This is a genomic window from Myxococcus sp. SDU36 (assembly GCF_030168875.1).
GTDB lineage: Bacteria > Myxococcota > Myxococcia > Myxococcales > Myxococcaceae > Myxococcus > Myxococcus vastator.
This window is the reverse complement of sequence record NZ_CP077414.1, coordinates 971,236-1,028,906: the sequence shown is the minus strand read 5'-3', so window position 1 is coordinate 1,028,906 and position 57,671 is coordinate 971,236. Positions and strand designations below refer to the sequence as shown.

The 57,671-nt window shown below is 69.7% G+C and carries 42 protein-coding genes and 1 other RNA gene (2 of these 43 only partly in view); 21 read left to right on the top strand and 22 right to left on the bottom strand.

Annotated features, from left to right (window positions below; genetic code table 11):
• On the bottom strand, positions 1-756 hold the 5' portion of the coding sequence (gene trmFO / locus KGD87_RS04170; protein ID WP_284666252.1) for a methylenetetrahydrofolate--tRNA-(uracil(54)-C(5))-methyltransferase (FADH(2)-oxidizing) TrmFO. The gene continues 618 nt to the left of window position 1, outside the view; only the first 756 of its 1,374 coding nucleotides appear in the window; its start codon is at positions 754-756; its stop codon lies beyond the left edge, outside the window.
• Positions 757-1,028: 272 nt separating this feature from the next.
• On the opposite strand from trmFO, the gene KGD87_RS04165 reads away from it, so the two are divergent.
• Positions 1,029-1,421, top strand: a complete 393-nt coding sequence (locus tag KGD87_RS04165; RefSeq protein ID WP_176418576.1) for a TraR/DksA family transcriptional regulator — start codon at positions 1,029-1,031, stop codon at positions 1,419-1,421.
• Positions 1,422-1,463: 42 nt separating this feature from the next.
• On the opposite strand, the gene KGD87_RS04160 is transcribed toward KGD87_RS04165, so the two are convergent.
• The 8 genes from KGD87_RS04160 to pgeF form a co-directional block, all read right to left on the bottom strand.
• Positions 1,464-2,021, bottom strand: a complete 558-nt coding sequence (locus KGD87_RS04160) for an ExbD/TolR family protein (RefSeq protein ID WP_284666251.1) — start codon at positions 2,019-2,021, stop codon at positions 1,464-1,466.
• 3 nt (positions 2,022-2,024) lie between these two features.
• Positions 2,025-2,546, bottom strand: coding sequence for an ExbD/TolR family protein (locus KGD87_RS04155; RefSeq protein ID WP_284666250.1), 522 nt, complete (start codon positions 2,544-2,546; stop codon positions 2,025-2,027).
• A gap of 19 nt (positions 2,547-2,565) precedes the next feature.
• A complete protein-coding gene (locus KGD87_RS04150) occupies positions 2,566-3,303 on the bottom strand; it encodes a MotA/TolQ/ExbB proton channel family protein (protein WP_284666249.1) in 738 nt (245 codons plus the stop codon).
• A gap of 160 nt (positions 3,304-3,463) precedes the next feature.
• The gene (gene topA / locus KGD87_RS04145) at positions 3,464-6,028 is read right to left on the bottom strand and encodes a type I DNA topoisomerase (RefSeq protein WP_284666248.1); all 2,565 of its coding nucleotides are present in this window, start codon (positions 6,026-6,028) and stop codon (positions 3,464-3,466) included.
• Positions 6,029-6,039: 11 nt separating this feature from the next.
• Positions 6,040-7,161, bottom strand: coding sequence for a DNA-processing protein DprA (locus KGD87_RS04140; protein ID WP_284666247.1), 1,122 nt, complete (start codon positions 7,159-7,161; stop codon positions 6,040-6,042).
• Positions 7,162-7,299: 138 nt separating this feature from the next.
• Entirely contained in the window at positions 7,300-8,505 is a 1,206-nt protein-coding gene (locus tag KGD87_RS04135; protein WP_284666246.1) for a LysM peptidoglycan-binding domain-containing protein, read from the bottom strand.
• Between the two features lie 26 nt (positions 8,506-8,531).
• Positions 8,532-9,368, bottom strand: coding sequence for a tetratricopeptide repeat protein (locus KGD87_RS04130; protein WP_284666245.1), 837 nt, complete (start codon positions 9,366-9,368; stop codon positions 8,532-8,534).
• Between the two features lie 84 nt (positions 9,369-9,452).
• Positions 9,453-10,214 (bottom strand): peptidoglycan editing factor PgeF, encoded by a 762-nt coding sequence (gene pgeF, locus KGD87_RS04125; protein WP_284666244.1) that lies wholly within the window; start codon positions 10,212-10,214, stop codon positions 9,453-9,455.
• Positions 10,215-10,392: 178 nt separating this feature from the next.
• Between pgeF and KGD87_RS04120 the strand changes: the two genes are divergently transcribed.
• Entirely contained in the window at positions 10,393-12,330 is a 1,938-nt protein-coding gene (locus KGD87_RS04120; protein ID WP_284666243.1) for a GGDEF domain-containing protein, read from the top strand.
• 4 nt (positions 12,331-12,334) lie between these two features.
• On the opposite strand, the gene KGD87_RS04115 is transcribed toward KGD87_RS04120, so the two are convergent.
• From KGD87_RS04115 to KGD87_RS04100, 4 genes are all read right to left on the bottom strand, one after another.
• Complete coding sequence (locus tag KGD87_RS04115; RefSeq protein ID WP_284666242.1) at positions 12,335-12,928, bottom strand: SGNH/GDSL hydrolase family protein; 594 nt, start codon at positions 12,926-12,928, stop codon at positions 12,335-12,337.
• A 22-nt stretch (positions 12,929-12,950) separates the two neighbouring features.
• Positions 12,951-14,432 (bottom strand): trypsin-like peptidase domain-containing protein, encoded by a 1,482-nt coding sequence (locus tag KGD87_RS04110; RefSeq protein ID WP_284666241.1) that lies wholly within the window; start codon positions 14,430-14,432, stop codon positions 12,951-12,953.
• 98 nt (positions 14,433-14,530) lie between these two features.
• Positions 14,531-16,120, bottom strand: coding sequence for a glycoside hydrolase family 57 protein (locus tag KGD87_RS04105; protein WP_284666240.1), 1,590 nt, complete (start codon positions 16,118-16,120; stop codon positions 14,531-14,533).
• A gap of 25 nt (positions 16,121-16,145) precedes the next feature.
• A complete protein-coding gene (locus KGD87_RS04100) occupies positions 16,146-17,951 on the bottom strand; it encodes a DUF4912 domain-containing protein (protein WP_284666239.1) in 1,806 nt (601 codons plus the stop codon).
• A gap of 174 nt (positions 17,952-18,125) precedes the next feature.
• Between KGD87_RS04100 and KGD87_RS04095 the strand changes: the two genes are divergently transcribed.
• Both KGD87_RS04095 and KGD87_RS04090 read left to right on the top strand, forming a co-directional pair.
• Positions 18,126-20,987: a glycosyltransferase family 4 protein gene (locus KGD87_RS04095; RefSeq protein WP_284668578.1), complete on the top strand. Its 2,862-nt coding sequence runs from the start codon at positions 18,126-18,128 to the stop codon at positions 20,985-20,987.
• Positions 20,988-21,084: 97 nt separating this feature from the next.
• Positions 21,085-25,410 (top strand): response regulator, encoded by a 4,326-nt coding sequence (locus KGD87_RS04090; RefSeq protein ID WP_284666238.1) that lies wholly within the window; start codon positions 21,085-21,087, stop codon positions 25,408-25,410.
• Positions 25,411-25,535: 125 nt separating this feature from the next.
• Here the strand turns inward: KGD87_RS04090 and KGD87_RS04085 are convergent, their stop codons facing one another.
• Complete coding sequence (locus KGD87_RS04085) at positions 25,536-25,757, bottom strand: hypothetical protein (RefSeq protein ID WP_284666237.1); 222 nt, start codon at positions 25,755-25,757, stop codon at positions 25,536-25,538.
• A gap of 189 nt (positions 25,758-25,946) precedes the next feature.
• Between KGD87_RS04085 and KGD87_RS04080 the strand changes: the two genes are divergently transcribed.
• From KGD87_RS04080 to KGD87_RS04050, 7 genes are all read left to right on the top strand, one after another.
• Complete coding sequence (locus tag KGD87_RS04080) at positions 25,947-26,885, top strand: AAA family ATPase (RefSeq protein ID WP_284666236.1); 939 nt, start codon at positions 25,947-25,949, stop codon at positions 26,883-26,885.
• 16 nt (positions 26,886-26,901) lie between these two features.
• Positions 26,902-28,317: a patatin-like phospholipase family protein gene (locus tag KGD87_RS04075; protein ID WP_284666235.1), complete on the top strand. Its 1,416-nt coding sequence runs from the start codon at positions 26,902-26,904 to the stop codon at positions 28,315-28,317.
• 99 nt (positions 28,318-28,416) lie between these two features.
• Positions 28,417-29,364, top strand: a complete 948-nt coding sequence (locus KGD87_RS04070) for a branched-chain amino acid transaminase (protein ID WP_284666234.1) — start codon at positions 28,417-28,419, stop codon at positions 29,362-29,364.
• A gap of 107 nt (positions 29,365-29,471) precedes the next feature.
• Positions 29,472-30,812 (top strand): DUF8689 domain-containing protein, encoded by a 1,341-nt coding sequence (locus tag KGD87_RS04065; protein WP_284666233.1) that lies wholly within the window; start codon positions 29,472-29,474, stop codon positions 30,810-30,812.
• Between the two features lie 116 nt (positions 30,813-30,928).
• Positions 30,929-31,771, top strand: coding sequence for a Fic family protein (locus KGD87_RS04060; protein WP_240358231.1), 843 nt, complete (start codon positions 30,929-30,931; stop codon positions 31,769-31,771).
• A 153-nt stretch (positions 31,772-31,924) separates the two neighbouring features.
• Complete coding sequence (locus tag KGD87_RS04055) at positions 31,925-33,046, top strand: DHH family phosphoesterase (protein ID WP_284666232.1); 1,122 nt, start codon at positions 31,925-31,927, stop codon at positions 33,044-33,046.
• Positions 33,043-34,188, top strand: a complete 1,146-nt coding sequence (locus KGD87_RS04050) for a cysteine desulfurase family protein (RefSeq protein ID WP_284666231.1) — start codon at positions 33,043-33,045, stop codon at positions 34,186-34,188. The genes KGD87_RS04055 and KGD87_RS04050 overlap by 4 nt, the downstream gene beginning before the upstream one ends.
• Here the strand turns inward: KGD87_RS04050 and KGD87_RS04045 are convergent.
• From KGD87_RS04045 to KGD87_RS04025, 5 genes are all read right to left on the bottom strand, one after another.
• The gene (locus KGD87_RS04045) at positions 34,185-35,282 is read right to left on the bottom strand and encodes an ATP-binding response regulator (RefSeq protein WP_284666230.1); all 1,098 of its coding nucleotides are present in this window, start codon (positions 35,280-35,282) and stop codon (positions 34,185-34,187) included. The genes KGD87_RS04050 and KGD87_RS04045 overlap by 4 nt on opposite strands.
• Complete coding sequence (locus KGD87_RS04040; protein WP_284666229.1) at positions 35,279-36,745, bottom strand: ATPase domain-containing protein; 1,467 nt, start codon at positions 36,743-36,745, stop codon at positions 35,279-35,281. The genes KGD87_RS04045 and KGD87_RS04040 overlap by 4 nt, the downstream gene beginning before the upstream one ends.
• Before the next feature lie 222 nt (positions 36,746-36,967).
• Positions 36,968-37,138, bottom strand: a complete 171-nt coding sequence (locus KGD87_RS04035) for a hypothetical protein (RefSeq protein WP_284666228.1) — start codon at positions 37,136-37,138, stop codon at positions 36,968-36,970.
• Between the two features lie 105 nt (positions 37,139-37,243).
• On the bottom strand, positions 37,244-38,242 hold the full coding sequence (locus KGD87_RS04030) for a serine/threonine-protein kinase (RefSeq protein ID WP_284666227.1): 999 nt from the start codon (positions 38,240-38,242) through the stop codon (positions 37,244-37,246).
• Positions 38,239-39,123 carry a tetratricopeptide repeat protein gene (locus KGD87_RS04025; protein WP_284666226.1) on the bottom strand — a complete coding sequence of 295 codons (885 nt, stop codon included), beginning with the start codon at positions 39,121-39,123 and terminating at the stop codon, positions 38,239-38,241. The genes KGD87_RS04030 and KGD87_RS04025 overlap by 4 nt, the downstream gene beginning before the upstream one ends.
• A 249-nt stretch (positions 39,124-39,372) precedes the next feature.
• Here KGD87_RS04025 and ssrS point away from each other — a divergent pair.
• The 5 genes from ssrS (at position 39,373) to KGD87_RS04005 (ending at position 43,594) form a co-directional block, all read left to right on the top strand.
• Positions 39,373-39,569, top strand: a non-coding RNA gene (ssrS, locus tag KGD87_RS37030) — 6S RNA.
• Positions 39,570-39,588: 19 nt separating this feature from the next.
• Positions 39,589-40,212, top strand: coding sequence for a 5-formyltetrahydrofolate cyclo-ligase (locus KGD87_RS04020; RefSeq protein ID WP_141256820.1), 624 nt, complete (start codon positions 39,589-39,591; stop codon positions 40,210-40,212).
• A complete protein-coding gene (locus tag KGD87_RS04015; RefSeq protein WP_284666225.1) occupies positions 40,209-40,997 on the top strand; it encodes a TIGR00282 family metallophosphoesterase in 789 nt (262 codons plus the stop codon). The genes KGD87_RS04020 and KGD87_RS04015 overlap by 4 nt, the downstream gene beginning before the upstream one ends.
• 56 nt (positions 40,998-41,053) lie before the next feature.
• Positions 41,054-42,316, top strand: a complete 1,263-nt coding sequence (tyrS, locus tag KGD87_RS04010; protein WP_284666224.1) for a tyrosine--tRNA ligase — start codon at positions 41,054-41,056, stop codon at positions 42,314-42,316.
• 96 nt (positions 42,317-42,412) lie between these two features.
• On the top strand, positions 42,413-43,594 hold the full coding sequence (locus tag KGD87_RS04005; RefSeq protein ID WP_284666223.1) for a hypothetical protein: 1,182 nt from the start codon (positions 42,413-42,415) through the stop codon (positions 43,592-43,594).
• Between the two features lie 38 nt (positions 43,595-43,632).
• Here KGD87_RS04005 and KGD87_RS04000 read toward each other — a convergent pair whose 3' ends face one another.
• Positions 43,633-49,674, bottom strand: coding sequence for an alpha-2-macroglobulin family protein (locus KGD87_RS04000; protein WP_284666222.1), 6,042 nt, complete (start codon positions 49,672-49,674; stop codon positions 43,633-43,635).
• A gap of 48 nt (positions 49,675-49,722) precedes the next feature.
• Positions 49,723-50,364 (bottom strand): SAM-dependent methyltransferase, encoded by a 642-nt coding sequence (locus KGD87_RS03995; RefSeq protein WP_011553029.1) that lies wholly within the window; start codon positions 50,362-50,364, stop codon positions 49,723-49,725.
• 75 nt (positions 50,365-50,439) lie between these two features.
• Between KGD87_RS03995 and KGD87_RS03990 the strand changes: the two genes are divergently transcribed.
• The 3 genes from KGD87_RS03990 (at position 50,440) to dctA (ending at position 52,581) form a co-directional block, all read left to right on the top strand.
• Positions 50,440-50,862: a hypothetical protein gene (locus tag KGD87_RS03990; protein ID WP_284666221.1), complete on the top strand. Its 423-nt coding sequence runs from the start codon at positions 50,440-50,442 to the stop codon at positions 50,860-50,862.
• Positions 50,863-50,923: 61 nt separating this feature from the next.
• On the top strand, positions 50,924-51,211 hold the full coding sequence (locus KGD87_RS03985; RefSeq protein WP_284666220.1) for a hypothetical protein: 288 nt from the start codon (positions 50,924-50,926) through the stop codon (positions 51,209-51,211).
• 80 nt (positions 51,212-51,291) lie between these two features.
• Complete coding sequence (gene dctA / locus KGD87_RS03980; RefSeq protein ID WP_205507675.1) at positions 51,292-52,581, top strand: C4-dicarboxylate transporter DctA; 1,290 nt, start codon at positions 51,292-51,294, stop codon at positions 52,579-52,581.
• An 8-nt stretch (positions 52,582-52,589) separates the two neighbouring features.
• On the opposite strand, the gene KGD87_RS03975 is transcribed toward dctA, so the two are convergent.
• Positions 52,590-53,729 (bottom strand): acyl-CoA dehydrogenase family protein, encoded by a 1,140-nt coding sequence (locus KGD87_RS03975; protein ID WP_284666219.1) that lies wholly within the window; start codon positions 53,727-53,729, stop codon positions 52,590-52,592.
• Between the two features lie 295 nt (positions 53,730-54,024).
• On the opposite strand from KGD87_RS03975, the gene KGD87_RS03970 reads away from it, so the two are divergent.
• Positions 54,025-55,143, top strand: a complete 1,119-nt coding sequence (locus tag KGD87_RS03970; RefSeq protein WP_284666218.1) for an efflux RND transporter periplasmic adaptor subunit — start codon at positions 54,025-54,027, stop codon at positions 55,141-55,143.
• Between the two features lie 35 nt (positions 55,144-55,178).
• On the top strand, positions 55,179-57,671 hold the 5' portion of the coding sequence (locus KGD87_RS03965) for an efflux RND transporter permease subunit (RefSeq protein ID WP_284666217.1). It continues 648 nt past the right edge of the window; only the first 2,493 of its 3,141 coding nucleotides appear in the window; it begins with the start codon at positions 55,179-55,181; its stop codon lies beyond the right edge, outside the window.

Sequence of the window (57,671 nt, the reverse complement as noted above, 5' to 3'; positions counted from 1 at the left end):
GCCCACCGGCTTCATGGGCCCGTAGGCCAGGGTGTCGTCGCCACGCTCGGCCATCACTTCAATGGGCAGACACCCTTCGAAGTACTTGGGTTCCTCGAAAGCGTGCGGCACCACCTTCTGGCCCGCCTTCACCTCGGCGATGAAGCGGTAGTACTCGTCCTTCGTCATCGGCAGGTTGAGGTAGTCGTCCCCGCCGCCCTTGCCGTAGCGGCTCTGGCGGAACGCCACGTTCATGTCGATGGAGTCCGCCGACAGGATGGGCGCGATGGAGTCATAGAAGTAGAGCTTCGTCCCCACGTGGCGCTCCAGCTCCCGCGTCAGCGCGTCCGACGTGAGCGGCCCCGTGGCAATCACCACCGGGCCCTCTTCGGGCAGGCGCTCCACCTCGCCGGCCACCAGCTCCACGCCGGGCAGGCGCAGCAGGGACTGCGTAACCGCGGCGGAGAAGCGCTCGCGCTCCACCGCCAGCGCGTCACCCGCGGGCACCCGGTTCGCGTCCGCGGCGCCCAGCACCAGCGAGCCCAGCGCGCGCAGCTCCGCGTGCAGCAGGCCAATGGCGCTCTCCGGGTTGTCCGAGCGCAGCGAATTGCTGCACACCAGCTCCGCCAGCGCGTCCGACTTGTGCGCGGGCGAACGCTTCTGGGGCTTCATCTCCCGCAGCACCACCGGCACCCCGCGGCGGGCGAGCTGGTAGGCGCACTCCGTCCCCGCCAGCCCGCCGCCAATCACCGTCACCCGCTGCTTCTGATCCGCCATCCGCTTCCTCCAGGCCCGCGCCGCGGGGCCGTCCAGCAACTGTTAGCAGGACTGACACGCCCTGGCCCAGCGTCGATTCAGCCGTGTGCAACCCCACGCTTTCGCTCCGGACTCACGCCTGGCCGGCTGCCCAGCAGCCCGCCTTCGCCCCCGGCTGGAAGGCGCGGTTTCCCTACCTGGGTTGGACCCCTACGTTTCTCGCGTTCGCCGCTCGGGGGCGGCCTGCATCCGGGCGAGCGCCACTGAACTCGAAGACTGGGAGTACCGAAGCCATGGCCACCCGCCGAATCCAGGACCTGAACCGGGTCCGTGAACTCCTGCAGCGCCGCCGTCGGGAGATCCTCAGCGCCAACGAGGGTGCGCACCGCGAGCTCACCGCCCTGAAGAACCAGGAGCGGGACCCCGAGTACGAAGAGAACGCGCAGTCCGAGCTGGCCGACTACACCTTGTCCAGCCTGATGGAATCGCAGCGGCGCGAAATCATGCTCATCGACGCGGCCCTGCGCCGAATGGAGATGGGCGTGTTCGGCGAGTGCGTGGACTGCGGCTTCGAGATTCCCATCGAACGCCTGGAGGCCCTGCCTTTCGCCATCCGCTGCGAGGAGGACGCCAGCATCCACGAGCTCGAAACGCGCGGCGGCCCCATGGCCAGTCCGTCCCTCTGAGTCGCTGCGAGCGCGCGCTCCCGGCGCCACCCCGGGAGCGTGCTACTCGCCCTCTTTCTGGAGCACCACGAAGCGGTAGTTCTCCAGCTCGTTCTGCCCCGCCGTGTAGAGCACGGTGAGGAGCATGTCGTAGGGAACCTTCTTGTCCGCGATGACGGACAGCTCCCCGCTGAAGGGCGCGGACGGGTTGCGCGCGGCGATGTACTTCAGCTTCTCCACTTCCTTCTTGAGCTGCGCGTCCAGCGGCAGCACCAGCCGCCCCTGGAGCTGGTCGGCCGGGAACTGACCGTTCCGCAGCCGCAGGACTTCCCGCTCACCCACCAGCACGTTCCTGGGCGTAATCGTGACGGCCACGGTGTCCTTGGGCGTGGCGCGCGTGGAGGACACGGGCGGACGCACGTCCTCGGACGCCGTCACCGCCGCGGACGACGAGGCGAAGGACTTGAGCAGGAACACCAGGAGGATGGTCATCATGTCCATCATCGCGGTGATGTTCAGCTCCTTGATCTCCCCCGCCGCCTCGCGCTCCTTGCGCTTCTTGCGCGCCAGGGCCCGGCGGTAGCTCAGCCGCGCTACGGCTTCCGCGTCAGGCGTGTCCATGGCTCAGATGGCTCCCAGCGTGACGTCCGGGAACAGCAGCCGGCGCTCGCGGCCCTGCGTCTCACGGATGGCGTCCAGCGTCTGCGTCAGCGTCTCGTAGGGGACGTCCGGGTCCGCGCCCACGATGACCTTCGTCTCCTTGGGGAAGGCGGACTTGATCTCCACCATCTTCGCGTTGAGCGCGCTGAAGTCGTGCGCGCCGTCCGCCTTCACCGGGATGGTGGGCGTGCCCGCCTCGCCGAGGATGGCGTTCTCACTGCTGACGAAGTGCCCCTTCTTGGAGATGAGCACGGACAGCGTCAGCTTGGGCGCGTCATCAGGGTTCTCCTGGGCCATGCCCGTCGTCGGCGCGCCGTAGGCGGGGGCGTTGACGTTGATGATGCCGAACGTCGTCAGGCCGGTGATGGACAGCAGCATGAAGATGATGAGGTTCATGAGGATGTCGAGGTACGGGACGATGTTCAGCTCGCCCGCCTCTTCCTCCTCACGAACCTTCAGCTTGCGCCGGGAGTAGTGGAACGCCATGGCCGCGTGCCCGTGCGCGCTACGACGCGCGCGCCTCGAGCTCCGTGGTGGCCGGGTCCACGGAACCGCGGCGCGACAGGAGGTTCTCCAGCTTGAGCGCGTAGAGCTCCATCCCCTCCACCATGCTCTTCGCGTACGACGTGAGGAACAGGTGGAAGACGATGCAGATGACGGCGATGGAGAGCGCGAAGGCGGTGTTGTTCATCGCCTTGGAGATGCCGTCCGACAGCAGCACCTGCTTCTGCTCCGCCGGCACGTTGCCCAGCGCCTGGAACGTGCCGATGAGGCCGAAGATGGTGCCCACCAGCCCCACCAGCGTGGCGATGTTCGCCAGGGACCACAGCCAGGGGATGCGCTTGGACACGTTGGGGCTGTGCTCGACGATGGCCTCCTCCACAGCCTTGGAGACCTCAATCTCCCCGCGGTTGGCGTTCACCAGGCCCGCGCGGACCACCTTGGCCAGCGGCGCGTTGGGCGCCATGCCGCACACCTTCACGGCGCGGTCCAGGTTGCCGCTGCGCACCAGCTTGGCGATCTGCTCCATGAAGGGCGGCGCGTTGAGGTTGTAGCGGAACACCAGGGTGACGACGCGCTCCAGCGCGACCGCCAGCGAGCACGCCAGCCAGAACAGGTTCACGAACATGAACGGTCCGCCATCCTTGAAGAACTTGATGACGGAGTCCGTGACGCCCAGCTTGCCCCCTTCCGTGGCCGCGAGGGTCACATCCAGCAGCAGCTCGCTTACCGAGGGAATCATTGCGCCCAGAGTCCTTTCGACGCCCGCCCCCCGGGGCGCGCCCCTGCGGATGCGGGCACCCGTTCGACGTTCCCGGGGAGGGAGCAGCCTGGACTTCTAGGGCGGGCCCGCCAAGGCTGTCAAGCCGAGGACGGGCCATGCCCATGTAACTACTGGGCTTTCAAGCAGCCGAGGAGGCTTCGGGTGACCCACCCGGGCCCCCGGGCTGCTCGGTGATTTCGCGCCGGTAGTCGCACTCCTTGTTGGGGCACGCCACGTACGGACCGTCCCGCTTGGAGAACTTCTGGAGCAGGTAGGGCGACGCGCAGGTGGGGCACGGCTCGGCCAGGGGCCGGTCCCACGCGGCGAACTTGCAGTCCGGGTAGCGGTTGCAGCCGAAGAAGATCTTCCCACGGCCGCTGCGGCGCTCCGTCAGGTAGCCCTCCTTGCACTCCGGGCACGACACGCCGATGGAGATGGGCTTGGACGTCTTGCAGTCCGGGTAGCCGGAGCAGGCCAGGAAGCGCCCGAAGCGGCCCCGCTTGATGACCATGGGCTTGCCGCACTTCTCGCAAATCTCGTCGGTGGTCTCCTCCTCCACCATGACGATCTTGCCCTCGGCGTCCCGCTTGAAGTCCTTCGTGTTCTTGCAGTCCGGGTAGTTCGAGCACGCGAGGAAGTGCCCCATCTTCCCGAACTTGATGACGAAGAGGTTGCCGCACTTCTCGCAGGGGATGTCCGTCTTGATCTCCTCCCGCTTGACGTCGCGCATCTCCGCTTCGGCCTTCTCGAGCGTCTCCTTGAAGGGCCCGTAGAAGTCGCGCAGCACCGCCTTCCAGTTGGCGCCGCCCTCGGAGATCTGGTCGAGCTTCTCCTCCATGCTCGCCGTGAAGGTGACATCCAGCTCGTGGGGGAAGTGCTTGACCAGCATCTCGTTGGTCATGTTCCCCAGGTCCGTGGGCCGGAAGCGCCCCTCCAGCTTCTCCACGTACTTCTTGTCCTGGATGGTGGAGAGAATGGCGGCGTAGGTGGACGGACGGCCGATGCCGCGCTCTTCCAGCTCCTTCACCAGCGTGGCCTCGCTGAAGCGCGGGGGCGGCTGGGTGAAGTGCTGCTCGTGCAGCAGCTTCTGGAGGTTCAGCGCGTCACCGTCGTTGAGCACCGGCAGCTCGCCCACGGCGTCGGCGCCCTCCGCGGCGTTGTCGTCACCGGCGGCCTTGGCCTTCTCCTTCTCCGCCTCTTCCTCCGGCGTCAGGCCGGCGCCGTACACCGCCAGGTAGCCGGCGAACTTCAGCGTGCTGCCAGAGGCGCGGAAGGTGGCCCGGCCCGCGGCGATGTCCGCGCTGGTCTGGTCATAGACGGCGGGCTTCATCTGACACGCGACGAAGCGGTTCCAGATGAGCTCGTAGAGGCGGTACATGTCCTCCTCGCCCATGGCCTCGAAGAAGGGCTTCACCCGCTCCGGCGGGTACTCCAGCGACGTGGGCCGGATGGCCTCGTGCGCGTCCTGGGCGCTCTTCTTGCTGCGGTACACCATGGGCTCGTCGGGCAGGAAGTCCTTGCCGTACTTGCCGCCGATGAACTCGCGCACCTGCGTCACCGCGTCGTCGGACAGACGGGTGGAGTCCGTGCGCATGTATGTGATGAGCGCCGTCTGGCCCTCGTCACCCAGCGGCACGCCTTCGTAGAGGCGCTGCGACAGCGTCATCGTCTTCTTCGCGGTGAAGGACAGGCGGTTGGCCGCCTCCTGCTGGAGCTTGGAGGTGATGAACGGCGCGGGCGCGTTGCGGCGGCGCTCGCGGCGGTCCACCTTGGCGACGACGAAGTTGGCCGTCTGGAGCTCGGCGACCAGGCTCTCCGTGAAGACGCGCTCCTTCAGCTCCACCTTCTTGCCGTCCAGCTTGGACAGCTTGGCCTTGAACGGCGGAGGGCCGGAGGGGCCCTCCAGCAGCGCGTCCAGCGTCCAGTACTCCACGGGGACGAAGGCCTTGATTTCGTCCTCGCGCTCCACGATGAGCCGCACCGCCACGGACTGCACGCGGCCGGCGGACAGGCCGCGGCGCACCTTCTTCCAGAGCAGCGGGGAGATTTGATACCCCACCAGCCGGTCGAGGATGCGGCGCGTCTGCTGCGAGTCGTAGTTGTCCTGGTTGAGCTGGCGCGGCTGGGCGATGGCTTCCTGGATGGCCTTCTTGGTGATTTCGTTGAAGGTCACCCGGAGCGCGTCGGGATGCGCCAGCTCCTCCTTGATGTGCCAGGCAATCGCCTCGCCCTCGCGGTCGGGGTCCGTGGCCAGGAAGACGCGGTCGGCCGACTTCGCCATCTTCTTGAGCTCGTTGAGGACCTTCTCCTTGCCCTTGATGACCGTGTACTCGGGCCGGAAGTCGTGCTCCACGTCGACGCCCATCTTGCTCTTGGGCAGGTCCTTCACGTGACCCACGGAGGCCTTCACCGTGTAGCCGGAGCCCAGGTACTTCTTGATGGTCTTCGCCTTGGCGGGAGACTCCACGACGACCAGGTAATGCGGGCCCTTGCCACGGGGCGTGGCCTCCTCCTCCGCGTCTGCTTCCACGGAGGGGAGTTCGTCCTCGTCGCCCTTCTTGGTGCGGCGGCGGGCCGCCGTCTTCTTCCTGGCGGCGGTCTTCTTCTTGGCCGCAGGCTTCTTCTTGGCGGCGGCCTTCTTGGCGGGCGCCTTCTCCTCGGCCGCCTCCGTCTCTTCCACCTTCTTCTTCGTCCGCGTGGCCATGACTCTCCTACCTAGATTCTTTCGTACAGCCTTCCGGGGTGCTGGATGACCAGCCCCGTCAATTCCAGCTCCACCAGCGCGCTGGCGAGCGCCGCCGGTGAGTAGGTGCTGCCGACCAGCACCTCGTCGAAGCTCCGGGGAACCCGGTCCAACATCGCGAAGGCCCCCTTCGCTTCCACGGAGAGGTCCTCCCACGAGCCCATCGTCCCAGGAGGAACCGCCGCCAGAGGATCGACTTTCAGCACCCTCCACACATCATCCGGGCCCAGGCACGCCGCCGCCTCCCCGTTGCGCAGCAGCGCGTTGCAGCCGGCCGCCGCCTCCTGGCGCACGTCGCCGGGCATCGCGAACACCGGCCGCCCCTGCGCCCGCCCCGCCTCCGCCGTGTACAGGCTCCCTGAGTCCTTCCCCGCCCTCAGCACCAAGACTGCGTCGGATGCCCCGGAGATGAGCCGGTTGCGCCGTGGAAACGTCGTCGTGCTCGCCCGGACGCCGGGAGGCAGCTCGCTGAAGAACACGCCTCCTCGGTCCAGGAAATGAGGAAGCAGGCGGGCTTGCGCCGTGTCGAGTGCATCCAGGGCGGACCCCAGGAAGGCCCACGTCTCTCCCCCCACCTCCAGCGCGCCCCAGTGACAGGCCCGGTCCACCCCCGCCGCCGCCCCGGACACCACCCCCACCCCTGACTCCGCCACCTGCCGGGCGAAGCGCCGCGCGAACGGGAGGAAGCCCTGGTCCGGGTGACGGCTGCCTACCATGGCCAGCCGGCGCCGCGGCAGCCCCGGCACGCCCCGGTAGAAGAGCACCGGCGGCGCATCCTCCACCTCGGCCAGCCGCGCTGGATAGGCCGCCTGCCCCTGAAACGCCACCTTCATGCCGGACGCCCGGCAGGCTTCCCACACCCGCCCCGCCACCGGCGCCAGGCGCTCCACGGAGGCGAGCCTGCGACGAACCTGTGAGGAAACCGGCGCCTGGGACACCCAGTCTCGCACCGGAGTCGCGGCGAGCGGCGCCAGGCCTCCGTCCGCGAACGCGCGCAGGGCGGCCAGCGTCCTCGGCCCCAGGCCGGGAACGGCCCAGAGCGCGAGGCATGCTTGCTGCTCCGCCGTGAGGCTGTCCGTCTCAGCGTCCGCCATACCCGTCCCCCGCTCGATACCCACCTATATAGAAGGTGGGGCCGCTGGGAGGGGCGCGACACATAAACACCGGACCGCCACCGGTCAAGCACTCAGCCCCTCCATCCGAGGGGCGCATTGCACTTTTCCTGCCGCCGCTCAGCGGCTGGCCGAGGGCGACGCGCCCGGGGCCATGTGGGCGCGGTCGCCGGGGACCAGCTCCTCCAGGGAGCGCATCATGAGGCAGTTGGAGGTGCGCTCCTTGACCTCGGTCACCATGCACCCGCCGATGTTCCGCCAGGGGTAGGCCTGCTCCTCCTTGGACGGCTTGCGCACGTCGTGGCCCAGCACGTGGCGGGACGGATCGCCCTTGCGGAGGATGGTGAAGGTGTTGCCCAGCTCCACGCCGTCCGCGCTGCCCTTGTCCACGACGATGCTGTGGTTCTCACCCAGCACCGTGAGGTACGGCACCAGGGCGGTGATGACGGTGCCGTCCACCTGCTTCGTGTTCGGCTTCGGCGCCACGCGCGCGGTGAGGCGCTCACCCACGGGGCCCACCAGGTCGCCACGCTCGATGCCGTCCCAGGTGTCCATGATCTGCGCGGTGACGATGCCGTCGCCCACGCGCTGCACGCGCAGGGTGCCCACGAAGTCGGTGAGGTAGCCCAGCGGGCGCCCGGTCGCCGGGTGCTTCACCGCCTGGGTGGTGTGATAGACGACGTAGCGGTCCCCCACCTTCACGTCACCCTTCCGCTTGAAGCGCACGTAGACGCTGTCCGGGAAGGAGAGCATCACCGCGTTGGAGGGCGAGCCTTCGATGCGGCCGGCCTCGTCCAGTTCGCGCTGGGTGACGAAGCCCTGCGTCGTCACGGGGACGGAGCCGGCCACGTCGTAGCCAATCTTGCCCGTCACCGTGACCTGGTCGTTGGAGGCGAACTCCGTCGGAGCCGAGATGTCGCCCTCGTCGACCACCATCTCCGTCACCTGGGTGGGGACCTCCTCGCCCGCGGCGAAGAAGCGCACCTGGTTGCCGGGGTAGATCCAGTGCGGGTTGGCGATCTCCGGGTTGTAGGACCAGACCTTGGGCCAGTACCAGGGGCTGCCCAGGTAACGCTGGGACAAGTCCCACAGCGTGTCACCCGACTCCACGGAGTGGACCTCACCGGGCGCGCTCTCACGGCCCCGGGGCGCGCCGGGAGGAATGGCGACGGAGGTCGGCGGCGCGGAGTCGGGCGCCTCGTCCATCACCTCGGCGCCGTCCATCTCACCGCCCGTGTCCTGCTCTTCCTCGTTCTCCTGCTGGGCGTACGCGGTCGGCGCGACGGCGAGGCTCAACATCAGCGAGGTGAGAATCCGGGAGCGCATCGCGGGACGTCCTTTCGAAAGAAACATCACTGGGGGATCGCGGCGAGCCGCTGTTCCGCCTGGGTAGCAGCCGCCGTCCCCGGGAACTGGGTGACGACGCGGGTGTAGAGCACCTTGGCATCCGCGGCCTGGTTGAGCCGCATCCGGCACTCGGCGAGCCGGAGCATGCCGTCCAGCATGGCGTCCCCGGCGGGATACGTGTTGATGAGCCGCTCGAACGTCTGCGCGGCCCCGTTGAACTCGTTGAGGCCAATCTGCCCCAGCCCGCTGAAATAGAGCGCGTTGTCGGCGCGCGGGTGACGCGGGTATTCGTCGGCGAAGCGGCGCAGCTTCTCCACCCCGCCCTCCACGTTGCCGGTGCGGAGCATGTTGACGGCCTTGTCGAACTCCGCGTCGAGCACGTCGGGGTCCTGCTGCGCCCCCGCGTCCTCGTTCGACGCCACCATGGTCGCGGCGGGCCCTTCCTCCGGCGCGGGGCTGATGAACATCTCCATCTGCTCGTCGTCCGGCTCCAGCACCGCCACGGCGGTGGGCAGCTTCGGCGCGGGCTCATGGCGCGGCTTGAGCTTCACCACCGCCAGCTCCGGCGTGGCGCCCAGCGACGCCTCGGCGGACGCCTCCACCTTCACCGGGATGGGGCGCGGAGTCGGGCGCTCACTGGAAGCCCCCGCGCGCGACACGGCGTCATGCGCCTCCAGCCGGGCCACCCGCTCCACCAGGCGCTCCTGGGACGCGCGCAGCGTGCGCAGCTCGGAGCGCAGCGCGCTCACCTCCGCCTCCGAGGAAGCGGTGGTGGCGCAAGCACCCAGCGCACACAGGGGCGCGGCGGCGAGCAGACGGAAGATGACGGAGCGCGCGGGCACGGGCCTTCTTCAGCAGAGGGGTCCCCCCGAGGATAGGAAGGCCCGTCGGAGAGCGTCAAGAAATCGGCCCCCCACACCGGGTGGCTAGAAGCGGTGTACCACGTAATTGAGGTGCCGCCCCGTCCGCCCCGCGTCCCGCCGGTGGGAGAAGAAGCGCGTGGGTTCACACGCAGTACAGGCCTGTAGCACGTCGACGTGGGCTGGCTTGAGGCCCGCCCCCACCAATGTCCGGCGCACCGCGCGGGTCAGGTCCAGCCGCGGCCTTCCTTCCACCCACCGCACCACGTCCTCCCCGAAGCGCGCGCTGAAGCGCCGCGCCAGCTCCTCTGACACCTCGTAACAACAGACCTGTATCGACGGGCCCACCGCCGCCAGCAGCCGCTCCGGCCTCGCGCCGCGGGCCACCAGCACCTCCACGGCGCGCGCGCTGATGTCCGCGTCCGTGCCGCGCCAGCCGGAGTGCACCGCCGCCACGCCGCGCCCATCCGGGTCCACCAGCAGCACCGGCACGCAGTCCGCCGTGCCCACCGCCACCCAGCTTCCCGGTACCTGCGTCCACAGTCCGTCCGCCTCCCCCTCCGTGGGGCGCAGCCCCTGGGCCCCCTCCCCGCTCCGGGCCTCCACCACGCGATCACCGTGCACCTGCGACACGCGGCTCAGCGCTTCGAGCGGCGCGCCAGCGGCCCGTGCCAGGCGGCGGTGGTTCTCCTCCACGCGCGCCCGCTCGTCGCCCACGGAGAACCCCAGGTTGAGTGACGCGTACGGCCCCTCCGAACAGCCGCCAGCGCGGGTGGCGAAGCCGTGCGGCACGGGCAGCAGCGCGGAGGTGAGAAACTCGGTCGACATGGAATCTCCAGGAATCCACCTGATTGCTGCACCAGGAGGTGATCCAGCGTCAGCGCAATCGTAGGATGATTTCACCGCTTCGTTTGACAGGTAGCGTCAGCCACCTGACAATTCACGGACCGCCTGAACTCCGTGCAACCAGTCCGAAACCCCGCGCTCGAGAGCTGCGAGCACCCGCATGCCCCTGGGTCCCGACACCGTTGGTCGCAAGCTGCTGTGGAGCATCGCCCTGCCCGGGCTGCTCGTGGCGCTGCTGGGCGTCGGCCACTTCTGGCGTGAGGCGCGGGTCGCGGTCCAGGATGCCACGCAGGTGGAGTCGCTGGCGCTGGCGGAGTTCGTCGCTTCCACCTTCACCCTTCCGCAGGCGCGCGGGGCTCCGGCCCATGGCGCGGTGACGGAGGTGATGCGCTCCGACACCCGGCTCTTCCGCTCGGTGGAGGACGTCCGGGTGCTGACGCCGGACGGGCGCATCCTCTGGTCCCGCCGCACGGGTGAGGAGGGCACGACGCACCCGGAGGCCGCGCGGCTGACGGCCCCGGGCCCCGAGCGGGCGCGCTCGGTGGCGCGGATGACGGAGGTCATCCGTCCCCTCGGCGGGCCGGAGTGCGCCGGCTGCCACACCGCTGGCGACGTGCCGGGCGCCAGCATCCTGCAGCTGCGCATGGCGGAGCCGGCGCTGCACCAGGAGCTGTCGTCCGTGTTCGGCGCGGCGCTCGGCTCCATGGGCCTGTTCGTGGTGCTGCTGGCGCTCATCACCGGGCTGGCGCTGCACTTCGTCCTCACCCGCCCGCTGCGCAAGCTGAGCGCGGCCATGCGGCGCGCGGAGGCAGGCGACCTGCTGGTGCGCGCGGAGGCGCGGGGCACCGACGAGTTCGCGCGGCTGGGCGCGGCGTTCAACCAGATGCTGGCGCGGCTCACCTCCATGAAGGCGGAGGAGATCGACACCCACCGCGACCTGGAGCTGGTGAAGGAGAAGCTGGCCCTCAAGGACGAGCTGGAGGACCGCCTCAAGGAGCTGTCGCTGCTCTTCGACGTGGCGCGCTCGCTCAACGCCACGCTGGAGCTGGATGAGCTGCTGGACGCCGTCACCCGGCTGGTGACGGAGCGGCTGCGCATCCCCGAGTTCTCCATCATGTTGATGAACCCGGAGGGCCTGCTGGAAATCAAGCACGCCTGGCCGGAGGGCCGCGGCGCGGAGAGCCTCACGTTCGCGCTGGGCGAAGGCGCCTGCGGCCGTGCGGCCGAGACGCGCAAGGCGGTGTACCTGCCGGACACGGCGGACCGCTCCAGCGTGTTCGCCAAACCGGACCTGGTGAAGGGCGGGCTGAACACCGGCGCGCTGCTGGCGGCGCCCATGGTGCACATGGAGACGCTGCTGGGCGTGATGAACTTCCAGCGCCCCCACGTGGCCAGCTTCTCCGCGGAGGAAATCGAGCTGCTCACCGCGGTGGCGGACGTGGTGGCCACGGCGGTGAAGAACGCCCGGCTGCACGCGGAGACGGTGAAGCTCACCATGACGGACCCGCTCACCGGCGTGCCCAACCGCCGCCACCTCTTCCAGCGCATGGAGCTGGAGCTGGCGCGAGCGAACCGCTTCGGCACCCCGCTGGCGCTGCTCATGGTGGACGTGGACCACTTCAAGCGCATCAACGACCTGGCCGGCCACCGCGTGGGTGACGAGGCGCTGCGCCGGGTGTGCGACGTGCTGCGGCTGCGCGTGCGCAAGGTGGACACGCTGGCGCGCTACGGCGGCGAGGAGTTCGTCATCCTCCTGCCTCAGACGAACAAGACGGAGGCCATGGAGGTCGCGGAGAAGCTGCGCCGCGCGGTGGCGGAATCCGTGGCGCTGGTCCAGCCGGGCCTGCCGGGAAACCACGTCACGGTGTCCATTGGCGTGTCGCACTTCCCCTCCGACGCCTCCTCCCAGGAGGAGCTGGTGGACGGCGCGGACGCGGCGCTCTACTTCAGCAAGCGCACCGGCCGCAACCGCACCACCCTGTACGAGGCCGGCATGGAGCTGCACCCGGGCCGCGAGCGGGGCCCGCACACGCCCGCGGCCGAGCCTCCCTCCGTGACAGCCGCCCCCAAGCCTCCGGGGGGCGTGGCCAAGGCGTAGGCGCTCAGCGGCGCACGAGCGTCTGCACGGTGGGCAGCATCAGGTCCGCCCACTCCTCATACCCCTCGGCGGACGGATGGAAGCCGTCCTCCGAGAAGAAGTGGGGGCCCTTGGGAATCATGGCCTTGCTCGCCGTGAAGAGGTCCACGTGGTGCATGCCGTGCACCCGGGCCACCTTCGCGATGGCGGCGTTGAAGGGCTCGAGGCGGCCTTCGTACAGCGCCGCGGGCACCAGCCGCGCCACCGGGGCCAGCGCCAGGTCCACGAGGTTCACCACCACCAGCGGCGCCCCGGTCTGCTTCAACCGGCGGGCGATGCGGTCCAGGTCGTCCTGGAAGTCCTCCAGGGGCGTGCCGCGCCAGACGTCATTCGTCCCGATGCCCAGCGTCACCAGCGTGGGCTGCGCGGCAACGGCGCGCTTCACCTGCCCCGTGAAGACGTCACGGATGCGCGCGCCGCTCTGCCCCAGGTTGCTGAGGCCCACGGGCAGGCCGCCCGCGCGCAGCCGGGAGGCGAGGCGCTCGGGGTAGCCCCCACCTCGCGCCGCCCCCACGCCCACGGCCGAGCTGTCTCCCAGCGCGACGTAGTTGACGCTCATCCGCCGCTCCCTCGCTCCGGCCTCACGGCACCCGCAGGGCGCGCAGGTTGCGAGCCCCGCCCGGCGCCGTCACGCGCAGCAGCAAGGTGCTCCCGGACGCAGCGCCCTTGATGATGCGGGCCAGGGCGTCCGCGTTCTCCACCTTCTTGCGGTTGGCCTCGATGACGACCATGCCGGGCTCCAGTTGCGCGCGGTCCGCCGGCGAGCCGGGCACCACGTCGGTGATGAGCGCGCCGCTGCTGTCCGTGAAGCCGGCCTGCTGCGCGGTGCGCGCATCCAGGTTCTGGAGGCTGACACCCACGCGCCGGGAGCTCTCCTGCGGGTCCTCCGGCCGCTGCTTCGCCGAGGCCACGCCCTCCAGGTCCGGCCGCGTGCCCAGCGCCACCTTCACATCCTGCTTCTTGCCGTTGCGGAAGAGCGTCAACGTGGACGTGCTCCCGGGGCGCTTGAGCGCCACGGTGCGCGTCAGCTCTCCGCTGGAGGTGACGGTCCGCCCGTCGATGGCGATGACGACGTCATCCTGCTTCAGGCCCGCCTTCGCCGCGGGAGATGACGGCATCACCTGCGTGAGGATGGCGCCCTGATTCACGGGGAGCTTGAGCGCGCTGGCCAGGTCCCGCGTCAAATCCTGGATGCCCACGCCCAACCACGCGCGCGTGACGGAGCCTTCCTTCTCCAGCTGCGGCAGCAGCGAGCCGATGAGGTTGCTGGGCACCGCGAAGCCGATGCCGGAGCCACCGCCGACGATGGCGGTGTTGATGCCCACCACCTCGCCCTTCATGTTGAAGAGCGGGCCGCCCGAGTTGCCCGGGTTGATGGCCGCGTCCGTCTGGAGGAACTCGTCGTACTGGCTGGCCCCAATCTCACGGGCCCGCGCGGAGACGATGCCCAGGCTGACGCTGGAGGCCAGGCCGAAGGGGTTGCCGATGGCCACCACCCAGTCACCCACGCGCAGCGCATCCGAGTCACCCAGCTTCACGGTGGGCAGGTTCTCCACCTTCTCCTTGAGCCGCACGAGCGCCACGTCCGTGAGCGGATCCCGCCCCACCACTTCGCCGCTGAAGCTGCGTCCGTCGTCCAGGCGGATGGTGATGCTGACGGCATCCTCCACCACGTGGTTGTTGGTGAGGACGACGCCCTTCGGGTCGATGATGAAGCCGGACCCCGCGCCCTGGCGCAGCGGCTCGCGGCGCTGACTGCCGCCCTCGCGGCCTCCACCGAAGAAGCGCTCGAAGAGCGGGTTGTCCTCCATCCCACGCGGAATGCCGCCGCCTCGGGCCTGCACGTCCACGTTGACCACCGCTGACTTCACCGACTCCACCAGCGGCGCCAGCGACGGGAGCGTCTGGGCCTCCCGTGTCGCGGGCTGGAGGACGTTGCCGGCGCCCGGCTGGGTGGCCGCGGGAGGCGACTTCGGCGCCTGGGCGACAGCCGCGACGGGAGGCAACGCGACCAGGAGCGCGGCGACGAGCGCCTTCCGGAACGAGACGGTCGAACGGTTCATATGAAGACCAAGCTAAAGCCGAAAACCTGCCCCGCAAGCCAAACCGTCTGTCGTGGCGACCGGAGGACACATCGCCCCACCTTGATTCCCCCTTGGCGTCAGGCGGGCTGATAGAGGCGGTAGTCCAGCTCTGGATAGAGGTTGTCCCGGGCTTCCACCTGGGCGAGCCAACCCTCGTCCAGGTTGCCGCCGCGCAGTTGCTCGTGCAGACGCTGGAAGCGCAGCAGGTGCTCGCGCGTGCGGCGCTGGGCGTACTCCACCATGGTGCCCGTCTTCATGATGAAGGCCCAGTCGGAGGACTGGGCGAGCAGCAGCTCCCTGGCGGCCTGATTGAGCGCGCGGCGTTGCAGCTCACGGGCATCCGGGAAGTCCCGCGCCAGCTCCACCATCTGCTTCGCGCAGCGGTTGAGGTGGCGGTAGATCCAATCATTGCTGCCGTCGAGCCACATGTTGGCGTACCCCCCCGCGCCCCACGAGGACAGCGGCGGCGTCGCCACCTGGTTCTCCGGGTGCTCCCGCAGGTCATCCGACGGCGTCACCAGCCGGAACGTCTTCTGGTCATACGCGACCTTGCGGATGAGGAAGTCGAGGAACTGGGGCCCCTCGAACCACCAGTGGCCAAAGAGCTCGGCGTCATAGGGCGCGACGACCACCGGCTCCCGGCCGCCCAGGCGCGAGGCCAGGTCTTCCATCTGCCGCTGGCGGTTGAACAGGAAGTTGCCCGCATGCACCGAGGCCCGCTCTCGCGCGGCGAGCGGATCATACGGGCGCTTCTCGTTCGTCTTCCCGGTGATGCGGAAGTACTTGAAGCCGGTGTTCTTGCGCTCGCCGGTGGGCTGGATGAACGGGCGGATGTAGTCCAGGTCCAGGTCCCAGCCGATGTCCCGGTAGAACTCGCGGTAGTCCGGGTCGCCCGGGTAGCCGTGCTCGGTGCTCCACACCTGCTGGCTGCTCTCCGGGTCGCGGGCATACGCGGCCACGCCCGCCTCGGTGAAGACGGGCGCGTAGGGGCCGTGCAGGGGCCGGGGCACGGCGTCCGTCAGGCCGTGCGTGTCGACGAAGAAGTAGCGGATGCGCTCGCTGGCCAGCAGGCGCTCCAGGCCCGGGTAGTAGCCGCACTCGGCAAGCCAGATGCCGGCGGGGTCCCTGCCGAAGTGCTGGCGGTAGTGGTTGGCGGCCACCGTCACCTGGGCGCGGACGGCTTCGGGCACCTGCTGCATCAGCGGAAGGAAGCCGTGCGTCGCGTTGCAGGTGAGGATGTCCAGGTAGCCCGCGTCCTGGAGCCGCCGGAACGCGGAGACGAGGTCGCGCTTGTAGCGGTCGTGGAACGCGCGGCGCAGGGACTCGAAGTGGTCCCGGTAGAACCGGGCAATGGGGCCGAAGGTGGCGTCGGCGCGCGTCCGGTGGACCTCTCGCGCGCCCAGCTCGCACAGCAGGTCCAGTCGCCGCGCGTAGCGGCTCATCAGCAATTCGTCGCGCAGCATGGAGACGAGCGTCGGAGACAGCGTCATCGCCAGGCGGAACGGGACGCCGTCCTCCGCCAGTCTGTCGAAGACCTGGAGCAGCGGGAGGTACGTCTCAGAGATGGCCTCGTAGAGCCAGTCCTCCTCGAGGAAGTCCTCATGCTCGGGGTGCCTGACGAAGGGAAGGTGCGCGTGGAGCACCAGCGCGAGGGAACCCAGGCTCATGGTCGTTCAAGGTCTCCGTGCGGGTTCAGGAGCGGCCGTCGTCCGAAGGCGGCTTCCGGGGCGGCGGCTCTGCCGCGTCTGGGGTGGCGTGGCCCGCTCGGGCCTCGAAGGAGGCAGGCGCCGCCGTGCGCTGGAGGGCCTCGCCTTCCGCGCGGGGCCGGGGCACTTCGAAGTAGCGGTGGTGCTCCTCCGTGTCGGCGGCGTCACCCTGCGCCTGGGCGTCGCGGTCGGGAACCGTGGCGCGGGAGGGACGTGACGGAGCCTCGAAGTAGCGGTGGTTCTCCTCGACCGCTGGGGGATGCGCACCGGAGCCGTGAGCGGCCTTCGCGGAGGCATCGGTCTGCGCGCGTGCCGTCGCACCGCCTGCCGCGTAGCGCAGGTCCGATGCACCCGGGATGCCCTTCACGTCCAGGTAGCGACGCGATGACGTGTCGCCGGCTGCATGGCGTGGCGCGTCCCCTTCCGCATACCGCATGTCCGAAGCCCCCGGTGCACGGCCCAGGGGCTCCAGGTAGCGCGGCACGGGAGCAGTCACGGGTCCACGCACCTCGCGCGCATGTCGCCGCGCCACATCCGCCTGATAGCGCTGGTCCGAAGCCCCCGCCGCTCGCCCCACCGAGTCCACGTATCGCTGGTCCGAAGCCCCGGGCACGCGCGGGGGGCCCTCCAGGTGCGCCTCCGCCACATCCCTGCCACGACGCTCCCTGTGGACTTCCGGAACATCCAGCACGCCACCACTGCCAGGCAGGTTCACCCGGCGCCACGACACGTACTCGCGCTCCTCTTCCCGCGGCGGCGCTTCCACGACAGCCGCGGGCAGCGCCGCTTCGAGCGGAGGAACCCGAAGGAAACGCACCGTCAAATCCGTGGAGACGCCCGCGGGAGGCAGCGTCACGAGGTTGCTCGAAGCACCAATGCGGCGACTTCGCCCATCGAGCCCGACGAAGTGCGCCTCCACGCGATACGTCCGCCCCGCCGACAACCCGTGGATGTAGAGGCCGCGAGCCTCCACCGCGAAGTCCAGCGCCTGCTCCATCTGTTCATCACCAAACACACGAAGCACGGGACGCGGCGCATCCAGCGCATCCTGCGCGCGCAGCAGGGCCCCCAGGCTGAAGTCCCAGGACACGAAGAGCGTGTGCGGGTCCCTGGGCAACAGGAGGACGGCGTCGTCCTGATACCCCTCCGGCAGCTCACCCAATCCCTCGGCATCCACGGGGGACGGAGGCGGAGCAGGCGCTGCTTCCACCAGGTGGTGGCTGCGCGCCTCCTCCTCGCCAGCCACGCGCGCCACGAAGAAACCCTCCACCACGGGCTCCGCGGCTTTCTGCACGGGCGCGGGCCGCGCGACGGGCGGCGGCACCGGTTCCGGCGGCTTCGTGAAGGAGGGCGTGACGGGCGTCACCGACTCGCGCGCCCGCTCCACTCGGGGCTTGGGCGGGAACGTGACCACCTGCGCGGGTCTGACGGGTGGCTTGCTCCCGGGCTTCTCCGAGGTCCGCTTGGCCGCCACCCGCTTGGGCGCGGACACCCGGCCCTGGCCTTGCGAGCCATCCGCCTTGGGCTTCGCGGCGGTCGGCGTCTTCGCCTTCCGGGGCGCCTTGGCCTTCTTCGCGGCCGGGGTCCGGGCGGGAGACGCCTCGGGTTTCGCGGTCGCGCTCTTGGCGGGCACGCGGATGCCCGCCAGCCGGGCGAGCTTCCCCAGGGCCGGCACGTAGGCGGCCAGGGCCGCGAGCAGCCCCTCTTTTTTCATCCGGCTGTAGCCGCTCCCCAGGTGCTTCCGTGCCAACTCCCTGAGGTAGCTGACCGTCACGCTCTTGAGGTCTTCCATAGGCAAGCAGGCCTTTAGGTCGCTGGTCGTAGAGGGTCAACGTGCCAGCATTACATGTGTTCTTCGCCCGACCCCCCTTCTCGTTTCATCACCCGATGACACTCAGGGGTCGGCTAGGTATCCTGCCCACGCTTGAGCGACCTGCCCAGACTGCTCCTGTGCAGTTTCGACGTCATCCCCGGTCCGTCGGGTTCATCCCGTCGTTTGTCCGAATACCTGAAGGCGTTGCCGGACCGCTTCTCCGTGGTGGTGCTGTCGGCGAAGACGCCTGACCACTCCCACATCGAGAAGTACCAGGGCGCCCGGCTGCTGCGCGTCCCGGTAGGCTCGGGGGACCTGGCCTCGCGCATCCAGGCCTTCGAGCGGGCCGTGCGCCGGCAGCTCGAGAGCGAGGACTACGCGCTCGCCCACTTCACGGACCCCTTCGGCGGATACGCCTTGTGCGAGCTGAAGGGCGACTACGGGTATCGGCTCATCTACGAGGCCCAGACGTTCCCCTCGCAGGAGCTGCGGTACACCCACCCGCAGACGGAGGGGGACCGGCGCTTCCTGTCGAAGATTCGCAGGCAGGAGCTGTTCTGCCTGATGAACGCGGACCTCGTCGTCACCGGCTCGGAGACGACGCGCGCGTACATCCAGTCGCTGGGCGCCAGTGAGGAGCAGGTCCGGGTGCTGCCCGCGCCGGTGGACCTTCAGCCCTTCACGCCCGAGGTGCTGGGCGCCCCGGACGGCGCCCCCCTCCGGATGATGTACCTGGGCAGCCAGGTGGGGTGGCAGGGCCTGCCCACCCTGCTGCGCGCGGTGGAGCTGGCGGCCCGGAAGGAAGAGGTGCGCCTCACGCTGGTGGGCGCACGCCACGCGGACTGGCAGCCGCATCTGGATGACCTGGTGAAGGAGCTGGGGCTGGGCGACCGGGTGGAGTTCCAGCCCCCGGTGCACCACGACGACCTGGCCAAGGTGCTCGCGCTCGCGGACGTGGGCGTGCTGCCCATGGATGACGTGGAGCGCAATCGCGTTCAGGGCGGGCCGCTGGCGAAGGTCTCGGAGTACTGCGCGGCGGGCCGCCCCGTCATCGCGGCGGACCTGCCCGTGACGCGGGAGCTCATCCCGGCTGGCGCGGGCGTCTTCTTCCCTCCGGGTGACAGCCAGGCCCTGGCCGACCGCATCATCGAGCTGGCGCGCGACGTGAAGCGCCGGATGACGCTGGGCCAGGTGGCCCGGGCGCACGCGCAGGCGGCGCTCGACGCGGGGCTCATCCGCGGCAAGCTCCTGGACCTGTATGACTCGCTGTTGGAGAAGCGGTCGGCGCCCGTCTCCACCACGAGCGAGGACGACCTGCCCGCGCCCACCACGGTGACGGGAACGCCCACGAACCGGCTGGCGGCGCTGCTGCCCCCTGAGCCCGCTCCCACCACGGCACCGGTCGCCAAGAAGGCGCCGGAGCCTCGGGAGGACAAGGACGCGCCCGCCGCGAGCCGTGCGCGCGAAGACCTGCCGCTGGTCATGGGGCAGGTGCTCGATGAGGGGCTCGACACGCGCCTCATCAAGACGGAGCTCGAGACGAATCCCATCGAGCCGCCCGTGGTGATGGGTGCGCCGCTGCGCGAGCGCGAGGCCGCCACGTCCAGCGTGGCCGCCCAGGACGCGACGCCGGAGAGTCTTGAGCACGACACGGCGCAGGGCGCGAGCGACGACGACTCCGAAAGCGCGCTGCCCATCGTCCAGGCAACGGAGGTCGAAGACGCGGACGAACCGCCGGCGCCGACGCCCGTCGTCAAGGTTCCTCCTCCTCCGGGCCGGCCTCCTTCGCCCGTGAGCGAGGAGTCCAGCGAGGCCTCATCAGCGACGCCCATCGTCAAAGCGCCCGCAGCGCTGAACCGGACGGACGCAGGCAACCGCGAAGCTTCCGGGGACGCGGATGAAGCCCCCGCGCCGACCCCGGTCGTTCGCAGCCCTGTCATCGGTGCGCGTTACGAGCCGCCGTCGCACACACCGGTGGTGCGCTCGCCCTACGACAAGGAGCGGGATGAGACCGCCTCGGCCACACCCGTGGTGCGCTCGCCCTACGACGGCCAGCGGGACGAGCCACCCGCGCCGACGCCCATCATCCGCGTGCCCACCGAGCTGCTCCAGGAGCTCATCCCCACGCGCTCCGCCAGCAGCCGCGGCACCCCTTCCTCGAGCCGCCCGGAAGAGCACCCCACCCCCACGCCCATCGTCCCCGCGCCCTCCTCGCTGTCCAGCCGGAGCATCTCGGCGCGCATGGAGACGCCCGTCGGGCGGATGACGGCACTGACGCCACAGCCGCGCTCCACGGACACGGAGGCGCCGCCGCCCAGCGCCCGCCCGGGTGCCTCCGAAGCAGAGCGCCTGCCGCCCATCCGAGGCGGCGCGTCCGCGAGCACACCGGAGCGCCCGCCTCCGGCCCTCCGCCCGAGCACCTCCGCGCCGGAAGCCGACCGCCCCCCCGCCCTGCCTCCGCGCGCGGCGGCGCCTCCGCCCGTTCCCCGGCAGCGACCGCCCCGGCTCCAGTCCGTGGACGGTCCCCCCCGGCTCGAACCCATCAGCCCGCAGGCGCTCATGACCTCCGCCTCGGTCCCCGGCGGCGAGAACGAGGAGCCCGAGGAAATCTCCGCGGACGAAGCCCAATCCATCGAAGAGGTCGACGACGACAGCCTCTCCCGCGCGCGGCCCCAGCCCGAGGAGCCGGACGAAATCAGCAGCGACGAGGTGGAGGAAGCGGAGATTTCCGTCAGCAGTGCAGCGCAGCTCATCGAATCGGACGATGACCTCGAGGAAGCCGACGCCGACGTGGCCCCCGAGCCCCCCGACGAGGGCCCCGCCCCGGAGCCCGTCCCCTCGGCGCTGAACCCGTGGTTCGCCCAGCTCGCGCACGGGTACTGCCCCCCCGACGGAATCCGCTTCGACCGGCACACGCCCCCCACGACGTTCCCCGGCCGCGACGAGCCCACGAACCCCGCCCACCCGGCCCCCTCAGGCCGTTCGGAAGTCGTCGTCCGTGGCAAGAGCTCGTGAGGCAGCCAACCGAGCTGATCCTGGAAACTTTCCAAGGGTCGCGCCCGCCCGCTAGGATGTTCCGGTTTTCACAGCACTTTTCCGGGACAAAGGCTTCATGGAGCGTCGGGTCCTCATCGTCGAAAGCGATCATGAATTAGCGCTCAGCATGGCCACCGTGCTCAAGGGCTCGGGCTACCAGACCGCCCTGGCTGAGACGGCGGCTGACGCGCAGCGTGAGCTGGAGAAGCGCCGGCCAGACCTGGTCGTCCTCCGCGCGGAGTTGAAGGATCAGTCCGGCTTCGTCCTCTGCGGCAACATCAAGAAGGGCAAGTGGGGCCAGAACCTCAAGGTGCTCCTGATCTCCTCTGAGAGCGGGGTGGACGGGCTGGCGCAGCATCGTCAGACGCCGCAGGCGGCGGACGGCTATCTCGCCTTCCCGTTCGCGCTGGGCGATCTGACCGCATTGAGCCACGGCATCGTGCCGCCCGGCACGGATGACACCGGCGCGTCGCTGGAGGCCGCGCTGAACGGGACGCGCGAGGCGCCTCCGCCCATGCCTCCGTCGCTCAAGGCCGCCGCGGGGGGGCCGCCGAAGCTGCCCAAGCGCGAGCGCCGCAGCGCGATGACGGAAGAGGACCGCGCGTTCCTCGACCGCACCTTCCAGTCCATCGCGGACCGCAAGGCGGAGCTGCTCGCCGAGTCCCGCCAGCTCAAGCGTCCGCCGCCGCGGCGCGAGCTGATGGGCACGCCGGAGGGCAAGATTCAAATCCTCCGCGACGAGCTGAAGACGCGCGAGGCCCAGCTCGCCCGCCTCTCCGAAATCTGGAACGTGCGCGAGCGCGAGCTGCTCTCCGGCGAGGACCGCATCCACGAGAAGGACGTGGAGCTGCAGGGCCTGAAGATGCAGGTGGACGACCTGCTGCGCCGCTTCAACGAGGCCCAGCAGGCGACCCTCCAGAAGGAGCGCGAGCACGGCGCCACCGTTGACGACCTGCTCCTCCAGAAGTTCTCCGCGGAGAAGGACCTCATCGAGGTCGTCGCCTCCAAGGAGAAGGACATCAACCTCCTGCGCCGGGAGGTCTCCCGCGCCGAGGAGGAGCTGAGCCGCCGCGCCAGCGAGCTGGAGCACGGCCGCAACGAGTACGACAAGCTGGAGAAGCACCTCGGCGTCGTCACGCTGGAGTTCGAGGTCAAGGAGCAGAAGCTCCAGGACACCGTCCTCGCGAACGAAGGCGAAATCGCGCGGCTGACGAAGCGCGGTGACGACTTCGAGACTGAGCTGAACCGCACCATCAGCGAACGCGACGAGCGCTTCGCCGAGCTGGACGGTGAAATCCAGGCCCTCCAGGAGCGGCTGCAGCAGACCGAGCAGGAGCGCGACACCACCGTGCGCGGCCTGGAAGCCCGCGCCACCCGCGCCGAGGAGCACGGCACCCAGGCGGACGCGGAGATCCACCGGCTCAACGCCGAGCGCGATGCGCTGGAGGCGAAGCTCAGCCAGCAGGTCGCGGACCTGGAGACGGACCTTACGCGCACCATCGGCGAGCGCGACCAGCTCCGGCTGGACAAGGACGCCCAGGAAGCCGAGCTCACCCAGCGCGTCGAGGAGCGTGACGCGAAGCTCGGCACGCTCGAGCGCGAGCTGTCGGAGACCATCGCCCGGAACGAGCACACCGAGGCGGAGCTCAACGCCAACATCCAGCAGCAGTTGGAGCGCATCGGCGAGCTCGAGGGCGAAGTCGAGGCCGCCAGGGCGCACCTGGAGGACCGCGAGGCCGAGCTGACCGCGGAGCTCCAGGCGCTGGGGCTGGCCAAGGACGAGCTGGAGACGGACCTCAACGACCGGCTCCAGGCCCTCTCCCAGGCGAAGGACGCGCTGGAGGCGGACCTCTCCCGTCAGCTGGAGGAGCTGCGCTCCGCCAAGGCCGAACTGGAGGCGGACCTCACCGGCCAGATTCAGGCGCTCACCTCGCAGCTCGAGGAGACGCAGCGGACCGGCGAGCAGCTCTCCGCGCGCGTGGCCCAACTGGAGGACACCGTCACCCAGCGCGAGGCCACCATCGAAGCCCTGCAAGGGGACGTGGCCACGCGCGACCAGCGCATCTCCGAGCTGAGCGGAGACGTGGAGGCCACCAGCCAGACGCTGACGCAGACGCAGCAGACGCTGGCGCAGACGGAGCAGCAGCTCGCCGACACGCAGAACACCCTCGCCAGCACCGAAGGCACGCTGGCGGAGACGCGCGGCGAGCTGGACGCCACCAGTCAGACGCTGGCGGACACGCAGGCGCGCCTCGCGAACACCGAGGGCACGCTGGCGCAGACGCGCGGTGAGCTGGACGCCACCAGCCAGACGCTGGGTCAGACGCAGCAGACCCTCTCCGACACGGAAGGCGCGCTGGCGGAGACGCGCGGCGAGCTGGACGCTACCAGCCAGACGTTGGGCCAGACGCAGCAGACGCTGGCGCAGACGGAAGGCGCGCTGGCGGAGACGCGCGGTGAGCTGGACGCCACCAGCCAGACACTGGCGCAGACACAGCAGACGCTGGCGCAGACCGAGCAGCAGCTCGCCGACACGCAGAACACCCTCGCCAGCACCGAAGGCGCGCTGGCGGAGACGCGCGGCGAGCTGGACGCCACCACCCAGACGCTCCAGCAGACGCATGTGGCGCTGGAGGACACGCGCGGCGCGCTCCAGGAGACCCGCGACACGCTGGCCCACACCACCCGCGAGCGCGACCAGCGCACCGCGGAGCTGTCCAACCTGGGCGCCGCGAAGGACGCGCTGGAGCAGGACCTCACCGGCCAGATTGGCCAGCTCCGCGCCGAGCTGTCCGAGACGCAGGGCCACTACGAGGCGGAGCGGGCCGCGCACGAGAAGCTGGCCGCGGAGACGAGCGCGCACATCGGTGACCTCACCAGCGAGCGCGACGGCCTGCGCTCCGAGCTGGAGGCCACCAGCCAGACGCTGGAGCAGACCCAGGGCCAGCTCGCCGCCACCCGCGACGCGCTGGCGCGCGAGCAGCACGCGCACCAGGAACACCAGAAGGCCGCCGCGAGCACCCAGGCCACGCTGGAGGGCCAGCTGGCCGAGGCACGCGCCCATGGCGAGGACCTGGGCGAGCACCTCACCCTCACCAAGCACGAGCTGGGCACGCGCGTCGCCGAGGTGACGCAGCTCTCCGCCACGCTGGCGCAGACGGAGAACACCCGGGCCCACCTCGAGGAGCGGCTGCACACGCTCACCGAGGAGTCGCAGCGCCGCGAGGAGCTGCTCCAGAACGACCTGACGCAGAAGGGCACGGAGCTGTCGGACACGCTCCGCAAGCTCACCCACGTGACGCAGGAGAAGATGCGTCAGGCGGAGGTGCTCAACCGCGAGGTCGCCACCCGCACCGAGCAGCTCAAGGCCATGGAGGCCAAGCTCCAGACGCAGGCCACCGAGGCCCGCCGTCAGGCAGAGGGCCTGGGTCAGCAGATCGCCGGGCTCAACGAGCAGCTCGAGCAGGGCCGCAAGGCGCTGGCGGGCCGCGAGGACCAGCTGCGCGCCGCGGGCGCCGCCCAGCAGAAGCTCACCGCGGAGCGGGACGGCCTCGCGGGCCAGGTCCAGCAGGCCGAGGCCCGGCTCCAGCAGCAGGCCCAGCAGGCGAACCAGGAACGCGCCGACGCCAGGCGGGCGGCGGATGAACTGGCCGCGAAGCTGGCCAAGGCCGAGCAGCGCATCGCCCAGCTCACACAGGACGCCCAGACGCAGGCCACCGAGGCCGACGCCAGGGCCAAGGACCTCCAAGGCCAGCTGACCGCGCGGGCGAAGAAGATCCAGGACCTGGAGCTGGCGGTGGAGAACGCGCAGGGCGCCAAATCACGCGCGGAGAAGGAGCTCAACGCAAAGGTGGCCGCCGCCGAGAGCAAGGCCCACGAGGCCACCACCCGCCTGGCCTCCGCGCAGAAGGAGCGCAAGGACCTGGAGGCGCGGCACGCCAAGGAGCAGGAAGAGCTCACCGCCAAGCAGAAGGCGGAGCTGGAGCGCCGCGACGCCGTCAAGGTGCAGGAGGTCACCCGCCTGCAGCAGTCCGTGCAGGAGAAGAGCAAGGCCCTCAAGGTCGCCGAGCTGGAGCTGGCCCGCTACAAGAGCAAGTCCACCACCGCGGCCAAGGCCGCCGCCAAACCCGCGGCGCCCCAGGACGACGACCTGGCCGTGAGGACGCAGCTCAACCAGGTCATCCCGCCCGCCGCGGCCCCTGCTCCGGCGGCCCCGGCGAAGAAGCCGGCCGCCAGGCCCGCGGCCCAGGCCGCCGCGAAGAAGGCCCCTGCCCCGGCTCCCGCCCAGCCAGCGGCGCTGAGTGACGAGTCCGAGCCCACCGACCGGACCGTGCTCATCCAGTTGCCCACGGCCAAGGAAGACGACGACTGGACGGCCCTGGTGGACGAGCTGGACAAGTAACGGCGCCGGCCTCGGAACCCCGAGGCCTCAATGAAGCGGCCCTGACATCCGTGCCCTGGTCGGGCAGGTGTGTCAGGGCCGCTTCAGTTCCCACCCAGGAAGCGGCGAGCGGTTCCCTGGCGCGCTCAGAGCGCGGCGCGTGCCTCGCGGACCAGCTCCTTGAAGTGGAGCCTGGAGACGACGTCCCGGAGTGACACCACGCGGCCCCCACTGTGGGCCTCCTCCTGGGCACGGCGCCAACTGCTGCGGAGTGTGCGCAAGGAGACGTAGGCCAGCAGGAGCGGGAAGCCGCCCGGAAGCAGGACGACCGCCACCATCATCACCATCCGCAACCACGCCCACGCCATGACCGCTGACCTCCCTGAGTACCGATTCGAGGCCATGAGATGCACGACATGTGCCCACGGTGCGCAGAATATTTCCCTCCGGAGTTCCGCGGGGTTGCCCGGCAGCGAGGCGGACGGGCCACGGTGATGACGCCACAACCCTGGCATTTTTGCCGCAGTCGCCTGGAGGGCGTCGGTTAAGTTCACCGGGTGAGCACCCCTTCGACGGTTGAGAGCCACGCCTTCACCAGCGTGGAGGACGCGGCGCAGCGCCTGGAGCAGGTGGGCTACCTGTCATCGCCGGAGATCGCCACGGCGGCTTTCCTGGCGGACCGGATGGACAAGCCCATCCTGGTGGAAGGCCCCGCCGGCGTCGGCAAGACGGAGCTGGCCAAGGCCCTGGCCCAGGCGCTGGGCCGCGAGTTCATCCGGCTCCAGTGCTACGAGGGCCTGGACGAGGCGAAGGCCCTCTACGAGTGGGAGTACGCCAAGCAGCTGCTCTACACCCAGCTCCTCAAGGACAAGATTGGGGACATGGTGCAGGGCACCACCACGCTGGCGCAGGCGGCGGACCGGCTGGCCTCCAGCGACGCGGTGTTCTTTTCCGAACGCTTCCTGCTGCCCCGCCCGGTGCTGCGCTCCCTGCTCTCCGAGCACCCCGCCCTGCTGCTGGTGGACGAAATCGACAAGGCGGACCCGGAGTTCGAGGCCTTCCTCCTGGAGGTGCTCTCCGACAACGCCGTCACCATCCCCGAGCTGGGCACCTTCCGCGCGAAGCACCTCCCCCGCGTGCTGCTCACCTCCAACGCCGCGCGCGAGCTGTCCGACGCGCTCAAGCGCCGCTGCCTCCACCTGCACATCGACTTCCCGGACCGCGAGCGCGAGCTGCGCATCGTCCGCTCGCGCCTGCCGCAGGTGCCCCAGGTGCTGGCGGAGCAGGTGGTGGAGGCGGTGGCCGCCATCCGCTCGCTCGACTTGAAGAAGGCGCCCTCCATCAGCGAGACGCTCGACTGGGCCCAGAGCCTGGCGCTGCTGAACGCGGAGCAGCTCACCGCCGACGTGGTGGCCTCCACGCTGAACCTCGTCCTCAAGTACGAAGGCGACATCGAGAAGGCGAAGTCCCACCTCTCGCAGATCGCCCAGGCGTGAAGGGCCCTCGAAGCGCGTGCTGCTGAAGGAACGCTTTCAAATCACCCGGCCGCTCGAGGAGATGGAGCTCCGCCTCGTGCGCGCGTCGCTGGCCAACGCGGCCCTGGTCGACCCGCGCGAGGAGGCCATCCTCCGCACGGCCCTGTCGCTGGCGCGCCTCTACAAGGTGCGGCACGGCGAGCTCGACGTGGGCGTGGGCGCGCTGCTCACCCCGTTTCGCGAGGAGGTGGAGCGCCGCCTGGGCCCCATCCTCCAAGCCCCCTTCCCGCCCACGCGGGACAGGCTGATGCCGCACGTGAAGGACCTGCGCCAGCACGCCGCGAAGGCGCGCGACACGGTGGTGCAGCGGCTGCGCGGGCGCGTTCCACCCGAGGCGCTGGACCGGGAAATCCGGCAGAAGGAGCTGGTGCTCGTCACCGGCGGCGGGGGCGGAACGGCCTACGTCTACCTGGGCGCCATGTGCCTCCTGGATGAACACGGCCTGGAGCCGCGCCTGCTCGCCGGGACGTCCATGGGCGCCATCCTCGCCATCATGCGCTCGCGCCTGACGCGCTTCGACCCCACGGACATGATCAACATCGTCCGCGGGCTGTCCTTCCGGAAGCTCTTCCGCTTCATCTCCACGGAGAGCCGCTATGGCCTGCCCGCGGCGCTGCGGCTGTTCCTGCGCGCGGGGCTGGGCCGCTTCTTCGGCGCGGGGCCGGAGAGCAGCGGCATGCGGCTCAGGGACTTGCCGGTCCCCACCCTCATCGCCGTGGGCGGCATCCGCCGCGGCATGCTCCCCCGGCCGCTGGAGTACTACGAGCGGCTGATGGGCGTCAGCCCGCTGGGCCTGCTCAACCCCGCGGGCGTGGCGCGCCGCATCCAGGCCGCCATGGGCGCCATGGCCGAGCTCTTCACCCGTCCCGAAATCACCGCCCGCCTCTACCTGGGCGCGGACGACACCACCGGCGACTTCGACGCGCTCGACGCCGCGGGCTTCTCCTCCGCGCTGCCCGGCGTCATCCACTACGACGTGCTGCGAGAGGACCCCGGCATGCACACGTTGGTGGAGGGCCTCATGGGCCAGCACGGCGTCGCGCGGCTCATCGACGGAGGATTGGTGGACAACCTGCCCGCCAAGGCGGCGTGGAAGGCGGTGGCCCGGGGCCGCATCGGCACGCGCAACGCGTTCATCCTCGCGCTCGACGCCTTCGCCCCGAAGCTGACCACGCCCTTCTGGCTGCCCCTCCAGCGGCTGGCCGCGATGACGGTGACGCCGAACCTTCCCTATACGCACCACGTCAAACGCTTTCCGCGAACACTGTCGCCACTGGACGTCGTACCGTCGGTGGAACTGGCATCGAAGGCGCTACACTTCGGCAGGGCGGCACTGGCGGAGGACCTCCCGTTCCTCCGGCGGATGCTTGCCCCCCTGCCACCGGTGCTGTGACTCTTTCGGGACGAGAAACACGCTTTGACCTCATAGGTTTCGCTGGCTAGAAGGCCCGGGCGGTCCCACCCCTCAAACATCCAGGCGAAGGAACATCGAATGAGCTCGACCTCGAGTAGTGGCGTGCGCGCCGAGCAAATCTGGCTCGACGGCCGGCTGATGAAGTGGGACGAGGGCCACGTGCATCTGATGACGCACGCGCTTCACTACGGCCTGGGCGTCTTCGAGGGCATCCGCGCGTACAAGACGCACGACGGACGGCTGGCCGTCTTCCGGCTGCGTGAGCACATCCGCCGGCTGCTCGACTCGGCCCACATCATCATGCTGAAGATTCCGTACACCGAGGACGAGCTCTTCGATGCGTGCGTGAATCTGCTCCGCGCGCAGAAGGACCTGTTCGCCAACGGCGCGTACCTGCGGCCGGTGGCCTTCATGGGCGACGGCGCCATGGGCCTGGGCGCGGTGAACCCCACCCGCACCGCCGTGACGGCCTGGGACTGGGGCGCGTACCTGGGCGACAAGGGCATGAAGGAGGGCATCCGCGCCAAGGTCAGCTCGTACACGCGCATGCACGTCAACGTGAACATGGTGCGCGGGAAGATTACCGGCCAGTACGTCAACTCCATCCTCGCCAAGCGCGAGGCGGTGATGGCGGGCTACGACGAGGCCATCCTCCTGGACGTCAGCGGCTTCGTGGCCGAGGCCTCCGGCGAGAACATCTTCCAGGTGAACAAGAAGGGCATCATCAAGACGCCCCCCCTGTCCTGCCCCATCCTGGATGGCATCACCCGCGACACGGTGCTGCACATCCTGCGCGACAGCGGCCGCACGGTGGAGGAGGTCACCTTCACCCGCGACGCGCTCTACATCACCAACGAGGTCTTCTTCTGCGGCACGGCGGCGGAAATCACCCCGGTGCGCGAGGTGGACAACCGCCAGGTGGCGGACGGCAAGGTCGGCCCCGTCACCCGGCACGTGCAGGACATGTACTTCCGCATCGTGCGGGGCCAGGAGCCGAAGTACGCGGACTGGCTCACGTACGTCTGAGCCGCCCCGCCGCGCCCCCCTCTTCGGCCTGGGAGGGGGGCTGGCAGCCAGGGAAGACGCCACGTCCCGCGCCCGAGCGCCCCTTGAATGGGCTAGAACGGGGCTTGATGGCTCCTCCCGCTGGCTACGACTACGACGACAATCCGTTCAAGCTTGAGAACCCATCCATCCTCGACATCGCTCCACCGGAGCCGAAGTCGGTGGAGGACACGGGGCTCAAGATGGGCATCCTGTCCGACATCGCCCTGAAGTACCTCTATTACTCGGGCACGGGCACGGGCATGGGCATCGCGGAAGAGATGCGCCTGCCGTGGCCGGGCGTCATCGAGCACGTGGTGGACTTCATCGCCACGGAGAAGCTGGTGGACCTGCGCGGCGGCAAGGGCTTCGGCCGCGCGTCGGTGGAGTTCATCCTGTCGGAGAAGGGCCGCGAGTACGCGCGGGACGCCCTCACCCGCACCACCTACGTGGGCCCCGCGCCGGTGCCGATTGAGCAGTACAACGCGCTCATCACCAGCCAGACGGAGGAGACGCCCGTCGTCAGCCAGGAGGAGCTGGTGATGGCGCTCAGCCACCTCACCGTCCCCGCGGAGCTGATGGACAAGCTGGGTCCGGCGGTGAACTCCGGCCGCTCGCTGTTCCTCTACGGCGCCCCCGGCAACGGCAAGACGAGCCTGGCGGAGGCCGTCTCCAACATGTTCGGCGGCGAGGTCTTCGTCCCCCACTGCCTGGAGATTGGGAATCAGATCATCCAGGTCCACGACAGGCTCATCCACACGCCGGTGTCGCTGGAGGCCGGCGGGGACGCCTCCGGCCGCAGGCAGACGTTCGAAATGGACAACCGGTGGCTCGTGTGCCGCCGGCCCTCCGTCGTCGTGGGCGGCGAGCTGACGCTGGCGATGCTGGACCTCATCTATTCGGAGAGCACCCGCTACTACGAGGCCCCGTTCCAGGTGAAGGCCAACGGCGGCATGCTCCTCATCGACGACTTCGGCCGCCAGAAGGTCCACCCCACGGACCTGCTCAACCGGTGGATTGTCCCCCTGGAGAAGCGGGTGGACTACCTCACCCTCCACACCGGCAAGAAGTTCGAAATCCCCTTCGACCAGCTCCTCGTCTTCTCCACCAACCTGGACCCCAAGGAGCTGGTGGACGAGGCCTTCCTGCGCCGCATCAAGTACAAGATTGAGGTCGGGAACCCCGACGAAGAGGCTTACCGGGAAATCTTCAGTCGCGTCTGCGAGGCAGCGGGAATCCCCTACGTGGACCAGGCCGTCACGTACCTCATCGAGCACTACTACAAGCCCCGGAGCATGGAGCTTCGCTCGTGCCACCCTCGGGACCTGGTGAGCCTCATCCGGGACGCGGCGCGCTACCGGCAGATGCCTCCGGCGCTCTCCAAGGACCTGCTCGACCAGGCGTGCGAGGTGTTCCTTGTCAATCTGTGATGATTTCGTTGTTACAACCGCGCGGAATTTCTAGAATCCACGCGCCGTTGTACCGCTCGGCCGCATGCTTCGAGTACCGCCCGCGGCGGACCCGCAGCGAGAAGGAGCCGCAGTCCGTGAAGGAACGCTACCAGGACATCGACGAGAAGAACGAAACGCTGCGTGGGTACCTCGACATCTACAAGGACAAGCCTGACGCGCGCGAGTTCTTGGACAAGATGGAGATGTCGTGGATCTACCACGACGCCGCGCTGGAGGGAGTCGTCTACACCCATCAGGAGCTGATGGCCGCGCTGTTCCCGCATCGAACCAGCGCGGAGGCCTCCATGATTCCGGTGGTCCTCGAAATCCGGAACCACAAGGCCGTCTGTGACTTCCTCCGTGAGGAGGCAGCGGGCGCCAGGAAGCAGGCGCAAATCACGCTGACCACCATCAAGCGAATACACGACCTCTTCCTGGGCAACACGCCGGAGGCCCAGACGGAGCGCGCGCGCATGGAGCGCCGCGAGCGCACAGAGAAGGAGCTGGCCAAGGAGAGGGACAGGTCCGGGCTGCGCAAGGACATGCCGCTGCACCGCACGTACTTCCACGACATCTCCCAGCCGGCGAAGATCCAGCCGGAGTTGGAGAAGCTCGTGGACTACACGGCCAGCGCCGAGTTCCGCGAGTTCCACCCCATCAAGCAGGCGGCCACGGTCCAGCACAAGTTCGTGCAGATCTTCCCGTTCACCGAGCACAGCGGGAAGGTGGGGCGCATGTGCAGCAACCTCATCCTGCTGCGCAACGGCTACATGCCCGCCGTCATCCACTCCATCGACCGGCAGCGCTACTACGAGTCCTTCCGGGGACCCGTGGCGGGCTTCCGCACGGTGCTGATGGACGCGATGGAGAACTCGCTCGACAACGGGATGAAGTACTTCCGGGACCTGGGGCGCAAGTTCAAGGCGCTGAACAGCTAGCCCACCTCCCGCGGCGGCCCGGCGAGGGGGCGCGCAGGCTCACGCGCCTCCCGCGCGCCGTGAAGAGTCCGGGGCCCGTCGACACCATTGGTGTGTTGGCAACAGACCCCGGATTCTCGAATCCCAGGACGGGAGGAAGTAAGAAGAATACCCATGCCCGTGACACAGTCCCTCAACAGCCGCCGCGGAACCGGAAACTCGGGAGGCGAGCTGACGGAGCCCCCGCCAGCGCGGCTGGCCCATATGCCAGCCCGAGACAAGCTGGAGTGGCTCCTGCGAGTGGCCCAGGGCCACCACAAGGCGCTCATCCTCACCCACGACAACCCGGACCCGGACTCGCTGGCGGCGGCGGTGGCGCTGGCGCACCTGCTCGAGCGCAAGGCGGGCCTGAAGGCCCACGTCGGCTACGGGGGCATCATCGGCCGGGCGGAGAACATCGCCTTCGTGAAGGTGCTGCGCCTGCCCGTCTCGCACGTGTCGACGCTGGACTTCGACGAGTACGACTTCTTCGGGCTGGTGGACACGCAGCCCAAGGTGGGCAACCACTCCCTGCCCGCGCGGCTGGAAGCGCACGTGGTGGTGGACCACCACCCGCTGCGTCAGGAGAGCCTGGAGTCCCCCTTCGCGGACGTGGGCGGCGACTTCGGCGCCACGTCCACCATGCTGGTGGAGTACCTGCGCGCGGCCCGGCTGGAGCCCTCCGTGGAGGTGTCCACCGGCCTGTTCTACGGCATCAAGGCGGACACGCGGGATTTGGGCCGGGAGACGACGCCCACGGACGTGGACAGCTACCTGTGGCTGTTCCCGCGCATGGACAAGACGCTGCTGGCGCAGATTGAGCATCCGGAGCTGCCCGCGCGCTACTTCCAGCTCTACCACACGGCCTACGAGCGGGCGAAGGTGTACGGGACGGCCATCGTCACCGACCTGGAGGAGGTCTACTCCCCGGACATGGTGGCGGAGGTGGCCGAGCGGCTGATGTTCCTCGAAGGCATGAAGTGGTCGCTGGCCTTCGGTTCGTACCGCAACCAGCTCTTCCTCAGCTTGCGCGTGAAGGACCGGCGGATGAACGCGGGGCGCCTCATCCGTGAAATCTGCGAGGACTACGGCGGCTCCGCCGGCGGCCATGGCAGCATGGCCGGGGCGCGGCTGCCGCTGTCCGGGAAGCTGGCGCAGCGCAAGGCGCTCAAGCGCGAGCTGGTGGCCAAGTTCCTGGAGGCGTTCGGCGTCGCCGACGAGCGGCCCGTGTCGCTGCTGTATGCGCAGGACTCGTGACGTACTGGGACTACAACGCGGCCGCGCCGGTGCGCCCGGAGGTGGCGGCGCTGCTGTCGCGCGCCTTCGCGTCGAGCGGCTTTGGCAACGCGTCCAGCGTGCACCAGGAGGGCCGCGCGGCCCGGGCCCGGTTGGACGCGGCGCGGGCGAAGGTGGCCGGCGTGCTCGGCTGCGAGCCGAAGGAAGTCAGCTTCACCGGCTCTGGCAGTGAGGCGGACGCGCTGGCGCTCGTGGGCGCCTGGCACCTGCGCCCCCAGCCCGAGCGGCGGCGGGTGGTGACGTCCGCGGTGGAGCACCCCGCCCTGCTGGGCGCGGTGGCGCAGTTGGAGCGGGAGGGCGCCCACGTCGTGCGGGTGGCGCCCGGTCCGGAGGGGCGCGTGCGCGAAGCCGACCTGCTGGAGGCCCTGACGCCGGACACCGCCTTGTGCTCGTTGATGTGGGCCAACAACGAGACGGGTGTGCTCCAACCCGCGCGGGAAGTCGCGCTCGCGTGCCGGCGGCGCGGCGTGCTGTTCCACACGGACGCGGTGCAGGCCGCGGGCAAGGTGCCCTTGTCCCTGCGCGAGGTGGACGCGGACCTGCTGTCCCTGTCCGCGCACAAGTTTGGCGGCCCTCCTGGCGTGGGCGTGCTGCTGGTTCGCAAGCGCGTGGACGTCCGCGCGCTCACGCCGGGCCACCAGGAAGGCGGCCGGCGCGGGGGGACGCAGAACGTGCCCTATGCGGAGGCGCTGGCGCTCGCGCTGGAGCTGGCCGCCGCGGAGCTGCCGGAGACAGCGGCGCGGCTGACGGCGCTCCGCGACGCCTTCGAGCGCGAGGTGACGGCGCGACTGCCCGGGGTGTACGTCAACGGCGGCGCGGCCCCGCGCGTGCCCAACACCAGCAACCTGCGCTTCGACGACGTGGAGGGTGAGTCGCTGCTCATCGCCCTGGACCTGGAGGGCATCTGCGTGTCGTCCGGCGCCGCCTGCGCCTCCGGCACGCTGACGCCGTCGCATGTCCTGCGGGCCATGGGCCTGTCGCCCGCGCAGGCCCGTGGCAGCCTTCGCTTCAGCATGGGCCCCGGCACGACGGAGTCGGACGTGACGCGCGTGGTGGACGCGCTCGTCCGGCATGTGCCGAAGGTCCGCGCGCTGGCCGGCTAGGACACGGGACGCCGGCTCAGGGGGAGCCGGAGGTGGAAGGTCGACCCCTCGCCCAGCGCTGACTTCACCGACAACGAGCCCCCGTGCAGCTTCGCCAGGGACGAGGCGATGTAGAGGCCCAGGCCATGGCCCTGGGCAGGTTCGCCATCCGCCCGCTGGAAGCGCTCGAAGACGGAGGGAAGCGCCCCCGCCGAGATGCCGATGCCCCAATCCCGGACGTGGATGTCCGCCAGGCCGGGGTGCAGACCGAGGCCCAGCTCGACCCGACGTATCTCCCCTCCGTACTTCACCGCGTTGGAGAGCAGGTTGTTGAGCACCTGCCGCACCCGCTCCCCGTCGAAGGGAAGGAACACGGGCTCCTCGGCGCCCCGGAGCGCGAAGTCCACCTGCGGCTCCAAATCACGCCACTCCTGGATGAGCTCCCGGAGGAAGGCGGCGATGTCGCCCTGCCGGGGCCGCAGCTCCACCTTGCCTTCGGACAGGCGCGAGGCGTCCAGGATGGAGGAGATGAGGTGGTTCATCCGGTCCAGTTGCCGCAGGACGGCTTCCGCCGAACGGACCTCGTCCTCCGCGCCCCGCTTCTCCACCTTGCGCAGCAGGACCTGGGCGTTGAGGCGGGCCGAGGAGAGCGGCGTCTTCAGCTCGTGAGCCACCCAGTTAAGCACCTCCTCGCGGGCCAGGATGGGCCCCCTGCGCGTGTACGAAGCGGCCTTCGGCTCGGTGAGGGTGGGCACGGCCACGGGCGGACGCTCGCGAAGGGCGTTGGTGACGGTCTCCTCGAACGTGTTCAGGTCCACCGGCTTGGCGAGGAAGACGTCCGCCTCCTCACGGCCCACGGGCCGCGCGGCGCTCAGCAGCACGAAGGGAACCGACGCGAGGCTCGGCTCCGACCGCATGGCGCGCAGCAGCTCCATGCCCGTGCGGTGAGGCATCATGTGGTCGCTGACCACCAGGGCCGGCGGCTCCGTGCGCGCCAACATGAGCGCGGCTTCTCCATTGTGGGCCCGGATGGCGCGGTAGCCGAGCGCCTCCACGACCTCGGCGAAGACCTCGAGCAGCGCTTCCTCGTCCTCCGCGATGAGGACGCCGCTCATTCCACGGCCCCGATGCTCGTCCCGAGCGGCCGGGCCTGCCCGGTCAGCAACCCTTCCGCGGAGCGCAGCGTGTCCAGGACCTTCATCCCGGAGTCGGCGATCTGGAACTCGCGCAAATCGTTGTCGTACTTGCTGTCGCGCATCTTCAGCACCGAGAGGAGGCGGTGGATGCGCCCGCGCAGCTCCACGTAGCGCAGGAGGAGCAGGTTCTCCCCGAGGGTGGCGACGGGTGCATCGCTGAAGTCGAGCTCATTGCCAGCCACCTTGGAGACTTCCCGCGTGTACAGCGTCGTCACCCCCGCCCGGCGCAGCTTCTCCGCGAGCGCGGCCAGGAACAGCGGCCTGCGCTCCCGTTCGATGATGGACTGCTCCAGCGTCGAGAGGCCGTCGATGACCAGCCGCTTCACGCTCAGCCGCGCCACCTCCTGGAGGATGCGGTCCACCACGAGGTCCGCCTCCAGCTCCATTGGAGGGATGTACAGGTAGCTGAGCATGCCGCTCTTCACGCAGCGCTCCACGTCCAGTTGGATGCGCCGCGCCCGGGCGGCGAGCGACGCCGTGGAGTCATGGAAGGAGACGAAGAGAGAATGCTCTTCCCGGCGCGCGCCCTCCGCCGCGAAGTGCGCGGCCAGCAGCGTCTTCCCGATGCCCATGCTTCCGGCCAGCAACGTGGCGCTCGTGCGGGGCAGACCGCCCTCCATCAAGACGTCCAGTTCCGGCAGCCCGAAGCTGGCGCGCTCCTGGGGCGGGGCCACGTCCACGCCCGTGGGCTCCAGGGCCTCCAGGCGCGGGATGAAGGACACCCCCTCCTCGTCGATGCGCATCAGGTGCTCGCCCATCAGGTGTGGCCGGCCGCGCAGCTTCACGACCTCCACGCGGCGCATGCGACGGGCGCCGTGCTTCGCCACCGACAGAGAGACGATGCCGTCCACCGTGGTGGCCTCGGGCAGCGTCAGCAGCTTCTCCAGGGGATACTCGGTGGTGAAGAGGCCGATGCAATCCGCCGCGGCCAGGCCAATGCCCAGCTCGTAGAGGAACTCGCGCAGGCGCGCCTCGTCCTGCCAGAGGTCCCGGATGGCGCGCAGGCCATCGATGAAGAGCAGCTTCGCGCCCCGCTTGCGCGCCGTCTGGATGATGAGGTCCCGCGTCTCCTTCGCGCCCTGCTTGAGCGACGAGTAGGCACTCATCACGAAGAGCTTTTCGTCCAGCAGCGCCTCCTTGAAGAAGCTGAAGCTGCTCAGCTCGCCCACGAGCTTGTCGTGGGGTTCGGACGTGACGGTGACCACCACGACGGGCAGGCCTCGCGCCGCGGCCAGGAAGGCCAACTGACTGCACAGCACCGTCTTCCCGCTGCCCGGGTCTCCGGCCACGATGATGGATTGTCGCCTGGGGATGCCTCCGCCCAGCAGGGTGTCGAAACTCGGGATGCCCGTCTCGAAGAGCGACCACGTCCGGTGATCCATTCAGGATCCATCACTTGCACTGGCGGGTGAGGGAAGGCGCGCGACGCTCAACCGCCAGGATGAGCGCGTGCAGGAACACTTTCAGCGCGCTCCATTTTCGAGACCTAACAATCCGGATGCGCGGGGCCAAGCCTCCGCGTCGGACTTCAAGGCCCGATCACGCGCCAGATGCACGCTGTTGGACAGGTGCGAAGCGCGACCAGCGCTTCACCTCCCGCGTCGCTACCAGGACTGCTCCGGGAGCGGCTGCTCGCGGACGTCCTCGTCGGGCTGCCCGTAACCGGGCATCCCGTCTTCCCGGGCCTCATCCGCCTTGGAGGTCCGCGGACGCGCGCGCTCCTCGGGCTCGGGTGCGGACTGCTCCGGCTTGGGCTGCTTGGGCTCGTTGGCCATGTGAACTCCTCCCCCACGCGACACCGCGCGCGGCGGAAGGAAAGGTCGTCATCACCCTGGATGGCGGGCAGGGACAGTCGAGCGGACAACAGGGTGCCCGCTCCCCTACCCCGCGCGCGAGCCCGGCGTCGGCGGCGTCCCACCGGGGGGCGGCGTGGCGAGCACCTCGTCACTGGCGCCGAAGAGGCCGCGCACCACGGCGGCGATGGCCAGCGGCGTGCCCACGCGCTCGTCGTAGTGGGGCGTCAGCGCCTGGGCGAACTCCTCCGCCGTCGGGAAGCGGTCCTCGGGACGCTCCGCGAAGGCCCGGGCCACCACGGCCTCCAGCGCCTCCGGGATGTCGGGCCGCAGCTCGCGCAGGGGCCGGTACTGCCGGGCACGGATGGCGTTGAACACGGCCTCCGGCGTCGGGCCCGTGAAGGGGCGCTCCAGCGTCAGCAGTTCGTAGAGCACCACCGTGGCCGCCCACAGGTCGGCCTCCGGGCTGACCTCGCCGAGCAGCGATTCGGGGGACAGGTAGTAGGGCTTGCCCAGCACGTCACCGCCCTGGAGCTTGCCGTCCACCAGCACGCGCGACACGCCGAAGTCGCCCAGCTTGATTTCGCCCACGCGGGAGATGAAGACGTTGGACGGCGACACGTCGCAGTGGACGATGCCCAGCCGCTCGCCCTGGGGCCCCGTGGCGGAGTGCGCGTACGCGAGCGCCTCCAGCAGCACCTTGCCCAGGTACACCGCGAAGTCGAGCGGCAGCGGAATCCCGCGCACCTTGCAGCGGCGGAGGATCTGCCCCAGGTCGCGGCCGTCCACCAGCTCCATCACGATGAAGTAGATGCCCTCCAGCTCGCCGGCATCCAGCACCGTGACGATGTTGGGGTGGTGGAGCTGCTTGGACAGCTGCGCCTCGCGCGCGAAGAGCGCCACGGACTCCGGATCCCTCGTCAGCGCGGGTAGCAGGCGCTTGAGCGCCACCGTCCAGCCCTCACGCGGACCGGACAGCACCCGGGCCCGGTACACCTCCGCCATCCCGCCCTTGCCCAGCACGGAGAGGACTTCATAGGTGCCGAAGACCCGCGTGGTCTTCTGCGGGGAAGTCGGCTGGCTCACGGCGCGGAGTTTCCGGCCCCCGCCGGCGGGCGGCCGAGGATCCGCTTTCGGGTCCGCTGCTGCTGCATGAGCACTTCAAGGTCCTTGATATCCTCGCGCAGCGCCTGCTCCGCGACCGTCTCCGACGCGCGGCCCGCGGGCACCCAGCCCAGGTCGAAGGCCCTGCGCAGGGACTCGCGCGAGCGCGCGCGGTTGCCCTCCCGGAGGTACGCGTAGGCCAGCCACAGGTGGACGTCCGCGCGCCCCAGCCCCTTGCCCGCCTCCAGCGTCTTCACCGCGCGGACCACGTCATTGAGCGCCAGCTGGCTGGCCCCCAGGCCCACCACCGCGGAGGCGTTGCGCGCGTCGCGCGACAGGGCCAGCTCGAAGTGGCGCTGCGCCACGCCCGCGTTGCCCGCGGCCAGTTGACGCTGCCCCTCCTCCAAGGGTGACACCTCGCCCTGCCGGCCCAGCCCCGCGGCCACCTGCGCCGCGGACGAATTCGCGCCGTCCGCCGCGGCAGCCACGGCCGTGGTCGCCGAAGCCGCGCGCGCCGGCGCCACCGCGTCCGCGTCCCGGGACAGCGGCCGCAGCAGAAGGAAGGAGTCGTTCTTCAACACCGGCGAGCGGCACCCGTCCTTCAGGCGGAACAGGGCCGTCATCACCCCATCTTCCGGGTTGAACACGACCAGCGCGGGCTGGTTCACCCGCGGCTCACAATGGGGACCCAACTGGCAGAGCAACACCTGGCCCACCAGGACGTTGTCCTGGAACTCGCCAGAGAGCACCTCCGTATCGGGTTCGAAGCCGCAGGGTCCGCCAGTCGCGAACCCCACCAGCCGGTCTCCCTGCATGCGCAGGGACACCGCGCCATAGGAGTCCCCTTGATAGGCGTTCGACACCGTGGGCGGTCCCGCCCACGCGAGGCCGGAGGCAACGGAAAGAACCGTCGCAAGACCCTTGTTCAATAGCGAGGGCGGCATATGTGGGTGGATTCGGGCTCTTTCCATCATAGAGGCCCCGCGCCTGCCTTGTAAACGCGCGAGGATGCCTTGACCCCGCCGCCTCCCGTCCTTATCATTTCCAAAGACTCTGGCGGGAATTCCCAGTAGATTCGAGGATTTGCAAGCACTGTAGCTTTGTTCAAGGGCTGTCCCCTGCGGGGCGCGTGATGCTCGGCAGAAATTCGAACCGATACGTCCATTCCGGGGTCCGTTTCGGTCTCCATGTGCAAGCCCTCCCCTCTCACGAGGGATGAGGGAAGCCTGCGGAGACATGACTTCGGTCCCCACCTGGCTTTTAGAGGGTTCAATGGACGCCGGGCACACGGCCATGCTGCGGGGGACTTTTTCTGTGGAGCGGCGTCGGTGAGCGAGACGGTGGTGGAAGAGGCGGCGGCGAGGAAGCAGACCCTACGCGAAGAGCTCACGGCGCGCCGGAAGGCGATGACGCCGGATCTCATCGATACACGGGGTCTCAAGGTTCAGTCTCGGTTTCTGGCGGCGCCGTATTATCAGAAGGCGCGCACGGTGGCGCTGTACGCCCCCATTCGGGGGGAAGTGCCAACCCGGGATATCCTGATTGCGGCGTTGCAAGACGGCAAGATTGTCTGCTACCCGCTCTCCCATGTTCACGGGCGGATTCTTTCGTTCCGTGCCATCAAGTCGGAAAGCGAGCTGGAGCCGGGGCGTTTGGGGGTGCGAGAGCCCACCAACTCCGCGGACCTCATCGCGGTGGACCAGATTGACCTCTTCGTGGTGCCGGGCCTGGGCTTCACCCGGGAAGGCAAGCGGCTGGGGCGCGGGGGCGGTTACTACGACGCCACCCTCCGCGCGGCCAGTCAGCGCAGTCGTCGGGTGGGCCTGGCCTTCAATGACCAGGTCATCCCGGTGCTGCCCACGACCGGGGATGACGTCGACATGGACCTGGTCGTAACGGAGTCTGAGTCCCTGCGCGGTCTGTACCGCGACTGGGACTTCCTCGATACGTGAAAGTCCTCTTCATGGGAGACGTGGTGGGCCGCCCGGGACTCCAGGCGGTCCGCACGCTCCTTCCAAGGGTCCGCGCGCAGCACGGCGTGGACGTGGTGGTCGCCAATGCGGAGAACAGCGACCAGGGCTCGGGCATCACTTCAGAGACGGCCCACTACCTGCTCGACAGCGGCATCCAGCTGCTGACGAGCGGTAATCATTTCCACTCCAAGAAGGCCATCCTCCCCTGGGTGAAGGAGCATCCGGACCTGCTCTTGCGTCCGGCCAACTACCCCAAGGGCACGCCGGGCAAGGGCCACACCGTGGTGAAGCTGCCGGATGGGCGCGCGCTGGGCGTCATCAACCTGGAGGGGCGCGTCTTCATGCGCACCGAGGCCAGCCCCTTCGAGGTGGTGGAAGGGCTGGTGGAGGAGCTACGCCAGCAGACGCCCTGCATCCTGGTGGACATGCACTGCGAGGCCTCCAGTGAGAAGAACGCCATGGGCGTCCACCTGGATGGGCGGGTGTCCGTGGTGGTGGGGACCCACACGCACGTGCAGACGGCGGATGAGCGCATCCTCCCCGGCGGCACGGCCTTCATCACCGACGTGGGCATGTGCGGGCCGCTGGACTCCGTCATCGGCATGAAGAAGGAGTCGTCGCTGACGCGCTTTCTGGGCAAGCCGGCGCCCTACGAGGTGGCGGAGCGGCTCGTCTACCTGCAAGGCGTGGTGGTGGACATCGACGACGCCACCGGCCGGGGGCGGAGCATCCACCGCGTCCGGGAGCACCTGCCAGGCACCTGAAGCCCGGTGGAGGAAGTGCGTCCACGGCTGGCGCACTTCGGGTAGCTTGCGGCGCCATGAATCCGGACGCGCTGCGCAAGGCGACCCCCGAGGAGCAGTTCGAAGAAGTGACCCGTGGCACGGTGGACCTCCACGTGCCCGAGGACCTGAAGAAGAAGCTCCGGTACTCGTATGACACGGGCAAGCCGCTGGTCATCAAGGCGGGCTTCGACCCGAGCCGGCCGGACCTGCACCTGGGCCACTCGCTGCTGCTCACGCGCATGCGGCGCTTCCAGGAGTTCGGCCACTCGGTGGTGTTCCTCATTGGTGACTTCACGGGGTTGATTGGCGACCCGACGGGCCGCAACGCCACGCGCCCGGCGCTCACGCGCGACGAGGTGAAGGCCAACGCGGAGACCTACAAGCAGCAGGTGTTCAAGGTGCTGGACGAGGCCAGGACGCAGGTGCGCTTCAACTCCAGCTGGCTGGACACGCTGGGGACGGAGGGGATGATTCGCCTGGCCTCGCGCTACTCCGTGCAGCGCATGCTGGAGCGCGACGACTTCAAGAAGCGCTTCCGCGGCGAGGTCTCCATCTCCATCCACGAGTTCCTCTACCCGCTCCTGCAGGGCTACGACTCGGTGGTGCTCAAGGCGGACGTGGAGCTGGGCGCGACGGATCAGCTCTTCAACCTGCTGGTGGGCCGCCAGTTGATGAAGGAAGAGGGCATGGCGCCCCAGGTCATCATGACGGGCCCCATCCTGGAGGGCCTCAACGCGAAGGCGGTCGACGGGAAGATTGTCGGCGACAAGATGTCCAAGAGCCTGGACAACTACGTGGGCATCGACGAGCCGGCGGACACCATCTTCGGCAAGTTGATGAGCATCACCGACGACCTGATGTGGCGGTACTGCGAGCTGCTCTCCGCGAAGCCGCGGAAGGAGCTGGCGGAGATGCGCGCCCAGGTGGAGTCCGGCGCGCTGCACCCCAAGGCGGTGAAGGTCGGCTTCGCGCAGGAGATGACGGCGCGCTTCCAGGGCGAGGAGGCCGGGAAGAAGGCCGCCGAGGACTTCGAGAGGCGCTTCGCGAAGAAGGAGCTGTCCACGGACGAGCTGCCCCTGGTGGAGGTGTCCCTGGGGGGCGCGGAGAAGCTGCCGGTGACGAAGCTGCTGCCGGAGACGAAGCTGGTGACGTCCGCCACCGAGGCCCGCAAGCTGATGGCGCAGGGCGGCGTGCGCGTCAACGGCGAGAAGGTGCAGGACGCCAAGGCGGAGCTGGGCGCCGGCGAGTACACGGTGCAGGTGGGCAAGCTGAAGGTCGCCCGCGTGAAGCTCGGTTGAATCTCCGGCCGGTGACGGCCGTCGCAGGCGCAGGACGAGCCCCCTGCCCCTCCCTCCGAGGGGCATGGTGGGGACTGCTGTAGACTCCCGTGCGCCATGCGTCTCTCCCTCCCGTGTCTCGCCCTGTTGCTGGGCGCCTCGCTGCCCGCCCTCGCGGGCCGCGGCGTCTTCGTGTCCGACGTCGCGGTGGACGCCGTCGAGCAGCCCGAGTCCCGCCACGTCGTCTTCACGGTGGAGGCTGGGAAGCCCTACCCCCTGCTCAAGAAGGGCGGCCCCAAGCGCGCCTGGTGCAAGCTGAGCGGCGCGTCCGCCGAAGGCTGGGTGTTGTGTGAAGGCGCGCCGGAGTCCACCGCGCCCGCCGCCCCGAGCGCGGCGGCCCTGGTGGCCGCGGACCGGGCCCACTCGGCGCAGCAGGCCCGGGCACGGGGCCTCGCAGCCGGGGCGGGACAGGCGACGTCCAGCGGCCAGCAGGTGGTGCTGAGGGGCCCCGCTGGCAGCGCGGCTGCTCGGACGGCGGAGGGGAGCGACGGTGACGCCGACGAGGAGCAGGCGGGCCCCTCGGACGCGACGGCCGCGAGCTGGACGCCGGCCACCGGCTGCGCGACGACGTGTGACAGCGCGCCGCTGTTCGCGAAGCCGCCTCCCCTGTCGGCCATGGACCGCGAGGTGTTGGCGTTGTGCCCCGCGCGTCCCGACGTGAGCGTGAGCGAAGGCGACGTGCGGCGCTTCCTCTCCCGGCACTACGATGACGCGCGCCTCCAGCGGGCCTTGTCCGTGGCGGGGCGGCCCGGCGCGCGGCAGGCCAACATCGACTGGCTCACGGGCCTCTGGGTCAGCACCGGGCCTCGCAACGCCTTCACGCACGTCTTCTGCGGCGACGACTGGCAGCGGGGCCCCATTGGCGGCCTGCACTTCCTGCCGCGTTATGCCCAGCTCGAGGCGGAGGGCCGCCTCTGCTACCAGGGCCCGGCGCGCGGCGACGCGGCCTTGAAGGGCGACGCCTACACCATCCGCTTCAAGGGCATGGCCCCCTGGTCCTGCGGGAAGAAGCACATCGGCGGCTTCTCGCGCTCGCCAGACGCGGTGGGCATCCTGTCCATAGGCACGCGGGCCTTCGCGAAGTGCTGCGCGCGCGGCGGGGCCAAGAAGGAAGGCGGCGTGTACTCGGCGCCGGACCTGGGCGGGACGAACTGGCGCGTGTGGTGTGGCACGCGCAACGGGACCTACGGCATCGCCACCCTGCACCCCACGGACGACAAGGCCACCTGCGGGGAATGAGCCCGGGCTGAAGGGCCCACACCCCGCCGTGGGCCGCGCTACTTCGCCGCGCCCACCGTGAGCACCGCCCCGGCCGAGTACGCGGTGAACTCCGGCGCGTACATGGACTGCACGGTGGCGGGGCCCACCTTGAACTGGCCGGCCATGTTGGCGCGCAGCCGGTACTTGAAGGTGTACTCACCGGCGGGCAACTGCTCGAAGAAGAAGTTGGTGCCGGAGTCCCGCGTCTCCTCGTACCAGACGATGCCCAAATCCCAGCGGTGGCGGGACTGCACGTTCTCCGGCTCCAGGCCCGCGGCGCGTGGATCTCTCAGGTGCACGTACTCCGCAGCGTGCTTCGCGCGCAGGGAGAGCTGCACCTCCACTTCGTCTCCGGGGAGCACCACCGCGCCCTCGGCCAGCGGCACGAGCAGGGCGTCCCGCCCCTGCCGCTCGCGCAGGAAGTAGCGCCGCGACACCTGGAAGAAGTCCCCGCGGTCGCTGTCCGGCAGCTTCTCCGTGGAGAAGTGCCACGTCGCGGACGCGAAGGCGAAGCCCGGCGTCGTCTTCTCCACCACCACCGAGCTCATCGTCGCCGGATTCAACTCCGGCCCTGGCACGACGACCTGGTTCTTCTTGCCCGTGTACTCATCCGGGGCGAAGGACATGCGCACCACGCGCGGGCCCACCGTCACCTGGGCGTCCTCGCGCACGCCCAGCGCGCCCTCCGCCTGGAGGTACTTCACCAGCGCGTACAGCGACTCCGCCGTGGCGCGGGTGGACTTCCAGTGGTTGAGCTTCTTGTTCAGCAGCAGCCACTGGACCAGGCCCTCGCGGCGCGCGTCCTTCGGATTGAGCTCCGTCAGCGTGCGCAGCGCGAAGGCATGCGTCTCCGTGGTGTCGTTGTACCAGAGCCAGCTGCGGTCCTCCTGCGCCCAGTAGGTGCCCAGCTCGGGGCTCGTCTTGGCGGAGTCCATGACGCTCTCCCAGACACGGTGGGCGTCCGCGTCGCGCCCCGCGCGCTTCAGCGTCAGCGCCAGGTAGCCCTTGAGGTAGGGCGAGTGCTGCTTCCAGTGCTTGTCGCTGAACGCGAGCATCCGCTCCCGCTCCGCCGCGGTGAGCGCATCACCGGTGTAGCTCGCGTTCGGATACGCGGAGGCCGTGTAGTTGAGGAAGGTGAGGAACTCCCAGCCACGGTCCTCCTTCATCAGCTTCGTCGCGTACTCCTCGCGGAAGTGCCGCGCCAGGTAGCCCCAGGCGCCCCGGGTGATTTCGGGCGGGACCTCCACGCCGAACTCCATCGCGCGGGAGAGGCCATGCACGATGTAGAGCGTCATGTACGGCGACGGCGGGCCCCCCGGCCACCAGGGGAAGCCGCCGCTGGACGTCTGCGCCTTGCGGAGCTTCGCCAGCGCGGACGTGCGCTCGGCGGCGGCGACCTTCGGGTCCAACACCTTCACCAGCCCGGCCTCCGGCCCGGCGCCGCCCCTCGCCAGTTCCAGCCAGGGCGTCTCCTCCAGCGCCATCTTCCGGTTGGGGTCCACCGCGTCCCACGTCTCCAACGAGGTGGGGCGCTCGCTCAGCTTCCTGGCCATCCGCGCAACCGACGGGTACTGCCCGTACAGGCTGGACAGGATGCCCGTCGACACGAAGCGGTTGAGCGTCTGCTCCGTGCACTCGTAGGGGTAGTTCACCAGGTACGGCAGCGCCTGGAGCGCCGAATAGAAGAGCTGCGTGTCCACGGTGACGACCAGCTGCTCGTTCACCCGCGTCGGGTCGCCCCCCGCGCGCAGGTCCTCGAACCGCATCGTCTTGGAGTCCTTGCCCTTCAACGTCACGAAGCGCGACTGCGCCAGGTGCATCCGGCCCGGCAACACCGGCAGCGGGCGCAGCTCACCATCGCCGTGGTTCTCCGCGCGCGCCTCCACCCGGAAGGCCACGGGCCCCACTCGCGTGGGCGTGGTGAGCGGGAAGCGCAGGCGCGTCCCCTTCCCCGCCTCCACGCGGAAGGCCTGCGACGCCTGCTGGACGCCGAAGTCCGACAGCACGCTCTTCTGCAGCTCCAGGTCCTGGATGTCCAACGTGAGCGTGCCCTGCAGCGGGCGCGACGCCGCGTTGTTCACCATCACCTCCAGCACCGCGCGGTCGCCCTCGCGCAGGAAGCGCGGCACGTAGGGGCGCACCATCAGCTCCTTCACGCTCCGGGAGGTGCGCTGCAGCGAGCCGCCCTTCAAGTCGCGCGTGACGGCGTGCACCCAGACGCTCCAGGCCGTCACCGAGTCCGGCACGGTGAACTCCAGCGTCGCCGAGCCATCCGCCCCGGTGAGCACCTGGGGCGCCCAGAACGCCGTCTCCGCGAAGTTGGAGCGCAGCGGCTCCGGCGCGTCCGGGCTCGCGCCCTCGTGGTCAGCGCGTTGCTCCGTGACTGCCATCATCTTCTTTTCAGCCCGGCCAGACGCCTCCGCGGGCGGCGGGGGCGGCGGCGGCGCGCCCCGAGCCGGCGCCGAGGCCCTGGGCAGGGCCGCCCTTGGCGGGCCGCCCTCCCACATGCCCCCCATCCCACCGCGCACCATCTGCCGCAGCCTCCGCCCGCCCGGGCCTCCGACGCCAAAGGCCTCCTCGAAGCGCAAGGCGTCCGGCTCGGGCGGTGACCAGCTCGGCACCTCGCCATACCGCGTGTTCACCACCCACCGGGTGTCACTCAGGCGCACCGACGGCCGCAGGTCCACGTAGGCGTGCCGCTGGGGATACAGCGACGCCACGCTGGGCGGCGTCTGCTTCGCGAACAAATCCAGCGACTGGTCATACATGTACGCGAGCAGCTCCGCCGTGCCCGCCTCCACCTTCGCGCCCTTCGGCCCGCGCACCGTCACGCGCCACGTCTCCTTCGCGCCCGGCCGCAGCGTGTCGCGGAAGGTGGCGAACTCCAGCTGCAGCTCCTTGTCGTCCCAGGGCACGAAGATGGACTTCGAGAAGAGCAGGAACTGGTAGTCACGCACCGTGGACAGCGCCACGGTGAAGCCTCCGCGCAGCTCCGCCGTCACCGGCACCTCCACCACCCCGGAGGACTGGCCCGCGGTGAGCTTGCGCCGGGAGATGCGCCGCTCTCCCTGGTAGACGTCGAGCAGCAGCGGCTGTCCCTTGAAGCCCGAGACGGCCATCAGCCGCACCACCTCGCCCACCCGCGCCGTCTCCCGCTCGGCCACCAGCATCGCGGGCACCGCGAGGGGCGTCGTCTTCCCGGCCACCAGCAGCTCGCGCCCCACGGTGTACGTTTGACCGAACGCGTCCGTCGTCTCGTAGCGCAGCCGGTACGCGCCCGCCTTGAGCGCCGGCAGCTTCAGCACGGCCAGGCCCTCGGTGTCGTGCCGCACCGAGCCCGTCGCCTGCTCGGCCCCGTCCGCCCAGCCGCGCAAGGTGGACTCCGGCGAGTACGACCCGAACCACCGGGGACGCAGCGCGTCTCCAGGCGTGGGCGTGAACACCGCCTCGGGGTCCTTGGACTCCGTCAGGCTGGAGGGCTCCTCCGCGGGCAGCAGGGGCTGCGCGGGCTGCCTCAGCGCCACCAGCCGCCACGTGCCCGCGCCCGGCTGCGGCGCGCCGTCCAGCGTGGAGCGCGTCAGCCGGACCTCGGCCGCGACGCCTTCGCGGAGGAACCCCGTGTCCAGGTCCACGCGCGCCTCCACGGCGACGAAGCCCAGCCGGAAGGCCCGGCTGGCCGAGCGCGTCTCGCCGCCCTCGTCCGTCGCGTCCGCTTCGATGCGGTAGCTCCACGTCAGCCCCGGCGTGGCCGCGGACCGCTCGTCCGCCTCCGGCGTGAAGCCGATGGTGAAGCCCCCGTCCGCGCCCAGCGGCGACGTGCCTGTCGCCACCACCTGCCGCTGCGAGGCCCCGGACCGCGGGCCCCACCACCACCAGGGCAGCACCGGCTCGCGGTACGCACGCCACCGCACGGAGCCGGACGTCACCGGCATGCCGAAGTAGTAGCGGGCCTCGCCCTGGAACATCGCGGGCCGGTTGAGGCGCAGCTGCGCCTTCGCGTCCTTCAGCGTCACCTCGAAGGTGGGCCGCTTGTACTCCTCCACGCGAATCCCCGCGCGGCCGCCCGCGCTCACGTGCACGGCCCACGCCCCCAGCATCCGGCCGGTGGGAATCGTGAACTCGCCCGCGGCGGAGCCGAAGTCGTTGGTGCGGACCTCCCGGGACTCCACCACCTGGTGGTTCGGGTCGACCAGCGTCACCTCGAGCGTGCGGCCCCCAAGCGTCTTGTAGCGCGCCTGCTCACCCTGTCCGCGGAAGGCCACCGCCTTCCACAGCACCTTCTGCTGGGGCCGGTACACCGCGCGGTCGGTGAAGACGAGCGCCGAATCGGTGTCCGCGCGCGGATGGCGCACGTAGAACGGCACCTGGCCCGGGTGCAGCAGCGCGTCCCGCCCGGCGCCGGCCACCAGGACGAAGTTGCGGTAGCCCTCGCCCGGAACCGAGTCGAAGGTGGCCGCGCCGTCCTCGTCCGAGAGGATGCGCGCCGCCTCCTTGAAGCCCTGCCTGTAGTCGACGCGGATGAGGCGCAGGGGGACGTCCGGCACGGGCTCGCCGGTGTCCCCGTTCACCAGCCGCACCTCCAGCAGGGTCCCCTTCGAGGGTCGCGTGACCATCACCCACGGCGTCACCGTCAGGTACACCGCGATGATGCGGTTGTTCGTCGCGCGGAAGTCCTCGTGCGCGGAGGCCATGATGACGTACGTCCCCCGGTCCGTGAGCGGCGGCGTGACGAAGGTGCGGTGCTCCCGGAAGTCCTCCGTCTTCGGCAGCGGCACGCTCCAGGTGGCCACCGGACGCTGGCCCTTCATGAGGGTCTTCAGCTGCGCGCCTTCCGGCATGAGGTTGTAGTCATTCACCTGGGCCAGCCGCTTCTCCAGGTCCACGGAGTACGCCCGGAAGTGCAGCATGGACACGTTGCGGTGGGTGACCTCGACGGAGCGGCGGCGCGGCCCGTCCGACGCCAGGGCCCCCATGCTGAACTCGGGCGCCTCGAGGGTCCTGATGAGCACACGGCAGCGCCCCGCCCCCTGGGACTTGGGGTGCGTGGCCGCGCACGCCTTCGCCAGCGCATGGGCACGCACGGGGTGGTCCGCCGCGCGCTCCAGCTCCGCGAGCTGGGCCTGCCCCATGGTCGACCAGGGCACGGCGCGGAACGCGGGCAGGAAGGCGGCCAGGTGCTGCCGGATGCGGGTCCGGTCCGCCGCGTCCGTGAAGTGCTGGTGCAGCACCGCGTAGCGCTGCAGCCGGGCCTCCAGCGCCGACTCACGCCGCCCCGCGGCCTGGTGCCACGCCTCCAGGTCCCCGAGCACCGCCGCCACCTTCACCAGCGGATGGACGCCGGGGTCCGTCAGCGTCGCCTTGGGGATGCCCTCCAGGAGCGCGCCCAGGTCCAGGCGGTACACCTCATGGGCCTGCTCGGGCGGCCAGTGCGAGCTGTCCGCCAGCAGGGACACGCGCAGGTACGACACGGCATCCCGCAGCGTGGAGCGGAGCCCCGCCGGGTAGGTGTTGGGCCTCACGTATTCGGCCAGCGCCTTGAGGGGCTCACCGCCGAGCTGTTGCCGCTGCTTCCACACCTCCTCGTGGGCCCGCTGGGCCTCGGTGAGAATCTCCGCGTAGGTCCACGCCTTGAGGTCCACCGGCCCGGAGGACGCCACGGACTCGCGCTGGCGCACCTCCCAGCCGTAGGCCTGCGCGTAGGTGACGAGCGCGTTCGCGTAGAAGAGGTTCAGCGTCGCGCGAGGCAACGCGCCCTTGGGCCAGGGCTGCTCGCGCAGGAAGCGCACCGCCGTCTCGTAGCCATGCAGGCCCGTGCGCAGTTGCACCGTGCGCACCAGCGCGCGCGTCCACTCGGCCTCGTCGCCCGTGGCCTTCGCCTGCGCCAGGCGGGCCTCGGCGGCCTGGGCGGCGGCCTCCAGCTTCTGCGCTTCGACCATCGCGTCGATGGCCTTCCACGAAGGCGGCGCCTTGCCCTGCCCCAGCACGGGCGAGGTCAGCAGCAGCAGGGCGAACAACCAGAAGCGAACGAAGGGTGCGCGGGTCCAGGGGGTCCGGTGCATGTCGGCACTCTAGACACAGCCGGACGCCCGAACGTTCCACAATGAACGTCAGTTCGCCTCCGGGGCCTCTGGCGCACGGCGGCGAAGCCCCACCAGGTAGACCTCCATGCTGGCGCCGCGCGTGGCCTCCGGCCGGACCACCTTCACCTCTTCGAAGAGGGCGCGGATCTGGTTGCGGAAGTCCTCGAAGTCCCGGCCCATGAAGACCTTGGCCACGAAGGACGAGCCGGGCCGGCCCCGCGCCGCGGCCAGCTCCAGCGCCTTGCCCGCCAGCCGCAGGCTGCGCGCCTCGTCGGTGGCCTTGATGCCACTCGTCTTGGGGGCCATGTCGGAGATGACGGCGTCGAAGGGGCCCGCATGGAGCTCGGTCAGCTTCGCGTCGAAGTCATCCGCGAGCACGTCCAGCACCGCCGTCTGCACGAAGGGCTGGCTGAAGGGACGGATGGCGACGATGTCCACGCCGATGACGCGGCCCTTCGGTCCCACGGCGTCCGCCAATATCTGAAGGAAACCTCCGGGCGCCGCCCCCAGGTCGAGCACGACGTGCCCTTTCTTCACCATGGGGAAGCGCTTGATGAGTTCATCGACCTTGAAGGCCGAACGTGCCCGCAGGCCCTCTTGCTTGGCCTTCTGGAAATAGTGGTCTTTAGGACGGTAGGGCTTGCCCATGTCAGGGGGGCTCCCTAGCATCCGCTACTGTCTTCGGGAAGCCGGAGCAGTCGCGGGTGTCACTACCCGTGCAACGGCCAGTCCGGAGGACGTTGGATGGGCACGACCCGGAGCGTGATGACGGCGCTGTGCATCTGCCTGCTGTCGGCTGGGGGCGCCGCCTACTGCCATACCCGCGCGGACGCCCTCCTGGTGCAGGGCCAGTGGCTGATGGAGCGCGGCACCGCCCAGGCGGAGGACTACGCGGCCCGGTTCGACGGCGCCGCGGCGGACGCCCAGCTGAAGACGTTCGCGGAGCGCCGGGCCGTCCTGGAGAAGGCGCACGTGTGGCAGCGCGGGATGTTGGTGGGCGTGCTGATCGCCGCGCTGGCCACCGTCTGCGCGTACCTCCTGTTCCTCCTCAAGCGGCTGAACGACCAGCTGCTCGATGCCACGGGCAGCGGAGCGCACGAAGCCGCCGCACGGGAGTCCGCCTCCCCGGAGCACGTCCAGGCGCTGATGCCCAGTCCGCAGCGCTGAGCGCTCGCCGCGAGGCGGGGCCCGCTGGCACAATGGCGTCCCCCGTTTCATGGAGGAGGCCATGCCCGGCTGCGCGCACTGTGGACACCGGCTGGACATCATCGCGAACCAGGTGGGCCGGCGTGATGACTGCCCCCACTGCGGCGAGGACATCCGCTCCTGCCGCAACTGCCGTCACTTCGACCTGGGCGTGGCGAAGGAGTGCAAGGAGCCCTTCGCCGAGGTGCCCAAGGACAAGGACGGCGCCAACTTCTGTGAGCTGTTCCAGATTGGCGAGGGCGGCCTCCATGAAAAGGAGCGCCGGGACACCCTGCTGAGCGCCGCGGAGGCGCTGTTCCGCAAGAAGTGACGCGGCCCGCCGGCGCCTGGCGTCAACGAAGCGCCGCGGCGGGGCGCTATAGTCCGCGGCCTCCTGAGAGCGGGGTGCGGATGCGGTGGTTGAAGAATCTGTACGTCCAGGTGCTGCTGGCCATCGCCGTGGGCGTCCTCCTCGGCTGGCTGCGGCCGGACCTGGGCGAGTCCATGAAGCCGCTGGGCGACGGCTTCATCAAGCTGGTGAAGATGATCATCGCACCGGTCATCTTCCTCACCATCGTCGCGGGCATCGCGAAGATGGGCGACCTCAAGCACGTGGGCCGCATCGGCCTCAAGGCGCTCATCTACTTCGAGGTCCTGACGACGCTGGCGCTCGTCGTGGGCCTGGTGGTGGTGAACACCCTGAAGCCCGGCGTGGGGATGAACATCGACCCGGCGCAGATCGACACCTCTGGCATCACCCAGTACCGCGCGTCCGCGTCACAGCAGGGCACCATCCCCTTCCTCCTGGACATCATCCCGCATGACTTCCTGTCGGCCTTCACCGAGGGGAAGCTGCTCCAGGTGCTGCTCATCGCCGTGCTGACGGGCGTGGCGCTCACCCGCCTGGGGCCCATGGGCCAGCGCGTGCTCGACTTGTCGGATGACCTGGCGCAGGTCTTCTTCGGCATCGTCGGGATGATCATGAAGCTGGCGCCGCTGGGCGCCTTCGGCGCCATGGCCTTCACCGTGGGCAAGTTCGGCGTCGAATCGCTCAGCTCGTTGGGCCGGCTGCTCATCGCCGTCTACGTCACCTGCGCCCTCTTCGTCTTCGTGGTGCTGGGGCTGGTGGCGCGGCTGTCCGGCTTCTCGCTGTGGAAGCTGCTGCGCTACATGCGCAGCGAGCTCTTGCTGGTGCTGGGGACGTCGTCGTCGGAGTCCGCGCTGCCCCGGCTGCTCAAGCGGTTGGAGACGCTGGGCTGCGACCGGGGCGCCGTGGGGCTGGTGCTGCCCACCGGGTACTCGTTCAACCTGGATGGGACGTGCATCTACCTGACGATGGCGGCCATTTTCATCGCCCAGGCGGTGAACGTGGACCTCACGCTGGGCGAGGAGCTCACCCTGCTGGGCGTGCTGCTGCTCACGTCGAAGGGCGCGGCGGGCGTGACGGGTTCGGGCTTCATCACGCTGATGGCCACGCTGGCGGCGCTCAACGGCAAGGTGCCCGTGGAGGGCGTGGCGCTGCTGCTGGGCGTGGACCGCTTCATGTCCGAGGCCCGGGCCATCACCAACGTCATCGGCAACACGGTGGCGACGCTGGTGGTGGCCAGGTGGGAGGGCGTGCGTGACGACACCGTCATGCACGCCGCGCTCGACAGCGGGCCCAAGCCCCTGGAAGGGCTGAGCCTGGGCCACGGTGCCTGAGCGCGCGCTCAGAAGCCGTAGAGCTTGGAGATGATCTCCTTCATCACCTCGGAGGTGCCGCCGCCGATGGTGATGAGGCGCACGTCGCGCCACATGCGGGCGATGGTCGTCTCCTCCACGTAGCCCATGCCGCCGTAGAACTGCTGGCAGTCGTAGGCCACGCGCTGGGCCAGGTCGCCCGCGAATAGCTTCGCCATGGAGACCTCCTTCACCGGGTTCTCCTTCCGGTCGAAGAGGTCCACCGCGTGGTACGTCAGCCGCTTGGCCGCTTCGATGGCCGTCAGGTGCTCCACGAACTTGTGGCGCCACACCTGGAACTTCATCAGCGGCCGGCCGAAGGCCTCGCGCTCGTTGCCGTACTGGATGGAGTCCTCCATCATCCGCTCCATGCCCGCCACCGTGGTGATGGCGCCCACCAGGCGCTCACCCTGGAAGTTGGTCATGATGTGGTAGAAGCCCTCGTTCTCCTCGCCCAGCACGTAGCGGGCCGGAATCCGGCAGTCCTCGAAGTAGAGGACGGCGGTGTCCGAGGACAGGTTGCCCACCTTGTCCAGCTTCTTGGAGACGCCGAAGCCCTTCACGTCCGTGGGGAACGTCACCAGGGAGATGCCGCCGTAGCCGGCCTCGCCCGTGCGCACCGCCAGGGTGATGAAGTCCGCCCGCGTGCCGTTGGTGATCCACATCTTCGAGCCGTTGATGACGTAGTCATCCCCGTCCCGGCGCGCCGTCGTCCTGATGCTGGCCACGTCCGAGCCGCAGCTCGGCTCGCTCACGCCCAGCGCGGCGATCTTCTCGCCCTTGAGCGCCGGCTCCAGGAACTCGCGCTTCTGCTCGTCCGTTCCAATCTCGTTGATGATGGGCGTGGCCATTTGACTCTGCACCAGCAGCGCCATGTTCACGCCCGCGTTGAGGCTGCGGCTCAGCTCCTCCGCGAACACCGTCACGTACCAGTAGTCCAGCCCGCTGCCGCCGTACTTCGGGTCGTGGCTGATGCCCAGGAAGCCCAGCTCCCCCGCCTTGCGGAACAGCTCCCTGGGGAAGATGCCCGCCCGGTCCCACTCGAGGCCGTGCGGCGTCATCTCCTTCTCCACGAAGCTGCGCACCGTGTTGCGGAAGGCCTCGTGTTCCTCGGTGAACGGGTGCGGCATGGGGTGTCCTTGATGCAAAAGGATTGATTCTTGAATCAATAACAGGGGCCTTCAGGTGCCACAAGCGCCACCGCCCAGGCACACAGCGCCCCTCCCCGAGGCCAGGGGACGAACGCACCGCGTCGTGTCATTTTCTCCTGCCCGCTCGGCGGACGGCCGTTAGACGTGCCGGGGAGAAGATAGTCCGCACTCCGGAGTATCCTCTTGACAGACAGTTCAGAGGCTGTAGTTTCCGGGCCGCAGACTTTCCATGTAGAAGCCGGCCCGGAAGTGTCTCCCAGGGGACAAGCGCCCCGTGACCGGCAGGAGCAGGACGACCGTGATTCGACGCATGTGGATGGCCGCGGCAGTGGCAGCGGTGGTGACGACGGGCTGTGGCAAGGCCAGCAACAAGCCGGCCCTCCCCGAGCAGACGGGTCCCGCGGCGTTGGGTGTGCGCGCCATCACTCCGGCCACGGAGCTGAGCGCCGACGTCACCCGCGTGACGGGGCAGATCCGCTCGAAGAACGAGGCGGTCCTGGGGCCCCAGGCGACCGGCACCATCGCGAAGATGAACGTGCGGGTGGGCGACAAGGTGAAGAAGGGCCAGGTGCTGGCGGTGCTGGACGCCTCCAACGTCGCCATCAGCGTGGAGCAGGCGCGCGCCGTGAAGCAGGCGGCGGACGCGGCGCTGGAGCTGGCCACGTCCTCCCTGGAGCGCACCCGGAGGGTGGCGGAGTCCGGCGGGGTGGCCGCCGCGGGGTTGGATCAGGCCGTGATTGGCCAGAAGCAGGCCGCCGCCCAGGCCGCCCAGGCCGCCGCCGGGCTGCGGCTGGCGGAGGAGATGCTGCGCGACCACTCCATCACCGCCCCCTTCGACGGCGTCATCACGGCCCGCACGAAGAACATCGGTGATTCGGTGGCGATGACGCCCTCCACGCCCGTGTTCAGCATCGTCGACACGACGGGGCTGGAGGTGCGCGCGCAGGTCCCCGAGTCCGTGGTGGACAAGGTCCGCGTGGGCAGCAAGACGCAGGGCACGTTGAGCCCCAGCGGCGCGCGCTTCGACGTGCAGGTGTCCGTCGTGGGCGCGGTGGTGGACGCCTCCAACCGCACGGTGGAGGTGCTGGCGGACGTGGTCGGCGAGCCCTCCACGGCGCTGCGTCCCGGCGCCCTGGTGGAGCTGGATTTCTCGAGCGCGGGCGAGGCCGACGACAAGGGCCTCTTCCTCCCCACCCAGGCCGTCAGCGCCCGGGGCCAGGAGGGCTTCGTGTGGGTGGTGCAGGACGGCACGGTGCGCAAGCGGGATGTGCGCGTCGAGCGAGTGCTGCCTGGTTACGTCCGCATCCTCCAGGGCCTGGCGGTCGACGAGCGCGTGCTCGCCGACTCCTCCCTGGACGTGAAGGAGGGCACGGCCGTCCGCGTGGTCCAGTGACGCCTGCCCTCCCCTCTCAAGTTCGGAGCCCCTGAATGCTCAAGACATTCATTACCCGCCCTGTGTTCACCGCGATGCTGATGCTCGCGGTGGTCGTTTTTGGCGTCAATGCCTACCCGCGCATCGGCGTGGACCAGTTCCCCGACGTCGAGTTCCCCGTCGTCACCGTCACCACGGTGCTGCCCGGCGCGGACCCGGAGTCGATGGAGAAGAACGTCAGTGATCCGCTGGAGGAGGCGCTCAACACCCTCAACGGCGTGGAGCAGCTGCGCTCCATCAACCTGGAGAGCGTGTCCCAGATCGTCGTCCGCTTCACCCTGGACACCCAGGTGGACGTGGCGTCCCAGGACGTGCGTGACCGCGTCCAGGCCACGCTGAGCAAGCTGCCGGCGGAGATCGAAACGCCGGTGGTGGAGAAGTTCGACATCGGCGCGGCGCCCATCATGACGCTGTCGCTGTCCGGCGCGCTGCCCATCGAAGAGATGACGCGCGTCGCCGAGGACGTGGTGAAGCCGGCCCTGCAGCGTCAGCCGGGCGTGGGCAGCATCGACGTGGTCGGTGGCCGCGAGCGCGAAATCCAGGTCGTCGTGGATCCGGAGCGGCTGCGGGGCTTCGGGCTGGCCGTCAGCGACGTGAGCCAGGCCGTGCGGGCGCAGAACCTGGACGTCCCGGGTGGCCGCACCATGGACCGCGGACGTGAGCGCGTGGTGCGCCTGACGTCCGAGGCCAAGAGCGTGGACGAGCTGCGCAACATCATCATCGCCAGCCCCAACGGCGCGCCGGTGCGCGTGCGTGACGTGGCCGACGTGGTGGACGGTCCGGAAGAGGCGCGCTCCAGCGCCAAGAGCGGTGACCGCAACGCCGTGGCGCTGGTGGTGCGCAAGCAGTCCGGCTCCAACACGGTGCAGGTGGCCGAGTCCATCAAGGAGTCCCTGGGCGAGGTCAACAGCCTGCTGCCCGAGGGCGTTCTCGCGGAGATGGTGACGGACAACTCGCGGTTCATCCGCTCGTCCATCGCCGCGGTGCAGTTCGACCTGGTGCTCGGTGGCTTCCTGGCGGTGCTCATCGTGCTGGTGTTCCTGCGCAACCTGAACTCCACGCTGGTGGCCGCCATCGCGCTGCCGGTGTCCGTCGTCGGCACCTTCGCCGTCATGGCGGCCCTGGGCTTCACGTTCAACATCGTCACGATGCTGGCGCTGACGCTGTCCATCGGCCTGCTCATCGACGACGCCATCGTGGTCATCGAGAACATCGTCCGTCACCTGGAAGAGGGAAAGACGCCCATGGAGGCGGCGCTCGTGGGCACCGGGCAGATCGCGCTCGCGGTGTTCGCCGTGACGCTCGCCATCGTCGCCGTGTTCATCCCCGTGGCCTTCATGGACGGGACGATGGGCATGTTCTTCTACCAGTTCGGCGTCACGGTGGCCGTGGCGGTGCTCATCTCCTACGCCGTGTCCATGACGCTCACGCCCATGCTGTCGTCGCGCATGCTGAGCCACCATGGCAGCCCCACGGGCATCTCCGCGGCGGTGGAGAAGGTGCTGGTCGCCACGGAGACGGGCTACCGGAACATCCTGGCCAGCATCCTGCGGCACCGGGCCATCACCCTGGTGGTCGCCGTGGCGGTGCTCTTCCTCACCCTCTTCATGGCCGGCTTCCTGAAGTTCACGTTCATCCCGGAGCAGGACAACGGCAACATCAAGCTGGCGGTGGAGCTGCCCATCGGCTCCACGCTGCAGGAGACGCAGGCGGAGCTGGACGCGCTGGACGCGCAGGTCCGCGCCCTGCCCGGCATCGACTCCACCTTCGCCACCGCCGGTGGCGGCGTGCAGGAGGAGGTGCACAAGGGTGAGCTGCTCATCAACCTGGTGCCGCTCAAGGACCGCGCCTTCAACCAGGGCGAGCTGAAGACGTACCTGCGCGGCGCCGTCAAGCCTCGCAGCGGCGTCAGCGTCACGGTGCAGGACATCTCGGCCGTGGGCGGCGGCGGCGCCCGCACCCAGCAGATCCAGTTCAACATCCGCGGTGACGACTGGGACGAGGTGGTGAAGTCCGCCGACAAGGTGCAGGCCGCCATGCGCCAGAACCCGGGCCTGGTGGACGTGGACATGACGTACCGCTCCGGCAAGCCGCAGTACGACGTGAAGGTGGACCGCGAGCGCGCGGCCAGCCTGGGCGTCCCGGCGGCCTCGCTGGGCGCCACGCTGCGCGCCTTCCTGGGGCGCGACAAGTTCGGCGACTACCGCGAGGGTGGCGAGACGTACGAAATCAAGGTGGCCCTGCCGTCGCGGACGCTGGCCTCCGCCGACGCGCTGGGCAAGCTGACCGTGCGCAGCACCACGGGCCAGTTGGTGGAGCTGCGCAACATCGCGACCATCACCCCGGCGGACGGCCCGGTGCAGATTGACCGCGAGTCGCAGAAACGGCAAATCACCCTGCTGGCGAACCTGGCCTCGGGCTACGCGCTGAGCGACGGCATCAACTTCCTCAACGCGTACGCGGAGAAGGAGCTGCCCAAGACGGTCATC

Coding starts and splice junctions, on each gene's coding strand:
- KGD87_RS04165 (WP_176418576.1), top strand. CDS start 1,029: ATGGCCACCCGCCGAATCCAGGACCTGAACCGGGTCCGTGAACTCCTG.
- KGD87_RS04160 (WP_284666251.1), bottom strand. CDS start 2,021: ATGGACACGCCTGACGCGGAAGCCGTAGCGCGGCTGAGCTACCGCCGG.
- KGD87_RS04155 (WP_284666250.1), bottom strand. CDS start 2,546: ATGGCGTTCCACTACTCCCGGCGCAAGCTGAAGGTTCGTGAGGAGGAA.
- KGD87_RS04150 (WP_284666249.1), bottom strand. CDS start 3,303: ATGATTCCCTCGGTAAGCGAGCTGCTGCTGGATGTGACCCTCGCGGCC.
- topA (WP_284666248.1), bottom strand. CDS start 6,028: ATGGCCACGCGGACGAAGAAGAAGGTGGAAGAGACGGAGGCGGCCGAG.
- KGD87_RS04140 (WP_284666247.1), bottom strand. CDS start 7,161: ATGGCGGACGCTGAGACGGACAGCCTCACGGCGGAGCAGCAAGCATGC.
- KGD87_RS04135 (WP_284666246.1), bottom strand. CDS start 8,505: ATGCGCTCCCGGATTCTCACCTCGCTGATGTTGAGCCTCGCCGTCGCG.
- pgeF (WP_284666244.1), bottom strand. CDS start 10,214: ATGTCGACCGAGTTTCTCACCTCCGCGCTGCTGCCCGTGCCGCACGGC.
- KGD87_RS04120 (WP_284666243.1), top strand. CDS start 10,393: ATGCCCCTGGGTCCCGACACCGTTGGTCGCAAGCTGCTGTGGAGCATC.
- KGD87_RS04115 (WP_284666242.1), bottom strand. CDS start 12,928: ATGAGCGTCAACTACGTCGCGCTGGGAGACAGCTCGGCCGTGGGCGTG.
- KGD87_RS04110 (WP_284666241.1), bottom strand. CDS start 14,432: ATGAACCGTTCGACCGTCTCGTTCCGGAAGGCGCTCGTCGCCGCGCTC.
- KGD87_RS04105 (WP_284666240.1), bottom strand. CDS start 16,120: ATGAGCCTGGGTTCCCTCGCGCTGGTGCTCCACGCGCACCTTCCCTTC.
- KGD87_RS04100 (WP_284666239.1), bottom strand. CDS start 17,951: ATGGAAGACCTCAAGAGCGTGACGGTCAGCTACCTCAGGGAGTTGGCA.
- KGD87_RS04090 (WP_284666238.1), top strand. CDS start 21,085: ATGGAGCGTCGGGTCCTCATCGTCGAAAGCGATCATGAATTAGCGCTC.
- KGD87_RS04085 (WP_284666237.1), bottom strand. CDS start 25,757: ATGGCGTGGGCGTGGTTGCGGATGGTGATGATGGTGGCGGTCGTCCTG.
- KGD87_RS04070 (WP_284666234.1), top strand. CDS start 28,417: ATGAGCTCGACCTCGAGTAGTGGCGTGCGCGCCGAGCAAATCTGGCTC.
- KGD87_RS04065 (WP_284666233.1), top strand. CDS start 29,472: ATGGCTCCTCCCGCTGGCTACGACTACGACGACAATCCGTTCAAGCTT.
- KGD87_RS04055 (WP_284666232.1), top strand. CDS start 31,925: ATGCCCGTGACACAGTCCCTCAACAGCCGCCGCGGAACCGGAAACTCG.
- KGD87_RS04045 (WP_284666230.1), bottom strand. CDS start 35,282: ATGAGCGGCGTCCTCATCGCGGAGGACGAGGAAGCGCTGCTCGAGGTC.
- KGD87_RS04040 (WP_284666229.1), bottom strand. CDS start 36,745: ATGGATCACCGGACGTGGTCGCTCTTCGAGACGGGCATCCCGAGTTTC.
- KGD87_RS04035 (WP_284666228.1), bottom strand. CDS start 37,138: ATGGCCAACGAGCCCAAGCAGCCCAAGCCGGAGCAGTCCGCACCCGAG.
- tyrS (WP_284666224.1), top strand. CDS start 41,054: ATGAATCCGGACGCGCTGCGCAAGGCGACCCCCGAGGAGCAGTTCGAA.
- KGD87_RS04005 (WP_284666223.1), top strand. CDS start 42,413: ATGCGTCTCTCCCTCCCGTGTCTCGCCCTGTTGCTGGGCGCCTCGCTG.
- KGD87_RS04000 (WP_284666222.1), bottom strand. CDS start 49,674: ATGCACCGGACCCCCTGGACCCGCGCACCCTTCGTTCGCTTCTGGTTG.
- KGD87_RS03995 (WP_011553029.1), bottom strand. CDS start 50,364: ATGCTAGGGAGCCCCCCTGACATGGGCAAGCCCTACCGTCCTAAAGAC.
- KGD87_RS03990 (WP_284666221.1), top strand. CDS start 50,440: ATGGGCACGACCCGGAGCGTGATGACGGCGCTGTGCATCTGCCTGCTG.
- KGD87_RS03985 (WP_284666220.1), top strand. CDS start 50,924: ATGCCCGGCTGCGCGCACTGTGGACACCGGCTGGACATCATCGCGAAC.
- dctA (WP_205507675.1), top strand. CDS start 51,292: ATGCGGTGGTTGAAGAATCTGTACGTCCAGGTGCTGCTGGCCATCGCC.
- KGD87_RS03975 (WP_284666219.1), bottom strand. CDS start 53,729: ATGCCGCACCCGTTCACCGAGGAACACGAGGCCTTCCGCAACACGGTG.